Raw genomic sequence first — 55,325 nt, forward strand, 5'->3', positions numbered from 1 at the left:
CGGCGGTCGCGGTGGACGGGCCGCTCTACCCGGACACCTCCGGCGTGGCCATCCCCTACCAGGTCTCCTCGTCTGCTCGGGCGGGCGCGAAAGCTCTGGTGTTGCACCTGCACGGTCGGACCGGCACCAAGGCCGAGACCCAGACGCTGACCCAGTCCCCCGGCTGATCTCCCGTCCTGACCGGCCAGCGCCGGTGGCTGCCTCAGGCGGCCACCGGCGCTGGCACGTCCGGGGGTCAGGTGGGTCGGGGTCAGGTGGGTCGGGTCAGGTGGGTAGGGTCAGGCGAGGTCGGGGTTCTCCGCGACGAGCTCGTCGAGGTCGGACAGCCGGTCGAGGCCGCGGACCATCTGGCCCATCCGGAAGTTCTGGGCGAAGCGTTCCCGGTGCCGGTTCAGGAACAGCCAGTAGCCGGCGGTGAAGGGGCAGGCCTTCTCCCCCCGGCGCAGCTTGGGGTCATAGACGCACGTGCCGCAGAGGTCGGTCATGGTGTTGATGTAGTTCCCGCCGCCTGCGTACGGCTTGGTGGCCAGCACTCCCCCGTCGGCGTGCTGGGACATGCCGACGACGTTCGGCACCATCACCCAGTCGTAGCCGTCGACGAACGAGCGGTGGAACCAGTCGGTCAGCTGCTGGGGGTTCCAGCCCTGCTGCAGGGCATAGTTGCCGAGGATCATCAGCCGCGGGATGTGGTGAGCCCAGCCGGATTCGCGGACCGACGTCAGCGCCCAGCTGAGGCAGGCCGCGTCGGTACCGCTGGGGTCGAGCTCGACGAACCACTCCGGCAGGTCCCGGACGGCCTCCAGCTCGTTGCGGTCGCGGTAGTCCTCGCCGAGGTACCAGTAGAGGTGCCAGATGTAGTCGCGCCAGCCGATCACCTGGCGGACGAAGCCCTCCACCGAGGCGATCGGTGCGTCGCCGGCCCGGTACGCCTCGACGGCGGCGTCGACCTCCTCCATGGGGTCGAGCAGGCCCAGGTTCAGCGGCGCCGACAGGAGCGAGTGGGCCATCCAGCGGTCCTCGCGCAGGGTGGCGTCCTCGTAGCGGCCGAACGTCGGCAGCCGGTGGGTGATGAAGTCCGCCAGCGCGGCGAGCGACTCGGCGCGGCTTGCGGCGAACGTCCGCGGCCCGTCCTCACCGACGAAGTGGACGCCTTCTCGCTCGAGCCGGTCGAGGTCGTCGCGGACCTCGGCATCAATCTCGTCCTCCACCGGCCACCAGGGCTCGGGCAGGCTGAGCGTCGCGGTCCGCGGCGGCCGTTCCCGGTTCTCGGCGTCGTAGTTCCAGCGGCCGGTCAAGGGTTCGGCACCCTCCATCATGACGTCCAGCCGGCGTCGGGAGTCGCGGTAGAAGTCCTCCATCAGCAGCCGCTTACCGCCGCGCGCGTCCGCCCAGGTCGTGAAGTCTGCCCGCGGGGTGGCGTAGCCGCGGGCGGGCAGCCGTTCGAGGTCACGCTCGGCGGCCAGCCGGTCGACGAAGTGCAGGGCCGCCCAGGACGTGGGCTGGCAGACGCTGAGCGGCTCGTCGACCTGAGCCAGCCCCTCGCGGTAGCTGTCGGTGATGAGGTAGGTCACCTGGTCACCGAGCTCGGCGGCCCGGTGCCGCATCGCCGACAGCACCAGGTGGGCCTTCTGCCGGTGAAAGGGCCGGCGGCGCAGCACGTCGTGGGACTCGATCATCAGCACCGGCTGGTCCGGGACGTCCAGGAAGGCGGGACCCAGCTGGTCCCCGAACAGCCAACGTCGGCGCATGTGGATGTCGTACCCGCTCCCCACCCCCCGAATCCCCGAGTTGTCAGAACCCAGTTGTCCTATGGGACAACTGGATTCTGACAAGTCGGCCGTCAGCGGGAGAAGAGGGTGCCGGAGACGCTGGTGATGAAGTTGCGTAGCGAGTCGGGCAGGTCGCGCAGGTGCCAGCTGGCCGGCCCGTGGTACCAGGACAGGTCGGTGGAGTCGGGGTCGGCGTCGGTGTCACTCGCGACGATGGCGTCGAGCCAGCGTTCGCTGCCGCCGAGCACGATGGCGTACGGCAGGAGCTGGGAGATCTCGTCCAGCTCACGGCCGGGCGGCATCTCGTTGGTCGCGTGGCTGAGCAGGTCCGACCGCAGGGCGCCGAGACCGGTGAGCAGCGCGGATCCCTTCGCCGTCCGGGACGGCATCTCCTGGGCCACGAAGACCAGGCCGAGCGCGAGCACCAGCAGCGCCAGCCCGACCAGACCGAAGGTGGTGAACGCGGCCAGCAGCACCGTGACGACGACCGCCAGCACCAGACCGACGACGGCCAGCCGGGTGAAACGGCCGCGGATGGCGTCGGGGCGGCGTTCGTACCAGCCGAGGCCGACCATGTCGTCGTAGAGCAGGGTCTGCACGTTCCCGATCGACTCCCGCACGCGGCTTCCCAGCTGGGAGACCGCCACGGTGCCGCCCTCGGGCGCGATCCCGTCCAGCAGCGCCTGCTCGAACGGCCGCAGGGTGTCCCCGCCCGGACGCCGGGTGAGCTCCCAGTCGGCGCGGGTGAAGTCGCTCGCCCGGGGCAGCTCGGTGATCAGCAGGTGGCCGCGGACGGCCAGGTCGACGAGGGTGGCGGTGATGTCGATCGGGTCGACCCGCTCGTCGGCGACCGTGCCGACGTGGCCGGGCCGGACGTCGTCGACCACCCGGAACTCCGACTGGCCCTGGCCCGTCGGGGCGAACTCGGCCACCCGGCTGACGTCGCCGGCCCGGGCGTCCTGGCCGCCACGCCGGTGCAGCAGCAGCAGACCGATCCCGCCCAGCACGAGCAGGGCAAGTGCGAGGGCCAGCGGCAGCGGGGCCGCCGAGAAGGCGCGGCCGAGGGTCCAGCGGCGGTCGATGACCTCGGTCGCGGCGACCGTGCCGGTGGGGAAGCCGATGTCGACGATCACCACCTCGCCCGGGCCGCGCGGGCCGTCGGTGAAGACGGGGGTCTGCGCACCTTCGCTGGCCGCGGCGGCCGAGCGGCAGGGCACGGGTGAGTTCGGGCTGCCGGCGGTGCAGCGGACGTAGCTGATCCCGCCGGGGATCTGGACGGTCGCGTTGAAGCTCTCGACCGAGACGTCGAGGCCCTGCAGCAGCGCCCAGCGCAAGGCGGTCTCGCCGCTGTCGAGCGTGACCGTGGCGCCGGTCACCCGATAGCCGAGGACGACCTCGGAGGCGCCGTTGGTCGGCAGCGTGACGGTGGTGAAACGGCTGTCGGTGCTGACGGTGGGGGTGACGGCCGCGCCGCCGGCCGTGGCGGTGACGGCCGAGAGCGTCTGCACGAGCTGCTGGTCGCCGACGAGGTCCTGCCGGGTCTCGAAGCGCTGGGTCAGCTGGGCGGGCGCGGCACCGGAGAAGGTCACGGTCTCCTGCACGGCGAGCACGCCGTCCTTGCCGAGGCTGCCCGCGGCGACCACGGTGGAGGCGGCACCGGCAGCCGAGGCCGAACCGACGAGCGGACCGGCGAGCAGGCCGGCCGCGACGGCGCAGGAAAGCAGCACACGGGCAAGCCGACGACGGGGCACGGAGGCCGGGGGAAAGCGACGCACGGGGTTAGCCTCCCATCTCCGGGAGCCACGAGCCGCCTTCCCCGCCGCTGATCGCCTCGTCTCGCCGTTATCGTTGCCGCGTGAGCCAGCAGCCGTGGGGCAACCCGACGCAGAACGCCCCCTCGTGGCCGCAGCCGCCGCAAGGCAACCCGTACCGGACGCCAGCCCAGTCGGGCTTCAGCGGCTGGGGTCCGCCGCCGGCTCCGCGCGGCTACCAGCAGTCGCCGTACGGCCCCGGTTTCGGTGCCCCGCCGCCCGGGATGACCCCGTACGGCCGTCCGCCCCGGCGCCGCCGCAGCCCGCTCGGCGCGCTGTTGAGAGCGGCCTTCGTGCTCGGGCTGCTGCTGCTGGCCGGCACCGTGGTCTCCAACCTGGCCTCCTCCAGCTCGTCGTCCACCTCGTCCTCCTCGGGCGGCGCCTACCAGAACGACGACTACCAGGTGCCGCCGCCGGACGCGAACCCGCCGGCGCTGCCGCAGCCGGAAACGTACGCGGAGGCCGAGACGCTGCTGACGGCCAACCCGTTCTACCGCGAGGACGCGCCGATCCCGGTCCGCTGCGAGCAGGACGCCATCAACCTCGAGACCGCGAGCGACGCCAAGCTGAAGACGCACTTCGAGGACCTGATGGCCTGCCTGGTGCGGGTCTGGGAGCCACCGGTCACCGCCGCCGGCGACCAGATCGTCCGGCCGACCGTGACGATCTACAGCGACGAGATCACCACCAGGTGCGGCAAGAGCGGGGTCAACGCCTTCTACTGCGGGGCCGACCAGCAGGTCTACTACAGCAGCGAGCTCGACGACGCCGTGCCGATCGTGGCGACGAACAGGTGGGCCGCCGACGTCGTGATGGCGCACGAGTTCGGGCACGCGCTGCAGGCCCGGACAGGCATCCTGATCTCCGAGGCCGCGCTCAGCCAGCAGACCGACGACGAGTCCGAACAGCTCGACCTGTCGCGCCGACTCGAGACCCAAGCCGACTGCCTCTCGGGCATGTTCTTGCACTCGACGTCCCAGTCGCTGGGCATCCAGCAGTCGGACGTACGCGGCATCTTGAACGTCTACAACGCCGTCGGGGACGACACGCTGAGCGGCAAGTCCAACATCGAGGGCAACCACGGCCTCGGCCGTAACCGAGAAGCCTGGGGCAACACGGGCCTCGGGTCCAGCGCCGTCAGTGCGTGCAACACCTTCACCGCCAGGGCCTCCACGGTCCGCTGACTAACGCGTCCCGAGCTTGTCGAGGGCCCCGAAGGGGTTGCGCTCAGTATTGCTGACAGAACTCGCAACCTCTTCAAGGCCTTCGACAGGCTCAGGACGCATTCTCGAGGTGGCGCCTTTACCGGCCTAGGAGGGTGGTGGCAAACGCCGACCTACTGCGCGGCACCCGGGCACCTGCTCGCTACGGCCGCCGTTCGACACCACCCTCCTAGCGGGTCAGCAGGGCGGTGGCGATGGCGGCGATGCCCTCGCCGCGCCCGGTCAGGCCCAGCCCGTCGGTCGTGGTCCCAGCCACGGAGACCGGGGCGCCTACGGCTGCGCTGAGTGCCTGCTCGGCCTCGGCTCGTCGAGGCCCGAGCCGCGGCCGGTTCCCGATCAGCTGCACCGCCACGTTGGCGACCTCGAAGCCGGCCGCCCGGACCCGGGCCGCGGTCTCGACGCAGAAGTCCAGACCGGGAGCGCCGGACCAGCGGGGGTCGGAGGTGCCGTAGTTACCGCCGAGATCGCCCAGCCCGGCGGCGCTCAGCAGCGCGTCACAGAGGGCGTGAGCCACGACGTCGCCGTCGGAGTGGCCGTGGGGACCCGTGGTTTCCTCCGAAAACACGATCCCGGCCACCCTCATCGGGCGACCGGGAACGAGTTGATGCACGTCGACGCCGATGCCGGTGCGGAACTCCATGGCGACGTCTGGTCGAAAGGTCGAGCTAGGAGGCCAACACCTCGTCGAGCAGGATCTCCGCCTTGTCCTCCTCGACCCGCTCAGCCAGAGCGAGCTCGGAGACGAGAATCTGGCGCGCCTTCGCCAGCATCCGCTTCTCCCCTGCGGACAGACCACGCTCGCGCTCCCGGCGCCACAGGTCGCGGACGACCTCAGCCACCTTCATGACGTTGCCCGAGTGAAGCTTCTCGAGGTTGGCCTTGTAACGCCGCGACCAGTTGGTCGGCTCCTCGGTGTGAGGGGCACGCAGCACGCCGAAGACGCGCTCCAAGCCATCAGCGTCCACGACGTCCCGGACGCCGACGAGGTCAAGGTTGCAGGCTGGGACACGGACCACGAGGTCGGTCTGACCGACGATTCGTAGTACCAGGTACAGCCTGTCCTCGCCCTTGATCTGGCGGGTTTCGATGTCCTCGATCACGGCAGCCCCATGATTTGGGTAGACCACCGTCTCACCGACTGTGAAGGTCATATTGTTCGGTACCCCTTTCGCGGACTCAAGTTTAGCACGCTCTCAGGATCGACCAGGGAGCGTCTGCGCTAGTCAGAGGCCAGTACGCCGCCAAGAGAGGCTTGACAAACCTGCCGCTCATGTGCCTGACCTGTGGGTTGGCTCACCGGGTCGGCCACGTCAAGGTGAGCCCCGCAGGAACCAGCGCGCGGACTCGCTAGGCTGCGATCCAGTGTTACCCCAGACAGGGTGTAACCGGGGTGAGGGCAGGAGCGGACCTCGTGTCACAAGACTTGCGTCGCGCAGGACGGTCAGGGCGCCGTGCGCCGCGGGCGGCAGCAGCGTTGGTGCTGTCGGTCGGGCTGCTCGGCCTAACCGGCTGCGGCTTCGACGTCCAGACCAACCAGCCGTACACACCGGCCGACGGCACCAACGCCGACATCGGCGACGGCGGCACGTTGAAGATCCGCAACCTCGTGATCATCAGCAAGACCAAGGGCGAGGGCGTCGTGTCCGCCTCGTTGGTCGGCAACGCCGAGGACCAGCTGAACTCGGTGTCGGTCACCCCGATCAAGACGGACGGCTCGTCCGGTACCGCAGTGACGGCGACGCCCGTGACGCCGCTCAAGCTCGGCGGCGGCTCGTACACCGTGCTCACGAACGTGGCCAACCTGTCGGTCCAGGCTCCCGACCTGCTCGCCGGCCTCACCGCGACGGTGACGATGAACTTCACCAACGCCGGACCGGTGACCCTGCGTAGCCCTGTCGTGGACGGGACGATCGCGCCCTGGTCGACCGTCACCCCGGGCGTCTCCGCCAGCCCGAGCCCCGAGCCCACCCCGAGCTGACCCCCTGCTCGGAGCGTGGTCGAAGGGTCAGCCGTAGGTCTCGCGGTCGCTGAACAGGCTGCTGACCGACTCACCGGCGTGGATGCGGTGCACGGCCTCGGCGAACAGCGGGGCGACGGATCGGGTGACGATGTTCGGCAGCTGCTTCTCCGGCGGCAGCGGCACCGTGTTGGTGGTCACGATCTCGGCGATGTCGGGCTCCTGCTTGAGCCGCTCGATGGCCGGACCGGTGAACAGGCCGTGGGTGCAGGCGATGGAGATCTGCCGGGCGCCCTCGTGCCGTAGCACCCGCAACAGCTCGATGATCGAGCCGGCCGTGGCGATCTCGTCGTCGAGCACGATCACGTCCCGGCCCTTGACGTCACCGACGATCCGGTCGATCACCACGGAGTCGTCGGACTGGCGCTGCTTGGAGCCGGCGGCGACGGGCAGCCCGAGGTTGCGTGCGAACTCGGCGGCGACCTTGGCGTTGCCGAGGTCAGGGGAGACGACCACGGTGTTGGTGAGGTTCTGGCGCCGGAAGTGGGCGGCCAGCTCGAGCACCGCGCTCAGGTGGTCGACCGGGACGGAGAAGAAGCCGTGCACCTGGGGCGCGTGCAGGGCCATGGTCAGCACCCGGGTGGCCCCGGCGGTGGCCAGCATGTCGGCAACCAGTCGGGCTCCGATCGCGATCCGCGGCGCGTCCTTCTTGTCCGAGCGGGCGTACGCGAAGTGCGGGATCACGGCGGTGATGTGGGCGGCCGAGGCGCCCCGCGCCGCGTCCATCATCAGCAGCAGCTCCATCAGGTTCTCCTGCACCGGCGGTACCAGCGGCTGCACGATGTAGACGTCGCGCTGCCGACAGTTGGCCCGCAGCTGCACCTGCAGGCAGTCGTTGCTGAACCGTGTGGTCCGCGAGTGGGAGAGCTCCACCCCGAGGATCGAGCACATCTCGGCAGCGAACTCGTGATGGGCCGAACCCGAGAAAACGGTGATGTCGCCGGTCACGTGCCTCACCTTATCCCGCGGAGGGGGACCCTCCTGACGCTCTTGTTCCTCGAGTGCCCGCGAAGCAGCTGCCGAGGCGTCCACGGGGTGCCGGAGCGTGCCGTCGGTCGACCCGTCAGCCCTCGAACTTGTAGCCCAAGCCCCTGACCGTGATCAGATAGCGCGGGTTGGCCGGGTCGGGCTCGAGCTTGCTCCGCAGCCGCTTCACGTGGACGTCGAGCGTCTTGGTGTCGCCCACGTAGTCGGCGCCCCAGATCCGGTCGATCAGCTGACCCCGGGTCATCACCCGGCCGGCGTTGCGCAGCAGCATCTCGAGCAGCTCGAACTCCTTGAGCGCCAGCTTGACCCGCAGGCCGTCGACGGAGACCTCGTGCCGCTCCACGTCCATCCGGACCCCGGAGGACTCCACGACGTCGGGCATCAGCTCGACGTCCTGGCCGCGCCGTAGCACCGCCCGGATCCGGGCGACCAGCTCGCGGTGGCTGAACGGCTTGGTGACGTAGTCGTCCGCCCCGAGCTCCAGACCCACCACCTTGTCGATCTCGGAGTCGCGGGCGGTGACCATGATCACCGGCACCGACCCGCGCAGCCGGAGCTGGCGACAGACCTCCGTGCCCGGCAGGCCGGGCATCATCAGGTCGAGCAGCACGATGTCGGCCCCCGTCCGGTCGTACTCGGCCAGGCCGGCAGCGCCGTCGGGGGCCTCGACGACGTCGAAGCCCTCCTTGCGCAGCATGTAGCCGAGCGTCTCGCGGTAGGACTCCTCGTCCTCGACGACCAGCACCCGCGTCATCGGACCTCCTGTCGTTGGGAGCGGCCGGCGGTTGGCAGAGCCGTCACCGGAGCTCGTTCGTCGTCGTCGTGGGGGACCCCGGCACGGGCCGGGTCCAGGTGGGCCGGGATCTTGATCGTGAAGGTCGAACCCGCTCCGGGCTGGCTCCAGACCGAGACGTCGCCGCCATGGGTTGCGGCGATGTGCTTGACGATCGCCAGCCCCAGGCCGGTGCCGCCGTTGGCGCGGCTGCGGGCGTAGTCCACGCGGTAGAAGCGCTCGAAGATCCGGTCCAGCTCGTGCGGGGCGATCCCGATCCCGTTGTCGGAGACCGTGATCTCGATGTAGTCGTCGTCGCTCATCGCCTGGACGTGGGCCGCGACGACGACCCGGGCGCCCGGGTCGGAGTAGACGACGGCGTTCTCGACCAGGTTGCCGACGGCGACGCTGAGCTGGCGGGCGCTGCCGAGGACACGGGTGCCGCGGGTACCGGCGACGGCCAGCGAGACCCCGTGCCGTTCGGCGTCGACCCGGCAGCGGTCGACCGCATCGATGAGCACCTCGTCGACGTCGACCTCTTCCGGGTCGGCCAGCGGGTCGTCGGCCTGCAGCCGGGAGAGGTCGATGATCTGGGCCACCAGGTCGTTCAGCCGCGCCGACTCGACGCCCATCCGGCCGGCGAAACGGCGGACGGCGGGCGGGTCGTCCGCGGCGTCCTCCACCGCCTCGGCCAGCAACGAGATCGCGCCGATCGGGGTCTTCAGCTCGTGACTGACGTTCGCCACGAAGTCGCGTCGGGTCTGCTCGATCCGGCGGGCGCTGGTCTGGTCGTCGGCGAGGATCAGCACCTGCCCTCCCTCCAGCGGGGCGACCCGAGCCGTCAGGAACGTGGACGCGGCCCGCGGTCCGCGCGAGACCTCCAGGTCGACCGTACGGATCATCCGGTCGCGACGGACCGCGCGGACCAGGTCGAGCAGCTCGGGCAACGCGACCCGGCTGCCGCGGGCGAGTCCGAGGTTACGGGCGGTGGTGGTCGCCTCGAGCACCTCGTCGTGCGGACCGACCACCACTCCCGAGGAGGGCAGGATGGCCAGCAGGTCCGCGACCCCCTCGGGGACGACCGGTTCGAGCTGCTCGAAGGGCTGCATCGAGTCAGGGCGTTCGCGGCCGGTCCACCGGGCGATCAGCAGTCCGAGCACCACGCCGACGACCAGGGCCAGCACGGCGGCCCAGGTGGTGTTCACACGGAGATAGTAGAGGCGTCGACCGGTGACGTGAGAGCGTTCACCCGACCGCCTGGCTGGGGTCCGTGCACCGTTCGGCGCCTGTTCACCTGCCGTTCATCGGCTGTGCGGCTCCGTGTAGGGGTCAGGCATAGGGTTGGGCCCACCGAAAGAACAGAGGGGAACGACCCATGCGGGACTCCTATCGCGAGCAGATCGACGACATCCTCGCCGACCTCGTACACATGTCGCAGGTCGTATCGTCGGCAGTACGCAGCAGCACGACTGCCCTGCTCGAAGCCGACATCCACCTTGCCGAACAGGTGATCACCGACGACGAGAAGCTCGACGCCAAGCAGAGTGAGGTCGAGGCACGAGCCTTCAGCCTGCTGGCCCGCCAGTCCCCGGTGGCCGGCGAGCTGCGGACGCTGGTCGCCACCCTGCGGATGGTGACCGAGCTCGAGCGGATGGGTGACCTGGCCGCGCACGTGGCCAAGATCGCCCGGCTGCGCTATCCCGAGATCGCCGTCCCGCCGGAGCTGCGTGCCAACTTCGTCCGGATGGGCGACGTCGCCGAGAAGATGGTCGTCACCGCCGGCCAGACGCTCAACGACCGCAACATCCAGAACGCTCAGGAGCTGCGGGCCCGCGACGAGGAGATGGACGAGCTGCGCCGGACGCAGTTCCGGCTGCTGCTCAGCGAGGACTGGAGCTCCGGCGTGGAGGCGGCCGTCGACGTCGCCCTGCTCGGCCGCTACTACGAGCGGATCGCCGACCACGCCGCCTCGATGGCCCGCCGGATCATCTACGTGGTCACCGGCGAGTTCCCAGAAGACGCGTACTGGCCCCAGCCGTAACAGTTTGGCCATTGTTGGCCGCCTGTGCGGCCTTCAGATGTATCTCATAGCTGCGGCTTGTCGCCATGGCAACACGTGGCGCCACGCGCAGGTACGGTGATCGGCATGATCGACTTTGCTAACGGCGCGCTCTTCAAGCTGAGTCCGGCCAATCCCGCAGAAATCGTCCCCGCCATCGCGCCGATCTTGATCGCGGGCGAGAACATCGTCTCGGCCTACCAGGCCATGCGGGACTTTGTGGTGTTCACCGACAAGCGCCTGATTGCGGTCAACGTCCAGGGAATGACGGGTAAGAAACGCGACTTCACTTCGCTTCCCTACTCCAAGATCCAGGCCTTCTCGATCGAAACGGCTGGCACCTTCGACCTCGACTCGGAGCTGGACCTGTGGTTCAGCGGACTCGGCAAGGTAAGGCTGGAGTTCAAGGGTCGGGTGGACATTCGCCACCTCGGCCAGATAATTGCTTCCTTTGTCCTCTGACTGGTGGAATCACTGACGCTGGTCGCCGATGAGCCTTCCCCGCTACCTTGTCGCCCAAGGGTGCTGCGGTCCTCGTAGGTTCCCGGCTTCTCAGCTCACCCGACGACGGGGAGGATCGGGGATCAGAGCCATCTCCGCAAGCGAGGCGGAGCGAGCCCATCAAGCACTGCCTACTTCTTCTTGCCCTGGTTCTTGACGGCTTCGATCGAGGCGGCGGCGGCCTCGGGGTCGAGGTAGTGGCCGCCGGGGGTGACGGGGGTGAGGTCGTCGGCCAGCTCGTAGACCAGCGGGATGCCGGTGGGGATGTTGAGGCCCACCACGTCGGCGTCGCTGATCTGGTCGAGGTGCTTGACGATGGCGCGGAGCGAGTTGCCGTGCGCGGCGACCAGGGTGACCCGGCCGGCCATCAGGTCGGGCACGATCTGGTCGTACCAGTACGGAAGCGCCCGCAGCAGCACGTCCTTGAGGCACTCGGTCTGCGGCCGGGCCTCCGGCGGCAGACCGGCGTAGCGCGCGTCGTGGAAGTTCGCGTACTCGTTGTCGTTGTCGATCGGCGGCGGCGGCACGTCGTAGGAGCGACGCCAGGTCATGAACTGCTGCTCGCCGTACTCCGCGAGCGTCGCCGCCTTGTCCTTGCCCTGCAGGGCGCCGTAGTGCCGCTCGTTCAGCCGCCACGACCGTCTTGTCGGCACCCAGTGCCGGTCGGCCACGTTCAGCCCGATCTGGGCGGTCCGGATCGCACGACGCAGCAGCGAGGTGTGCACGACGTCGGGCAGCAGCCCGGCCTCCACCATCAGCTCACCGCCCCGGTACGCCTCGCGCTCCCCCTTCTCGTTCAGGTCGACGTCGACCCAGCCCGTGAAGAGGTTGAGCGCGTTCCAAGCGCTCTCGCCGTGCCGCAGCAGGATCAGGGTGGAGGTCATGGCGAAAACTCTAGTGGGCTTCAGAACTTCACCGCCATCAGCCAGGCGAGCAGGTGCGGCCGGCTGTTAACGCTGTCGAGCCACTGCCCGTCGAGCGTCTGCGCCCTCGTCAGCGCCGCCTCGCGTTGACTCTCTCCGGCGGCTGGTATGAGACCACTCAGACTAGTGGTTGTCCCGGAAGTTCGTCGGGGCCAGCCCCACCGAGGCGCCGGGTGACGGCGGTCCGAGCCAGCGGGGAAGAATGGCGCCATGTCCGCGACCGACCACCCCGCCACCGACCGCCCGCTCGCCCTCGTGACCGGAGCCAGCAGCGGCATCGGGGCCGCCACCGCCCGCCGGCTGGCCGCCGACGGTTTCCGCGTCGTCTGCGCGGCTCGCCGCTCGGACCGCATCGAGGCGCTCGCCGCCGAGATCGACGGGACGGCGGTGGTCTGCGACGTCACCGACGCCGAGCAGGTGACCGCCCTCGCCGCAGCGGTCGGTCCGCGGCTGGACGTCCTGGTCAACAACGCGGGCCTCGCCCTGGGCCAGGAGCCGGTGGCCGAGTCCGGGCTCGAGAACTGGCAGACGATGTACGCCGTCAACGTGCTCGGCACCGCGGCGGTCACCCAGGCCGTGCTGCCCGCGCTGGTCGAGGCCACCGGCCAGATCATCTTCCTCACCTCGACCGCGGCCGACGCGCCGTACGAGGGTGGTGCCGGCTACTGCGGCGCCAAGGCCGCCGAGCGTGCGGTCGCTGGGGCGATGCGGCTCGAGCTCTTCGACACCGACGTCCGGATCGCGGAGATCTGTCCGGGGATGGTCCGGACCGACGAGTTCGCGCTGAACCGCTTCGCCGGCGACACCGCGCGGGCCGCGAAGGTCTACGAGGGCGTGGCCGCGCCCCTGACCGCCGAAGACGTCGCCGACTGCGTCGCCTGGGTGGCCGGCCGCCCGCACCACGTCAACATCGACCGGCTGACCATCCGGCCGCGTGCCCAGGCCGCCCAGCACAAGGTGCACCGGGTCGGCTGAGTGCTGACGAAGAGGGTGCGGTGGAGCACCGGCGGCGCGGCGTAACGTGCGGGCATGGCCCGAACCATCGCCACCGCCACGCCTGTCGGGCTCGCGGAGCTGCTCGACTTCGTCCGACCGCGGCATCACCTGCTGCTCGCGACCACCCGTACGGACGGCCGGCCCCAGCTCTCCCCCGTCTCCGGCGGCGTTGACGGCGAGGGCCGGATCGTCATCTCCACCTATCCCGGTCGGGCCAAGGTCCGCAACGCCGAGCGCAACGCCCACGTCTCGGTCTGCGTGCTGAGCGACGACTTCGACGGGCCGTGGGTGCAGCTGGACGGTGAGGCTGAGGTGCTGCACATGCCCGAGGCCGAGGATGCGCTGGTCGACTACTTCCGCTGCATCGCCGGTGAGCACCCGGACTGGGATGAGTACCGGGCGGCCATGCGGCTGCAGGACAAGTCGTTGATCCGGGTCACGATCACCCGCTGGGGTCCGGTGGCTGCCGGCGGTTTTCCCGCCGAGGTTGCCGCCCGTCTGGGGGGCTGAACGGCGGAGCCCCCCGACCCCGCCGGGAGGGCGGTGGTCGGGGAGCTCAGCGGTCAGCTGGGGCTGCTCGTCGCTCACTCGTAGCGGAGGGACTCGATCGGGTCCTGACGGGCCGCCCGCAGCGCGGGGATGGTGCCGGCGAGGAACGCGATCCCCATCACCAAGGCCATGATCGCGATGATCGTGGCCGGGGCGAACGACACCAGGGTCAGTCCGGGCAGGTTGGCCAGCAGGCCACCGCCCAGGATGCCGTTGACGACACTGCCTACCACCACCGCGGCGCCGACCCCGACCACACTGCCGAGGAAACCGATGAACACCGCCTCCATGCTGAACATGGTGAAGATGCTGCCGCCACCCAGACCCATCGCCTTCATCAGACCGATCTCGCGGGTCCGTTCCTTCACCGACATCAACAGCGTGTTCACGATCCCGAACCCGGCGGCCAGCAGGGCGATCACGGCGAAGGCGTTCAGCACCAGGACGATCGCGTCGATGACGGTCTTGAAGTCCCCGATCTGGTCATCGACGGTCTCAGCGGTATAGCCCTCGTCGGACAGGCTCGCCTTCAGCGCGGTCACGTCCGCCGCCGTCGCCGCCGAGTCGAGCTCGACCGTGGCCGAGGCGTAGCGGTTCTTGTCCGCCGAGCTCAACCCGACGCTCTGCCGGTCGTACAAGGCCGTCGCCAGCGCGTCGTTGACGCTCGCCGTGTCCGCGTTCGCCAGCGTCGACTGGACCACAGCCACGACGGTCGCCTTGATGGTGGTGGTCTTGTCGTCTGCGTCGGTGATCCCGATCGTCACGACCTCGTCGATCGCGTCCGCGGCCGTGTTGATGTCCAAGGGGTCCAGGTAGCTTTCCGGCAGCGCGATCTGCTTGGTCTTGCTGTCCGGGTCCGGCTGCTCCCCCGCCACCAACGTGAGGGTGGTGCCCTCGACGTAGGCCTGGGTTTTCAGCTGGTACTTCTGCGACCCGTCGTACACCACATAGTCCGGGCTGATGCTGAGCACCGGCTCCGCCGACACCACCCCGTCCACGCCCCGGATCTTCGACAGGTCACTGCTGGTCAGCGCCTCCACCGTCCCACCACCCGGGCCCTGGTCAGCCGACGCCACCACCGTGCCGGTGTACCGGTCCGGCTCGTCACCGTTGTCGTCCGCGGTCTTGGTGACCGTCAGGGTGCTGCTGCCACCGATCGACGCCGTCGTGTTGTCGATGTAGGACGTGATCCCGTTCCCCACCCCGGTGGTCAGGGTCAACGTGAACGCCCCGATCACGATCGCGACGACCGTCAACAAGGTGCGGCTGAGACTACGCACACTGTTCGTGATCGCCGTCCAGGCCAACGCCCCGCCGCTCATGCCGCACGACCGGTGGAGTCCGCGCCGTCGAGGAAGGAACCTGCCGCCTGTTCGCCCGAGCGGACGAGCGGCCGGCGGGAGCGAGCGAGGGGCCGGTCGAGGTCGTTGCCGGCGCGGTCGACCACTCGGCCGTCGCGCAAGTAGACCTGACGCTGCATCCGCATGGCGAGGTCGTCGTCGTGGGTGACCAGCACCAGAGTCATGCCCCGGTTGACGTTCAAGTCGACCAGGGTGTCTTCGACCACTCCCCCGGTGGCGCTGTCGAGGTTGCCGGTCGGCTCGTCGGCGAAGATCACGCTGGGCCGGTTGACCAGGGCGCGGGCGATCACGACGCGCTGCTTCTGACCACCCGACAGGTTGTTGGCGAGGCTGTCGGCCTTGTCGGCCAGCTCCAGCTCCTCGAGCGCCTCCATCCCCCGACGACGACGCTCCGCGGCCGGCCGACCGGCGATCCGCAGCGGCAGGGTCACGTTGTCGAGCACGCTCGTGCTGGGCGTCAGGAAGAACTGCTGGAAGACGAAGCCGAACGTGTCGTTGCGGGTCTGGTTCAGCACCGAACGGGGCAGGTCAGCGGCGTTGCGGCCGCTCAGCTCGACGGTGCCCTCGCTCGGGTTGTCGAGCAGGGCGAGCAGGTGCATCAGCGTCGACTTACCGGAACCGCTCTTGCCGACGATGGCGACGGACTCCCCTTCCGCGATGTCGAGGGAGACGCCGCGCAGGGCGTCGAACCGGGTGGGGCCGCGACCGTAGGTCTTGTGCACGTACCGTGCGGCGAGGATCGGAACAGGCATTTCGGACTCCTGGAAGACGGGTGTTCGGCGGTGTGCCGACGTGGTCAATCGTTCGGGAAACGCCCCGTCGGCACGTCCCGCAGCCGTGGCAACTCTGGCTACCGCGGCGGCGACGGGACCGGGGTACGCGTACCGCGGCCGCGGTACGTCGAGCTACCGCGACGAGGGGATCTGCCGAAGGCGGGAGCCTGCGAGACTGGGCAGCCCGGCCGAACCGATGGAAGGAGCAGCGTGATGACCCCGCACCCGCTGGCCCGCTGGCTCCGACTGTTCGGGCCGGCGCTGCTGGTGCTGCCGGCCGGGTTCGCTCCCACGATGCACGGCGCGGCCGCTGCGCTCGGCGGCCGTGGCGTGCTCGTCGTCGTGCTGTCGGCGGTGGTCGTCGGACTACGGCGACGGCTGCCCCGCGCGGCCGTGCTGGTCGTCACCGCGCTGGGCCTGGTCACGCTCTTCCTCGACGGGCCGTTCGTCGCCACCTTAACGGCATTGCTGATCGTCATCTTCTCCATGGCGCGGCACACCGACCGCCGTACCTCGGTCGCGCTGGCGGCAGTTGCGGCCGCCGCCGTCGGCACCGGGGTGTTCTTCATGCTGGCGGCGGAGTGGGGTGCGTGGCGGTCGTTGTTCCAGATCGTCGTCATGGTGGGGTTTGCCGGAGCGTTGGGGGACGCCTCGCGGTCGCGGCACGCCTACATCGAGGCCATCACCGAGCGGGCTCGGCGCGCCGAGGAGAGCCTGGAGTCCGAGGCTCGCCGGCGGGTCGCCGAGGAACGGCTGCGGATCGCTCGCGACCTGCACGACGTGGTGGCGCACCAGATCGCCGTGATCAACATGCACGCCAACGTGGCCACGTCGGCGCTGCGGACCCGGCCGGACGACGCCGAACGTTCCCTGCTGACCATCCGGGAGGCGGCCCGGACGGTCCTCGGCGAGACCGGCAGCATGCTGCAGGTGCTGCGGGAGTCCGACCTGACCACCCCCTCCCAGAGCCTCGGCTCGCGGCCCGTCCCGGGGCTGGACCAGCTCGAACGGCTGATCGAGGAGTTCGCCCGCAGCGGGCTGCGGGTCGACCTCCGGATCGTCGGCGAACCGACCCCGCTGCCCGAGCCCGTGGACATCGCCGCCTACCGGATCGTCCAGGAGGCGCTCACCAACGCCCACAAGCACGGCAGCGACGACTCCGCCCTGCTGCACCTGGAGTACGACGAGGACCAGCTGGAGATCGTGGTGATCAACAGCATCGACCGGTCCCCGCGCAGCACTGACCGGCCGTCTGGTCACGGACTGCTCGGCGCGCAGGAGCGGGTGAGCGCGGTCCACGGTGAGCTCGAGACGGGATTCGGGCCCGGCCCGGTACACCGGCTGACCGCCCGACTGCCCCGGTCCAGCGTGGCGAGCGCCCGGTGATCTCGGTCCTGCTGGCCGACGACCAGTCGCTGATCCGGACCGCGGTGGCCGATCTGGTCTCGCACGAGCCCGGCCTGTCAGTCGTGGGCCAGGCGGTCGACGGCCGCGAGGCCGTGGCCCTGGTGCGCGGGCTCAAGCCCGACATCGTGCTGATGGACATCCGGATGCCGGTGATGGACGGGATCGAGGCGACCCGCATCATCTGCGCCGACCCTGACCTGGCGGGCACCCGCGTCATCATCCTCACCACCTTCGAGGAGGACGAGTACGTGCTGCAGGCGCTCCGGGCCGGGGCCAGCGGCTTCCTCGGCAAGGGCGCCGAGGCGGACACGCTGATGGACGCCATCCGGGAGGTGCAGCAGGGCGACGCGCTGCTGTCCCCACGGGCCACCCGCAGCCTGATCGACCGCTATCTACAGCCCGGTCCGGCGACCGACCGGCCGCTGCCGAAAGAGCTGCAGCTGCTGACCGAGCGCGAACGGGAGATCCTGCTGCTCGTCGGCCAGGGGCTGTCGAACAGCGACATCGCCGCGCTGCTGGTCATCTCGCCGCAGACGGCGAAGACCCACGTCAACCGGGTGATGACCAAGCTGTACGCCCACGACCGGGCGCAGCTGGTGATCATCGCCTACGAGTCGGGCCTGCTGGTGCCGGGCCAGTCCTGAGCCGCCCGGTCCTGGGTCACCACAGGGCTCACTCGTCGGCGAACGGCTGGTCGTCGCCGACGCAGACCGTCCCGACCTTGGGCAGCCGCAGCTTCAACAGATAGGCGTCGACCGCGCCGGTCGCGCAGTCGGAGGTGCCGTACGAGGTGTGGCCCCAGCTGTCGGAGGTGAGCAGCCGCGAGCTCGGCGTCAGCGCGGCGGCCCGCTGGGCGCCGGTGTAGTTGGTGGCCGGGTCCCAGTAGCTGCCGACGATGAGCAGCGGCTCGTACGTACGGCGGGTGAACACCCCACGGTAGGCGTCTTCGTCCCGGCCGGCGTACGAGTCGTTGGCGCAGGAACCGAGGCTCCAGGTCCAGAGCCGACCGAAGTAGCGCGCGCGTCGCTCGGCCGCGGCTGCGGCCTTGGGGTAGGAGGAGAGCCGAGCCGGATGGCGCGAGTCGGTGCACGCGACGGCCGCCGACGCCTCGAACCCGTTGTCGTAGGCGAAGTCGAGCCCTGGTCGCCGACCTTGAGTCCGCTCGGCGATCTGCGCCAGCACGGCCGCGGCCCGTTCACTGGCGCGGCGCCGAGCGGCTTGACGCTGGGCCGCCTGGCGCGGGGACACGGCCGCTTTCTTCGGAGGGGTCGTGGTCACCAGCAGCTGGCTCATCAGGCTGGTGACGAGGTCCGGCCCGTCGGTGAAGTAGAGCGCGCTCAGCACGGTCGACACCAGGTCGGGATAGCCGAAGGAGGTCCGTTCGTCGCTGTCGGGGTCGGTCAGCACGAGCGGATGCTTCTTGAGCCGGCGGGCGACGAGGTCGAAGTTCTTGGCCGGGTTTCCGGCGGCAAAGCTGCAGAGGTCGGGCCCAGCCCGGTCGCAGCGGGCGAGGATGGTCCGCAGCGCCAGCACCGCCCCCTCACCCGCGTGGATCCGCGCCTCGATCGGCTGGTTGGCGGTCGCCGGCGTCCCGGCCCAGCCCTCCGGGTCGAGGACGCCGTCCAGCGCGAGCGCGCGGACCCGGTCGGGGAAGAGGTTGGCGTACACCTCACCCAGATAGCTGCCGTAGGAAAAACCGAGATAGCTCAGCCGCCGGTCGCCGACCGCGCGGCGCAGGACGTCGAGGTCGCGGGCCACCTGGGCGGTCGACATCGACACCGAGAGCGGGGCACCCGTCGTGGAGCAGCCGCGACCGAGGCGGCGTTCGGCCGTGACGTAGGCCTTCTCGGCCTTGGCGCCGTACGGGAACGGCACGGCGCTCAAGGCGTTCAGCACCGGCGCTTGGTCGGCGGGGTCGGCAAAGCAGCGGACGGCGTCGCTGGAGCCGACGCCGCGCGGGTCGAAACCCACCAGGTCGAATCGGTCCAGCAGCGTACGGCTGAGGAACGCCGGGGCCTCCTGGACGAGATCGACGCCCGAGCCGCCTGGCCCGCCCGGGTTGAGGAACAGCGTGCCGATCCGCTGCTTCGGGTGCCGAGCCGGCAGCTTCATCAGGGCGATCTCGACCTGAGCGCCGCGCGGCTCGTCGTAGTCCAGCGGCACCGCGATGGTGGCGCAGCGGAAGGCGCCTCCGCAGTCGTACCAGCGCGGTACGGGGGTGGGGATGGCGTCGACCCGGCGGCGTTCGCGCGGGCTCGTGACGTCGTACGCCGTGAGACTTGCCGCGGCGGGGAGGGTCACCACGCCGGCGCTGAGCAGCGCGAGCACGAGCATGCCCACGACCGTTCGGCGCAGGCGGGACGGGCGGTCGCGCAACATGGACGAACCTCTCTCCGGGGTCAAGCCCGCGCCCGGGGGTGCGCGGTCTCCAGCGGAACTTATCCGACCGGACCGACAGTTCTAGGGATCACGCCCCGGTTGTTTCGGTCCCGGCGGCCGGCCTCGCCACGTCCTCGGCGGGCGGAGCCAGGTGGGCGAAGGCCGCGAGGTTGGCGGTCGACTCCCCCCGCGACCGCCGCCAGGCCCACTCGCGGGCGATGCTGGTGGCGAACCCGAGCTCCAGCAGCGGGTTGAAGGAGCGGTCGGCAGTCTCGGCGACGGTCCCGAGCAGCTGGTCGACCACGGCGGCGGAGACGGCGTCGACAGGCAGGGTCCCGGTCAGGTACACGTCGCCGAGCGCGTCAACGCTGAAGCAGACTCCTCCCAGCTTGAGATTGTGCTCGAGCAGCCAGCGGTAGAACGCCGCCTCGTTCTCGTCGGGTCGGCGGACGACGAAGGCCCGGACGCTCAGCCCGTAGCGGCCCACCTCCAGCGCACACTCGGTGACGAGCTTGCGGGTACCAGGCAGCGAGACCGAGAACACGCCGGGCGCACGCTCGGACCAGGGCAGGCCCAGATCGGCCAGCACCGCCCGCACCACGTTCGCCGCGTCGGTCATCAGTGCGTCAGCACCAGCTTGACGCCCGCCACGAGCAGCGCCGCGACCGCGAGCCCGACCCCGATCAGCACGTTCTTCCAGGTGCTGCGTTCCCCCTGCAGGTGGGAGACCACCGAGCCGAGCAGGACGAACCGGACGACGATCGAGGCCAGCCCGACCAGGATCGCTGCGGTCGGAGTGAGCCAGCCGAGCCAGCCCGCGAGCAGGACCAGCGCCGGCAGCGACCCCGAGGTGGCGATGGGCACGGAGTCCCGGATCGAGCTGCGCAGCTCGTGCCCGCCGTGGCGGTGCGCGACCGAGACGGCCAACAGGTGAGCGACGAAGGTGGAGACGGCCGTCCCGACCACCAGCAGGACCGCCTGGCCGTTCTGGACCGTGGTGCTGTCCGCGGCCGCGACCACGGCGAGAACCAGCACGTTGCCGTAGACGTAGGACTCGACCCGCTCGGCCGCGCGCTCGCGGGTCAACGTCCCGGCGGCGACCTCGCGCTTGGTCCAGGGCCAGCTGGTCACCAGCCCCACGACGGGCGTCGCGCGCGGCATGGCAAACCTCCTTCGGTAGGCGGGATTCGTGGCGGTCTAGGCGCACCCATCCGACCGCGCGGGAGCGCCGCTCAGGTTCCGACAGCGACGAGTACGGGGCTGCGCGTGCCCAAACGCCCTGTCCTCAAGGGCTGTTCGAGCATCAGCCCAACTCCAGCTCGCCCTGAGCTGGCCCCCGCGGCCGGCCGATGACCAGACCGGGGATACGGTCGGCCACCTTGAGCTGGTCGTGGTCGAGGCTGAAGAAGAGGCTGCAACCGTTCAGTTGGGCCACGGCAACGTGCAGAGCGTCCGCGCCCTTCATCTCGTACTGGCGAGCGATCTCTGCCGCCCTCAGGCCGGCGCTCTTATCGATCTCGAGATAGCGGAAAGGGAGATTCTGCAAGACCCTCAGCGCCTGGTCCATCCGGCGGGCGGACTCGACCGCAGCCAGACCTTGAGGCGCACGGATGGCTGGTGCACCGACGACCTCAGCCGGTACGAGGGCCGAGAGCATGCCCTCGTACACGCCGTGCTCAGCGGCCTGCAGAGCGGCAAAGCTCTCCGCGTAACCAGGTGCGCTCGAGCCCAGGAGAACTTCGACGTAGACCGAGGTGTCACAGTAAAGCCGCGGTGGGCTCATTCGCGATGGTCCAGCACATCCGTCGACGTCAGGCCGGCGTCGCCGAGCTCGTGATAGAGACCGGCGATGGCAGCAAGGCTGACGCCCACGGTCTCTGCCGGCACGGTGAAATCGTGCAGAGCAAGACTGACGCGCTGGCCCTCACCGTTGCGGCGGATCTCCCCGCGCGCCTCGATCACGTGGCCGAGCGCCTCGCGCAGGATGCGTGCGGCCAAGTCGCGCGGGTACGTGGCGGTGATGGTGGTGCCGTCGTCCAAACTCAGCCCGATCTGGTGGGTCCGGCGGTCCTCCCACTTGTCTACGAGGCCGTGAACACTGCCCAGAGACACCTCCCGCGCCTGGATAGCCTGTTCGGCATGTGCGGCGAACTCTGCGGTAAGCCGCAGCAGCGGGTCGCCCGGCGTGGTCACAGAGACGCCGTGCACGCCACCCGAACCGCTCAACCGAGCAAGATCGCGGGCCTTGCGCACCATGGCCTGGTTCCACTGCGGCGGAATGGCCGTACGCCTCGCCAAGAGTTCCATCCCGGACCTGACGAGCGTGGCGGCACCGGGAGCCGCAGGGTTCTCGAGCGCGAACGTGACCGATCCCAGACTCAGCTCGGCGACGTTCCACTGCCCGGTACTGACGCCCAGCGTGGCTGCAGCCTCCTGCACGAGCTGCAGCGAAGCGCCCAGGGCAGTCTGGAGCGCCTGCGCGCTGATCCCACCACGCTCACCCTCGAGCGTGATCGTCATGTCTGCGATCACAGCAGGTTCCTTCCCGTGCAGCCGACCTTTCCTCAGCCTAACGGTGTCGACTGACACGAACGGGCTGACGCAAGCGGCAGGCCGCGCACAGGACGGCATCTCATCCCGGCCGACGGAGATTCCCGTGTGCATGACCCGGCATTAGGGTTACCGATCATCCGCAGTCCACGGCCCTCAGCGGCCGACCGCAGGCCTCAGGAGCTCCGTTGCTGCCCACGATCGTCCACCGCGCCCGGTTCCGGGTCCTTGCCGCATCCGCTTTGGCGCTGCTGGCCGTCACCGGCTGCGCTCCGGAGGACGCCACGCCGGCGGCCCCCGCGACCAGCGGCAGCGCGAGTGCAGCCAGCTGCAGCAAGGACACGCTCAGCCTGATCACCCCGGGCACCTTCACGGTGGGTACCGACAAGCCGGCGTATGAGCCCTGGTTCTCCGACGACGACCCCACCAACGGCAAGGGCTACGAGTCGGCGGTCACGTACGCGGTGGCCGAGCAGCTCGGCTTCGCGAAGAGTGACGTCAAGTGGATCACCGTCCCCTTCACCAACGCGTACGCGCCGGGTGCGAAGAAGTTCGACATCGACGTCAACCAGGTCTCGATCACCGAACCGCGGCGCAAGGCCGTCGACTTCTCCTCCGGCTACTACGACGTGGCGCAGGCGGTCGTCACCACCAAGGGATCGCCGATCGCCGGTGCGACCACGCTCGCGGCGCTGAAGAGCGCCAAGCTCGGCGCCCAGGTGGGCACCACCTCCTACACCGCGATCACCGAGCAGATCCAGCCGAGTGAGAAGCCGGCGCCCTACGACACCAACAACCTCGCCGTGCAGGCGCTGAAGAACGGCCAGATCGACGGCATCGTCGTCGACCTGCCCACCGCCTTCTACATGGCGGCCGCCCAGCTGGACGACGGCCAGATCGTCGGCCAGCTGCCGCCGGGCTCGGGCCAGGCCGACTCGTTCGGCTTCGTGCTCGCGAAGGGCAGCGGTCTGACCAGCTGCGTCTCGGCCGCGGTCGACGCGCTCAAGGCCGACGGCACGCTGAAGAAGATCGAGGGCGAATACCTGTCCAACGCCGGCGGCGCTCCCCTCCTGCAGTGAGCTGGCAGCCCTCGGCCCTGCAGCAGCAGCGGATCGCCCACCGACGGCGGCGGTCCAACCGCTCGGTGGCGATCGCGCTGGTCAGCACGGTGCTCATCGTGGTGGCGCTGGTCGTCGGCATCGGGTCGACGCCCGGCTGGCCGAGGGTGCAGGAGACCTTCTTCGACCCGGCGCGGGCCTGGTCGGCGCTGCCTGGCGTCGCGACCGGGCTCTGGCTGAACGTCCGGATCATGATCGTCTGCGGCCTGCTGATCGTGGTCGTGGGGCTGACTCTCGCGGTGCTACGGACGCTGCGCGGCCCCGTCTTCTTCCCCGTCCGGGTGGCCGTCGCGGCCTACACCGACCTGTTCCGCGGGCTGCCGCTGCTGCTGGTGCTGTTCCTGCTGGGCTTCGGCGTACCGGCGCTGCGGCTGCGCGGGGTCCCGAGCGACCCGCTGATCTGGGGCGGCGCCGCACTGGTGCTGACCTACTCCGCGTACGTGGCCGAGGTCTTCCGGGCCGGGATCGAGTCGGTGCACCCCTCGCAACGGGCGGCCGCACGCTCGCTCGGTCTGACGTACGGGCAGTCGATGCGCTTCGTCGTCCTCCCGCAGGCCGTCCGCCGGGTGGTGCCGCCGCTGCTGAACGACCTGGTCAGCCTGCAGAAGGACTCCGGGCTGATCGCCGTCCTCGGCGTCGTCGACGCCATCAGGTCGGCGCAGATCGAGACGGCGACCGACTTCAACTTCACCCCGTACGTGGTGGCCGGGGTGCTCTTCGTCCTGCTGACCATCCCGCTGACCCGGCTGACCGACTGGGTCGCGCGCCGGCAGGGCTGGTACGGCGTCGCGGGGGCCACGACATGACCCTCCTCGAGGCGCGCGGGCTGCGGAAGGCGTTCGGCGACCAGCTGGTGCTCGACGGTCTCGACCTGAGCGTCGAGGCCGGTGAGTGCGTGGTGCTGATCGGCGGGTCGGGCTCGGGCAAGTCGACGCTGCTGCGCTGCCTCAACCTGCTGGAGACCCTCGACGACGGCCAGATCCTGCTCGAGGGCCGCGACATCAGCGACCCGCGGGTCGACGCGGACGCGGTCCGGGCCCAGGTCGGCATCGTCTTCCAGGCGTTCAACCTGTTCCCGCACCTCAGCGTGCTGGACAACGTGACCCTCGCGCCGGTCCGGGTGCACCGGCGACCGCGGGCGGAGGCAAGGCAGCAGGCGCTGGAGATGCTGGAGCGGGTCGGCCTGTCCGGAAAGGCCCAGGCCAAGCCGGACGAGCTGTCCGGCGGCCAGCAGCAGCGGGCAGCGATCGCCCGAGCGCTGGTCAACTCACCGGTCCTGATGCTCCTGGACGAGGTGACCTCCGCCCTCGACCCCGAGCTGGTCTATGAGGTGCTGTCCCTGCTGCGCGACCTGCGCGCCGACGGGATGACCATGGTGCTGGCCACCCACGAGATGGCCTTCGCCCGCTCGGTGGCCGACACCGTCTGCTTCCTGGACGGCGGCCGCGTCCTCGAGCAGGGCCCGCCGGCCCAGCTCTTCGGCGCTCCCCGCGAGGCCAGGACGCAGCAGTTTCTGGCCAGGCTCGAACTCTGAACCCAGTCCACGCCGAGGATCGCGCCGCTGTCGAAAGGAGCGTCCGGTGAAACACGTCTTTCGTCTCACCGGACGCGACGTCGACAGCGGGCCAGAGCGATCCGAGCGACCGAGCGGAGCGAGGTCAATTACACAGGCTGGACGAACCAGAAGGTCTGGTAGGGCGCCACCAGGAGCGGTCCGTCGGTGAGCGGGGTCTGCTCGGTCAGCGCGTCGACAGCCCAGTTGCCCACGGGGACCACCCAGCGGGGCAGGGACTGGGGTGCGTCGGTGACGTTGTAGACCTCGACCATGGTCTGGGTCGGCGCGCGGCGCACGAAGACCAGCACGGCCGGGTTGACCGGGTCGGCGATCTCGGTCTCGACGGCTGCGTCGAGGGCAGGCAGCGCGGCCCGCACGGCGATCGCGTGCCGCAGCCCGTGCCAGACCCGGTGCTCCAGGGAGTCCGGCTCGTGCCGTCGGGCGGCGGCCTCCCACGGCATCCGCGGCCGGTGCACCCAGCGGTTGTCGTCGGCGTGGTCAGGCACGTCGAGGAAGTGGTAGTCGTTGCGCAGCGCCAGCTCGTCACCCATCCACAGCAACGGCAGGCCGCCGAACCCGAGCACGATGTGGTGCGCGAGCAACAGCCGCTGGATCGCGAGATCGAGGTGGTCGGCGTCTCCGCTGGCCAGCGCGGCCTCGATTCCCAGCAGCGAGGCGGCCGACCCGCTGATCCGCCGGTCCCCGGTCTCAAGATTCTCCTGGAAGACCAGGCCGCGGGCGTCGCTCATCGGGTACAGCCCGGCGTAGTAGTCGGCCAGGAAGTGCCGGTGCTCGAAGCCGTTCAGCCCGACCGAGGCGGCGTCGCCGTCGTCGATGGCCCAGCCGATGTCGTCGTGGCAGCGCAGGTAGGTGTCCCAGACCGTCGTGGGCGGCTTGGCGGGGAAGCGGTTCAGCGCCGCGCAGAACAGCCGGGTGTCCTTGGCGGCCAGCGCCGACCAGATCTGCACCATCAGCGAGTTCTGGTAGGCCATGTCGCTGACCTTGCCCGCGTGCTTGCCCACGCCCAGGTACGGGGCGAGGTCGGCGGGACCGACGATCGCCTCTGCCTTGAAGATCAGTGCCGGCGCGGCGATGCGCGCCACCGTCCGCAGCGCCTGGGTGATGGCGTGCACCTCGGGCTGGTTCTGGCAGTTGGTGCCCATCCGCTTGAAGAGAAAGGCAATGGCGTCCAGCCGCAGGCACTCCACCCCGAGGTTGGCCAACCAGCAGATCAGGTCGGCGAACTCGTAGACCACGTCGGGGTTGTGCCAGTTGAGGTCCCACTGCCAGGTGTTGAACGTCGTCCAGACCCAGGAGTGCGACTCCTCGTCGTAGGTGAAGTTGCCGGGCGCGAAGTCGGGGAACACCTGCGGCAGGGTCGCCTCGTACGCGTCGGGCAACGCCCGGTCGGCGAACATGTGGAAGAAGCCCCGAAAGTACGGGTCGCCGGCCCGGGCCGCGCGCGCCCACTCGTGCTCGGCGGCCACGTGGTTGAGCACCAGGTCGAGGGTGAGGGAGATCCCCTTGCCGCGCAGCACCGTGGCGAGGGCGCGCAGGTCGTCGATCGTGCCCAGGTCGTCGCGGACGGCGCGGTAGTCCACCACCGCGTAGCCGCCGTCGTTCGGGGCCGGCCGAGGCTTGAGCAGCGGCAGCAGGTGCAGGTAGGTGACGCCGAGCTCGACGAGGTAGTCGACCTTCTCCCCGACCCCGGCCAGGGTGCCGCCGAAGAGGTCGGCGTACGTGGCGTACCCCACCATCTGCGGCCGGGAGAACCACTGCGGGTCGGCGTGCCGGCGCAGGTCCAACAACCGTAGGTCGGCCGGTCGCTGCCGGAAGTTCTCGGCGGCGATCACCACCAGCCGGCGGGCCATCTCGGGTGCCTGGTCGGGGTAGGCCCCGCCGAGGGCGCTGAGCAGATCGGGCCAGTAGCGCTTCAGGCGCGTCTCGAAGACCACCTGATCATGGACCGGCTCGCCCTCGAGCAGCGGTGCGACATCCGGGGTGCTCACCCGCCGAGGGTAGATCTTGGGCCGGGCGGGTGGCCGCAGGGGTCCGGCGTGGCGGTCGGAGGCGTCGTAGTTTGTCGCCCCAAAGCTTCGTGGTTTGGCGGCGTCCAGGTGCGTGCATCGCAAGGCCGACGAGGAAGGGCTACCGGGTCGTAGCACGACGAGGAGAACCCGCGAGGTGCGTGGCTGGGTTCATTTCGGATTAGGCCGACTGCTTGTCGTCCCGACGGATCTTGACCTTCGAGAGCTCCTCCAGGAACGCCGCCTTGACGACGTCGCTGTCCAGCGCCTGGCCGACCCCGCCGAGCTTGCCTCGGACCACCCGCTGGCAGACGGCCAGCCAGGCCTGGCCCATGGCGTAGGTGAACGAGGACGCGACCCCGGCGCTGATCGCCCCGCCGGCTACCGTGCCCACCCCGGGAACCAGCTTGAGCAGGCCGCCGAACGTGGCCCGGCCGGCCGAGGTCGCCGCGGTGGTCGAGGCGACCGCCATCAGTGCCGCCCGGTCGAACCTGATGTCGTACAGCTGGCCGATCTTGGCCATCATGCCCAGCTGGATCGGCACCAGCATCGCCGCGTCGGAGAGCGGGATCGGGCTGAACGCCGCGCCGGCCGCCATCGCGGCGCCGGTGGCTATGTAGCCCTGCGCCTGCCGAGCCTTCCGATCCGTGTCGATCTGCTGGGCGGCGGTGAGGGCTTCGTCGACGCCCTCGGGCGCCACCTGAAAGGTGGCATCGAGGACGTCCTTCAGCCCGTGCACCGGCGCGCCGGTGAAGGGGTCCGCGACGGCGTTGACCATGAACGGGCGACCGCCGGCCAGCGGCAGCCGCTGCGCGGCGATGACCTTGGCCAGCTCGAGGGCGTCCGGGTGGTACTGCCCGTCGCGTACCGGAACCTGCGTGATGACCAGCACCACCGGCAGGCCGATCTCGTCCAGGCGGCGGATGAAGTCGCCCTCGGCCTCTTCGAAGCGCCGGTCCAGGCCGCGGACGCAGTACCAGGCGACGTGCAGCTGGTCCGACAGCGGCAGCTTGCGCATCTCCTTCATCGCCTTGCTGAGCTCGGCGAGGATCTCCTTGTTGTCGCGACCGACCTCGAGGCCCTGGGTGTCGACGATGCCGAGGTGGCCGACCTTGTCCACGTAGAGGCGGCTGCCGCGGGTCACCGGCGCGCCGATACCGGTCTTGGCGACCTCCTCGCCGAAGATCGCGTTGATCAAGGTCGACTTGCCGACCCCGGTCTTGCCGAAGATCGCCAGGTTGAAGCGCCCGATGGCCGCGTTCTGGCCGTCCCACTGCTCGCGGAACGAGTCCCGGAACCAGTCCGTACCGCCTGCCACCTGGGTCTCCGTCCGCTGGTCCGGCCTCCAGCCTATGACCCTCACGCCGACGGTTGGCGCTTCTCCCCCGGTTGAACCAAGCCGCTGCTGTAGGCGAAGGCGATGGCGCGCGGTCGGTCGCGCAGGCCGAGCTTGTCCAGCACCCGGCCGAGGTGGGTCTTGACCGTGGTCTCGCCGAGGAAGAGCTCGGCGGCGATCTCGGCGTTGCTGTAGCCCAGACCGACCAGCCGCAGCACGTCGGTCTCCCGGGCGGTCAGCAGGTCGAGCTCGGCGGCCGGAGGCGCCACGACCGGCGCGGCCGCGAGCCGGGCGATCACGCCGGGCACGATCGTCGGGTCGAGCGCTCCCTGACCGGCACGGGCATGCCGGATGGCGTCCACCAGATCCTCGGGCGGTGAGCTCTTGAGCAGGAAGCCGGCCACCCCGCGCCGCAGCGCGGCGTCGACCACCGCGTCCTCGTCGAAGGTGGTGAGCATCAGCACCTTGGTCCCCGGCGCTTCGGCGAGGATCGCGGCCGCGGCGTCCAGACCGCTCAGCCGAGGCATCCGGACGTCCATCAGCACCACCTGCGGCCGCAGCCGGAACACCACGTCGACACCCTGCTGGCCGTCGGCGGCCTCGCCCACCACCTCGAGGTCGTCCTCGCTGGAGATCAACAGCTTCAGCCCGGCCCGCACCATCGCCTCGTCGTCGACGATCACCACCCGGGTGGCCACACCGGTCACCGCCGGGTCCCCGTCAGCCGGGCTGCAGTGGGTTCGGGGATCCGGTCCCCGGCCGTGACCGGCAGGCTGACGGCGACCGCGAAGCCGCCGTCGGGATGCGAACCGTAGGCCAGCGTCCCGTCGAACATCGCCACCCGCTCGGCCATCCCCGTCAGTCCGTTGCCCGGCTGGACGGCGGCGGTCAAGGGCGGTCCGTCGTCGGCGACGAGGATTTCTAGCCGGTCGCCGGCGGCGTCCAGGCCCACCCGGACGTGGGCCCCCGGAGCGTGCTTGAGGGTGTTGGTCAGCGCCTCCTGGATGATCCGGTACGCCGACATGTCCAGCGGCGGAGCGAGCAACGGCAGCGGCCCGGACCGGTCCAGGGTCACGTCCGCGCCGGCGGTCCTGACCTGGTCGAGCAGGTCCTCGAGCTGGGCGAGCGAGGGCAGCGGCGCCAGCTCCGGCGCGGACGGGCGTACCAGCCCGACAATGCGGCGCAGCTCCTCGACCGAGCGGCGACCCAGCAGCTCTGCCTGCTGCAAGGTGGCCTGCTCGGTGGGCAGGGCGTCCAGCCGGCGGCGCACCACCCCGACCTGCAGCGTCATCACGCTGACCGAGTGGGCGACGGCGTCGTGCAGTTCCCGGGCGATCCGGGTCCGCTCGGCCGTGACGGCGGTCTGGGTCCGGCGCTCCCGTTCGGCGGCCAGCTCGGCCGCCAGCCGAGCCAGCTCGGCGGAACGAAGCTTCTCCCGCTGCAGCAGGGATCCGACGAACCAGCCGGGAGCGGTGAACAGCAGGTAGAAAAGGATCTCGAACACCTCACCGCCCTGGACGGCGGTGCTGATCCCCACGCTCGCGGCGGCGATCAACCAGGCGGCGAGACTCCACCGCCCGGGCAGCCGGAAGGCGAAGAAGCCGATCATGAACAAGATCATGATCAACTCGGTACCGCCGCCGTGCGGCATCCCGGGGACCAGCACGTTGGCCGTGCACAGGGCCACGGCGACAACCAAGCCCACGAAAGGAAGTGGGTAGGCCAGCAAGGCGCAGAGCATGATCAACAGCACGCTCAGCCAGACCAGCGGGCTCAGCGTCGAGCCGCTCGGGAACGTGCCGTTCTCGATGATCATGGAGGACCCGAGCAGCAGGGCGACCGAGACGACCGTCACCCAGCCGCGTGGGGTGGTCGGGAACACGAACCGGGGCTGGGTGAGGGCCGGTGACGCGGTCATGACAGCACGGTAGAGCTCCGGGACGACGGGCGCATCGTCTCCGCAGGGGATCTCGACCGCCGTCGGGTCCTCTCGGCGAAGGACGGCGCGACCAGTCCCCCAGACCCTGGAACGCAGCCAGGACGGGCCGCCGAGCCGATCCGCCCCCGCCGGGGAATTCGTAGCGTTTCGGCCATCACCTTCCACCGACCTCCACCGAGGTCAGGACCTAGGAGCTCCGATGACTACCACCCTCCCCCCTGTCGAAGCCGACGGACGCGAGACCGCGGACCACGGTCTCTTCGCCGCGAGCCTCCGCAGACCACTCAGCCTGGTCGGCGGCGCCGCGATGCTCGCGACCCCGCTGCTGATCATCGCCGGTGAGCTCAGCTCGCCGCCCCAGGCCAGCAGGGCCATGGGCGACTACATCGAGTCGTTGGCCCGTGACCCCTTCCTCAGCAGCGTCTCCGCCAGTCTGCTGCACTACGGCTGGGTCACCACGGCTCTCGGCCTCGTCGTCGCCATGACCCTCGTCCGCGGACGCAAGGGTCGAGTCCTGGCCCTGGTCGGTGGGCTGGCCGGTGGCTTCACCGCCGTACAGATGTCGGCGTTGATGCTGAACGACTACTTCCTGTCGGCGCTCGGGAACAACCTCGCCCTAGGCGACGCGGTCCGGGTCGCCGAGGCCATGATGGTCCACGGGGACGCGGCGTCGCAGGTCTGGTGGCAGAGCGGCAAGCTGGCCATCGCGCTGCCGGTGCTCCTCTACGCCGGTCTGGCTCGCGCTGGGGTCATCTCGTGGTGGCTCGTCCCGCTGTCGGCGTTGCCGATGGTCGTGCCGTACCTGGTGATGGGCCTGGTCGGCGGGGCGTCCGATCAGCTCATCGGCGGCAACGCGCTCGGCCTGGTGGCCGGCGGTCTGAGCGGACTGGTCTGCTACGCCCCGACGTTCCTGGTCGGACTCCGGCTGGTCAACCGCGCCCGGCTGACGGCCTGACAGAACGGTCGCGGCAGCGACGATTCGGGGTCAAGCACCCCCGGTCGGTAGACTCGGCCGAGTTGCCTGCGTCGCTGCTGCGACCGCGACCTCATCTACCTGTCAGGAAGTCCTCACGCATGCCCACTCGCTCTGATCTGCGCAACGTCGCCATCGTCGCCCACGTCGACCACGGCAAGACCACCCTGGTCGACGCCATGCTCTGGCAGTCCGGCGCCTTCCGCGCCAACCAGGACGTCAACAACCGCGTGATGGACTCGATGGACCTCGAGCGTGAGAAGGGCATCACCATCCTGGCCAAGAACACCGCGGTGCTGCACCACGCCCCGGACGGCCAGAACGTGATCATCAACATCATCGACACCCCCGGCCACGCTGACTTCGGCGGCGAGGTCGAGCGGGGTCTGGAGATGGTGGACGGCGTCGTGCTGCTCGTGGACGCGTCCGAAGGCCCGCTGCCCCAGACCCGGTTCGTGCTGCGCAAGGCGCTGGCCAAGAACCTGCCGATCATCGTCGTCGTCAACAAGGTCGACCGGCCCGACGCCCGCATCGCGGAGGTCGTCGAGGAGACCTACGAGCTCTTCCTCGACCTGCTGGACGACAGCGACACCGACGTCCTCAACTTCCCCGTCGTCTACGCCTCCGCCAAGGCCGGCCGCGCGTCGTTGACCGCTCCCGCCAACGGCGAGATGCCCGACCACGACGACCTCGGCCCGCTCTTCGCCACCATCCTCGACGGCGTCCCCGCGCCCGAGTACGAGGACGGCGCGGTGCTGCAGGCCCACGTCACCAACCTCGACGCCTCGCCCTACCTCGGCCGGCTCGCGCTCTGCCGGGTGTTCGCCGGGGAGATGAAGCGCAACCAGGTCGTCGCGTGGTGCAAGCAGGACGGCACCATCCAGAACATCAAGCTCACGGAGATGCTGATCACCGAGGCGCTCGACCGCGTCCCGGCCGACATCGCCCGGCCGGGCGACATCATCGCGATCGCCGGCATCCCCGACATCACCATCGGTGAGACGCTGTCGGACCCCGCGAACCCGAAGCCGCTGCCCCTGATCACGGTCGACCAGCCGTCGATCTCGATGACCATCGGCATCAACACCTCACCGCTCGCCGGCAAGTCCGGCAAGCTGCTGACGGCCCGCCTGGTCAAGAACCGGCTGGACGCCGAGCTGATCGGCAACGTGTCGATCAAGGTCGCCAACACCGAGCGGCCCGACACCTGGGAGGTCCAGGGTCGCGGTGAGCTGCAGCTGGCGATCCTGGTGGAGATGATGCGCCGGGAGGGCTTCGAGCTCACGGTCGGCAAGCCGCAGGTCGTCACCCGCGAGATCGACGGCAAGGTCCACGAGCCGGTCGAGCGGCTGACCATCGACGCGCCCGAGGACTTCGTCGGCGTGGTCACCCAGCTGATGGGGCTGCGCCGCGGCCGGCTCGAGCAGATGATCAACCACGGCACCGGCTGGGTCCGGATGGAGTACCTGGTCCCGGCCCGCGGTCTGATCGGCTTCCGGACCGAGTTCCTCACCGAGACCCGCGGCACGGGCATGATGCACCACGTGTTCGAGGCCTACGAGCCCTGGCACGGTGAGCTGCGGACCCGGCCCAACGGCTCGCTGGTCTCCGACCGCTCCGGTGTGGTCACCGCGTACGCGTCGTTCAGCCTGCAGGAGCGGGGCACGCTCTTCGTCGCCCCGACCACCGAGGTCTACGAGGGCATGATCGTCGGCGAGAACGCCCGCTCCGACGACATGGACGTCAACATCACCCGCGAGAAGAAGCTCACCAACGTCCGTTCGGCCACCGGCGACGAGCTCGAGCGGCTGATCCCGGCACGGCTGATGAGCATGGAGCAGGCGCTGGAGTTCTGCCGCGGCGACGAGTGCATCGAGGTCACCCCGGCCGCCGTCCGCATCCGCAAGGTCGTGCTGTCAGCGGGCGAGCGGTCCCGCACCCGCTCGCGGGCCAAGAACGCCTGATCTCGGTCCACTCGCTGTTCCGCTGATCGATCCTGACGCGTAGTCGCGTCAGGATCGATCAGCGTAGGACTCAGCTCTCGCGGGGCGGGTACTCCACGTCCGGCTCCTGCAGGTCGACGTCGTCGGGCAGCACGACGTCCTCGACCACGATGACGTCTTCGACCACCACGGCCTCGACCGGCTCAGACGCGTCGGCGAACGTGGGCTCCGGCACCACGGGCTCGTCGGCCACGGGCGCCTCGGGGACGGACGCGGCGGCCGCCACGGCCGCAGCGCGGGCCTTGATGGCCCGACGGGCTGCGTCGATCCGCTCCTGGATCTTGTCGAACGCCGGGTCGATCCGGCCGGCCACGTCGCTGCGGACCCCGTCCAGGGCACGCTGGCCGCGGTTGGCCAGGTCGCTGTAGGTGCTGGTGGCCTGCTCCTGCAGCTCGGTGACCCGGCCCTTGGCCACCTCGGGTACGGCCTTGACGTCCTCCGGCAGGCCCTCGGCGAGCTTGCGTACCTGCTCGGCCTGGATCCGGGCGACCTCTTCGGCCTGCTTGGCGAGCTCTTCCCGGCGGAAGCGCAGCTCGGCCAGCCGGGCGCTCGCCCAGCGGGAGGTGTCGGTGACGGTGCTGCGGACAGCGCCGACGGCCAGCTCGGTGATCCCGGCGAAGGCGTAGAGCGCCTTGAGGTCGGACTCGCGTCGAGCGGCGGCGATCTCAGCCACCGTGGGCTTGGCCGGGGGGACCGTACCGAGCAGCGGCTCGTCGGGGGCACCGGCCAGGGTGGGCTCGACCGGGGTGGGGTCGGTTGGCGTGGTGTCCAGCAGGGTCTCGTCGAGCGGCGTGGGGTCGGATGTGGTGGACATGATGCCTCCTGGGCGTGGTCCTAGTGATGAGGGTCGGGTACGGGCGGGTTCGACGGCGACGAGGGTGAGGGGGCGGCAGCCGCCTGGTCAGCCAGGTTCCGCTCGTTCTCGCGGATGAACGAGGTGTAGATCTCGATCAGCACGCGCTTCTGCCGCTCGCTGATCCCGGCGTCGGCCAGCACCGCCATCTCGACGGTGGTGCTGGGGTGGTCCTCGGGATCGAGGATGCCGGCCCGGACGTACAGCGTTTCCGCCGAGACCCGCAGCGCCTTGGACAGCTGCTGCAGCACCTCGGCCGAGGGCTTGCGCAGCCCGCGTTCGATCTGGCTCAGGTACGGGTTCGAGATCCCCGTCTGCTCGGCCAGCTGACGCAGCGAGAGCTCCGCGCTGCGGCGCTGGGCCGCGATGAACTCACCGAGGGAGTTGAGCTGATCTCCCAGGTGCGCCGTTCGCAGTCGAGCCATGCGCCCAGTCTGCTTGCAATTGCAAGCAGACGCAAGCTGTGTGCATTTGCGCTCGGGCTCGATCAGGCCCGGCCCTGTCTTCCTCCTCGCTCGCAGGACGAAAAGCATGTCCTGCTCCCTCGTCGTCCAGACAGGGCCGGGCCTGATCGACCCTCGCGCGTCAGACCGCGCGCAACCTCCGCGGGGTGGCGGCCTGGGGGACGGAGGCGGTGATCAGGGAGCCGTCGGGGCGGCGTTCGCCGGTCTGCAGGGCGAGGTGGCCCTCGATCAGCGGGCCCTGACCGTGCAGGATCACCACGATCGGATCACCTTCCCCCAGCTGGACCCGTCGGCCCTGGACCGACACCTCGACCGGTTCCTCGGGACCGACCTTCAGCACGGTGAAGGTCATCTCCTCGGCGGTCAGGTCGACCCGGACGCGGGTGCCCTTGAGCGTCAGGTGGTAGCGCAGCGCCGACCACGTCTCGGGCAGCCGCGGGTCGAAGGTGATCACCCCGTCGTAGTCGCGCATGCCACCGAAGCCGTAGACGAGCGCGTTCCACACCCCGCCGGTCGAGGCGACGTGCACCCCGTCGGTCGCGTTGCCGTGCAGGTCGGCGAGGTCGACGAACAGTGAGCTGTGGAAGTAGCGCAGCGCCAGGTCGCGGTGGCCGACCTCGGCCGCGATGATCGACTGGACCACACCCGACAACGTCGAGTCACCGGTGGTGATCGGGTCGTAGTACTGGAAGTCCGCGCGCTTCTGGTCGAGCGAGAAGTGGTCGCCCTGCAGGAACAGCGCCAGCACCACGTCGGCCTGCTTGAGCACCTGGAAGCGGTAGATGACCAGCGGGTGGTAGTGCAGCATCAACGGCCGCTTGTCCTCGGGCGTGTGCTTGAGGTCCCAGACCTCCCGGTCCAGGAACTGCGCGTCCTGCGGGTTGATCCCGGTCACCGGGTCGTACGGGATGGCCATCGACTTGGCCGCCAGCACCCACTCCCGCAGCTCGGAGGCGTGAATGTCGAGCCGCGCGACGACCCGGCGGTACTCCTCGGGCATGTCGGTCTTCATGTGGTTGACCGTCCACGCGGCCTTCTCGAGGTTGAACCGCGCCATCACGTTGGTGAACAGGTTGTCGTTGACCACCGTCGTGTACTCGTCCGGCCCGGTGACCCCGTGGATGTGGAAGCTGCGCAAGCCGTCGCCGTCCTCGCGCCAGAAGCCGAGGTCGGCCCACATCCGGGCGGTCTCGACCAGGATGTCGATGCCCTCCCGCCACATGAAGTCCTCGTCGCCCGTGGCCACGACGTACTTGCACAGGGCGTAGGAGATGTCGGCGTCGATGTGGTACTGCGCGGTACCTGCGGCGTAGTAGGCCGACGCCTCCTCACCGTTGACGGTGCGCCAGGGGAAGAGCGCCCCGCTCTGGGCCAGGTCCTGGGCCCGTCGGCGGGCGGCGTCGAGCATGTTGTACCGGAACCGCAGTGCGCTGCGCGCCATCGTCGGGGAGGTGTAGGTGAGGAACGGGAGCACGTAGATCTCGGTGTCCCAGAAGTAGTGGCCGCCGTAGCCCGAACCCGTGACCCCCTTGGCCGGGACGCCCGACTGCTCGGCCCGGGCCGTCGCCTGGGCGAGCTGGAACAGGTTCCAGCGGATCCCCTGCTGCAGCGCCGGCTGGCCCTCGACGACGACGTCCGTCCGCTCCCAGTAGGCATCGAGCCAGCGCCGCTGCGCCTCGTACTCCACGGCGATGCCGTTGCTCAGCACCCGGTCGAGCGTCCGCCGCGTGCGGTCCACCAGCTCGCGTACGGGCACCCCGCGCGAGGTGTGGTAGCTGACCGTCTTGACGATCCGCAGCGGTACGCCGGGCTTGGCCGCCACCCGGTAGACCATCTTGCCGGTGTCCTCGTCGGTACTGATGTGCTCGGTGTAGGCGAGGTCGGTCTCGATGGCGTGGTCGACCCCGACGGCCAACGTCATGCCGGAGTTGGCTGCTCGGTAGCCGAGTGTGATCCGCGAGTCGCCGCACCAGTGCCAGACCGGCTCGAGCACCCGCGTCTCGAAGGCCTCCGCCTTGCGCGGGTCCGTGCCCGTCCCCATCGCGGCGGCCCGGACGTGGTACTCGTCGCGGCCGTCCTGGCGGTTGAGGGTCTGGCTGGAGACGACGACCGGTGCCTCGTCGTCGAGCATGGTGATCTCGATGCTCATGATCGCCAGGTGCCGCTGGGTGAACGAGACCATCCGGGTCGAGCTGACCCGCACCCGCTTGCCGCCGGGCGTACGCCAGACGATGTCGCGGTGCAGCACGCCGTCGCGGAAGTCCAGCGATCGTTCGTAGGACTCGAGGTCGGCGACCGAGAGCAACATCGGCTCGTCGTCGACGTAGAGCTTCATGGTCTTGTTGTCCGGGACGTTGACGATCGTCTGGCCGACGCGGGCGAAGCCGAACGCCTCCTCGGCGTGCCGGATGGGCCAGGTCTCGTGGAAACCGTTGATGAACGTGCCGTGGGCGTGCGCCTCGCGACCCTCCTCGACGTTGCCGCGCATCCCGAGGTAGCCGTTGCCGACCGCGAACAGGGTCTCCGTGACGCCGAGGTCGGCCGAGCTGTACAGGGACTCGGTCAGCCGCCACTCATCGATCGGGAACCGGCCCCGGTCCAGCGGGTCGCGGCTGCGGATCGGGTCGTCGCCCATGGAGCCGATCACCGGCCCGACCCGGAGACGGCGAGCTCGGCGAGGTCGTCGACCACCAGGTCGGCACCGGCCTGGGTCAGCCGGTCGGCACCGACGCCCCGGTCGACCCCGACGACCAGGCCGAAGCCGCCGTCGCGGCCGGCCGCCACCCCCGAGAGCGCGTCCTCGAAGACGACCGCCCGCTCGACCGGGACGCCCAGCTGGTCCGCGGCGTAGACGTAGGTGGCGCCGGACGGCTTGCCCGACAGGTGCTCGGCCTCGGCGAGCGTGCCGTCGACCACGACCGTGAAGCGCTCGGCCAGACCGGCGGCCGCCAGCACGGCCGAGGCGTTGCGGGAGGACGAGACGACGGCCACCTGGGTGCCGCGCTCGGCCAGGAAGTCCAGCAGCGCCACCGACCCGGCGTACGCCTCGACGCCCTCGCCGGCCAGGACGCTCGCGAAGAACGCGTTCTTGCGGTTGCCCAGTCCGCAGACGGTCTGCACGTCCGAGCCGTCAGCAGGATCACCGTCGGCGAGCTCGACGCCGCGCGAGGCAAGGAAGGACCGCACCCCGTCATAGCGGGGCTTGCCGTCGATGTGGTCGAAGTAGTCGCTGTCGACGTAGGGCTGGTCGGTCAGCCCGCGCATGGTCAGGAAGTCGACGAACAGCTGCCGCCAGGCCCGCATGTGCACCTCGGCGGTCGGCGTCAGCACCCCATCGAGGTCGAACAGCGCGGCCCCGAACTCATCCCAGTTCATACCTGACCATCGCAGGCCGCGCCGACGTCATCCCAGTTCACGAGGAGCAGCCTAGAACTGTTTCCGACGTTGTACGGACAAATGGTGGTCCGAATGTTCGCCCTCGGCCGGGCCAACAAGCGCAGCCGCAGATCTCCTCTAGATTCGTCTCCGTGCCCAGACCCGAGGAGACCGATCCCATCGTCGTGGAGGTCGTCCGCAACGGCTTCGTCGAGAGTGTCCACCGGGGGCGGGTGGCGGTCACCGGGCCGGACGGCGCCCTGCTCAGCTCGGTCGGTGCCGAGTTCGCACCGATGTACCCGCGCAGCGCGAGCAAGCCGCTGCAGGCGGTCGGGATGCTGCGCGCCGGGCTTGTGCTGGACGGTGCACCGCTCGCGCTGGTCTGCGCCTCCCACTCGGGCGAGCCGTTCCACGTCGATGGTGTCCGGGCGATCCTCGCCGGCGCCGGTCTGGACGAGTCGGCCCTGCAGACCCCGGCCGACTGGCCGCTCGACGACGCCGCGCGCGAGGCGGTGATCCGAGCCGGGCAGCACCGGCAGCCGGTGTTCATGAACTGCTCGGGCAAGCACGCCGGCATGCTGGCCACCACCGTCGCGACCGGCGGGGACGTCGCGACCTACCGGGACCCCGACCACCCGACCCAGCTCGCGATCCTGCGGACCATCGACGACCTCGCGCACGAGCAGGCCACGGCACTGGCCGTCGACGGCTGCGGGGCACCGCTGTTCGCGATCTCGCTCTACGCCCTGGCCCGCGCGTTCGGCTCGTTGGCCGTGGCGTCGGACGGGGCCGAACGCCAGGTGGCCGAGGCCATCCGGGCCAACCCGCCGTACACGTCCGGCAGCACCCGCGACGAGCTCGCCCTGCACCGCGCCATCCCGGGCCTGGTCGGCAAGGCCGGCGCCGAGGCGGTGTACGCGGTGGGGCTGCCCGACGGTCGTGGGGTCGCGCTCAAGATCACCGACGGCAACCCGCGCGCCCGCGCCGTGCTGATGGCGGCCGTGCTGCAACGGCTGGGCTACGCGCACCCGACCCTCGACGAACAGGTCAGCGCACCCGTCCTCGGCCACGGCGAGCGAGTCGGCGAGATCCGCCCGGTCCGGGAAGCCCTGTCCGGGATCGGCGCATGACCGCCTCCCTCGAACCGACGGTCCTCCAAGCCACGCCGGCAGACCTCGTCGGGACCGCCCGAGGGCTGGTCAGCCCCGGCCGTCGGACCCTGCTGGGCATCACCGGGGCCCCAGGGGCGGGCAAGTCGACCCTGGCCGAGTTCCTGGTCCGTGGGCTGGGCGACGCGGCGGTCGGCATCAGCATGGACGGCTTCCACCTCTCCAACACCGAGCTGACCCGGCTGGGCCGGCTCGAACGCAAGGGAGCGCCGGACACCTTCGACGCCGCGGGCTTCGTCCACCTGCTCCGCCGGCTGCGCGACGGCCACGACGACGTGGTCTACGCGCCCGTCTTCGACCGCAGCCTCGAGGAGTCGATCGGGTCGGCGGCTCCGGTGCCCGCGACGGTGCCGCTGGTCGTCGTCGAAGGCAACTACCTGCTGGCTGATGGCCCGTACTGGGGCCAGGTGCGCGGTCTGCTCGACGAGTGCTGGTACCTCGATCCCGGCGAGCAGGTCCGGGTCGAGTGGCTGCTCGCCCGGCACCGCCGCTACGGCCGGTCCGAGGCCGAGGCGCAGGAGCGCTCGTCGGGCAGCGACGGCGCGAACGCCCGGCTGGTCGCCGGGACACGGGCCCGGGCGACCCGGGTGATCGAGGTCCTCGGGCTCGACGTCACCTCGTAGCCGAGTTCGGCAGGCTCAGAGGCGCGGGCGGACGTGCAGGCCGATCTCAGGGTCGACCAGGATCTCCTGGTTGGCGGCGATGCCGTCGACCAGCACGGTCGCGTCGGGGTCGATGTTCCGCTTGACCAGGGCGAGCGCGACCGGACCGAGCTCGTGGTGCCGGGCGGAGCCGCCGACGATCCCGACCGTACGGCCGCCGATCTCGAGCGCCGCGCCGGGGGCGGGCAGGGCGTCGACGCTGCCGTCCAGCAGCAGCCGGACCAGTCGCCGCGGCGGTCGGCCGAGGGTGTGCACCCGGGCAACCGTCTCCTGGCCGCGGTAGCAGCCCTTGTCCAGGTGGACGGCGACGCCGATCAGCCCGACCTCGTTGGGGATGGTGCGGTGGTCGGTGTCGAGGCCGATCCGGGGGACGCCGGCCTCGATCCGGCGGGCCTCCAGGGCCCAGGTGCCGGCCCGGGGCGCGAGGTCGAGCGCCGTGCTCAGGTCGGTACGCGGGACGAACAGCTCCCGACCGCCGAGGGAGTCCAGTCCCGACCGGCTCACCCACGGCGTCTCGGTGTCGCCGAGCTGCCACACGATCGCCAGGTCGGGCGTCCGGTCGGCCACCTCGACGCGCATCATGAACCGCATCCGGTCCAGCCAGCCGACCAGCGCGGGGGCCGCGTCCGGCTCGGTGTGCGCCCAGAACGTGGTGCCGTCGTCCACCCCGTACAGCACGTGCTCGAGGTGGCCCTGAGGCGACAGCACCAGGGTGGTCACGCCGACGCCCGGAGGCAGGGCGGTCAGGTGCTGGGTGGTGAGGGAGTGCAGCCAGCTGAGCCGGTCGGGACCGGTGATGCTGACGACGCCGCGGTGGGACAGGTCGACGACGCCCGTGCCGGTGCTGAACAGTCGCTGCTCGCGCATGGGGTCGCCGTAGTGCCACGGGACGCCGGCGTCCACGCCGGACTCGGACACGATCGCGGTCTGGGAGCTCATGGCAACCTCAGCAAGTACGGGCGGGGCTTTCTTCCCAACGGGCCGGCTCAGGCGCGGATCAGCCGGGCCCAGAGGTGCGACTGCAGCGGCTGGCCGTTCGCGGCCTTGTCGAGGGTCCAGAGCAGCTCGCCGTCGACCTGGCCGTACAAGCGGCGTCCGGCGGCGTAGTCCTCGGCCGAGACCGTACGGACGACCGCGTCGGTGGTCAGGTCGATCTGGGCGCCGGTGACCTTGCCGTACCAGATCTCGGTGTAGCCTTCGGGGTGGGACATGACGACCTCGATCGTGCCGTCAGCCTGCGGACGCCAGAAGCCGGTCTCCATGCTGAGCGGCCGGACAGCCCGGCCGTCGGCGTCGACCTCGAAGGTCTGGGAGAGGTAGTGCAGGTAGTCCCCGCCGTTGTGCGCGAAGTCGACCTGCTGACCGAAGCTGAAGTCGGGGATGCCGGGGTACGTGCCCTTGCCCGACCCCTCCCACCGTCCGATCAGCCACGCGATCGGCATCAGCCGGGGGTGCAGGTCGGAGGAGATCTCGAACGCCACGCGCCCACTCTAGTGGGGGGCGGCCGAGCGACGTGACCCTCAGGTGGGGCCCGCTCGACGAGGGACGGCGTGAATCAGGTCTCGGGCGACAGCAGGCCGCGGCGGTCGAGCTCGTTGTCGGCGGCGTCCCTCATCTCGCGCACCCGGGCGTCGCTGGCGCTTCTGAGGTCTACCGAAAAGTCCTCCAGAGACTTCCACCACAGTTTGGCCACGGTCGATAAGCATGAGCGAGGAGGATGATTGCCGGCGGGCCAGGCTGAGTCGTACGGTCCCCGGTGCTGAAAAACGGCCCGTGCGAGATCCATTCGCTCTGGGCTCCAGACCATGCGCACCGGCGGCACGCTGGTTCGGGTTCGGCTTGGCGATGACGGTAATGGGCGTCCTCGACCTGACCCTCGTGGTCGCCTCGCGGCGGCGCAACCGGCTGGCCCTGGCGACTGACCTCCGCGACCAGGTACCGGAGCCGGGTGACCCCTGAGGGCCAGAAGTCGCCCGCAACGCTCTCCCGCAGCGAGCGGCGACTCAGTTCATCAGGGTGCGGAGGAACTGACGGCGGCTCAGATGCCGGCCGGCTTCGACGGGTGACCAGGTGACGCGGCGGATGAGCTGCACCACTTCCTCGTCCGTGAGGGTCGTGGCGACGAGCTTGTGAAGCCGCGGGAGTGCCCGCGAGCCTGCTCGCCGCGCGAAGTCGAGGGTCGCCGCGTCCCACGCCATCACGGTCAGCGGCCGGAGCTGTGACGGCAGCCACCGCGGCGACCGGTAACCGACCCAGACCCCGACCGCGTCCTCCCAGCGCAGGACGGCCTCCCCGCGCGGCCCGAGCAAGCCGTCCTCCGTCACGAACAGCGCGGGCAGTCGGCGGTCGCGCCAGGCCGGGACCAAGATCGTCGCCGCCACGACAGCCCAAGCGACGGCCTGGAACGCGCTGTGCCACCGGTGGTCGGATCCGGTCAGAGCAAGGACCGCTCCGGCCACAGACAGCACCAGCGGCAGCACGGCCGTGACCGCCTGCCGGCTCAGCGACGTCGGCACGGCTACCTGAATCACGGCCACGATTCCCCTCGACTCGGCCTCAGACGATGCCAGACGGATCGGGGTCGCGCAGCCGAACGAGGCGTCAGGTTCGGCGCAAGAGGGGCATTAGGCGCCGAGGTCGCGCTCGAGCACGGTGCTGAGGGTCACGTACGTACGGCCGCCGGCGACGGGCCAGCTCTCGACCACCGAGCCGACCTCGCGGTAGCCGAGCCGACGGTAGAGGGCCGCCGCCCGCGGGTTGTCGTGCTCGACCCGCAGCCGGGCCCGGGTCCGGCCCTCCCGGCGGGCCCGCTTTTCCAGCGCGGCCACCAGCCGGGTGCCGAGACCGAGGGACTGCAGGTGCTCGTGCACGCTCAGCATGCTCAGCACCCCGACGTCCGGCCCGGAGCGGAAGTCCACCGCCCCGACCGCGACCAGCCGCCCGTTGGCGAGGGCGATGACCAGGACGGCGACCTCGCCGGCGTAGCCCGCCTGCAGCGCCTCGGCCAGTGCCCGCTGGTGCTCGACGCCGCCGGACCAGTCGAGCTCGCCGAAGTCGGTCGGCTCCAGGTCGCGCACCGTCAGCCGAAGTCTCACGCACGCAAGCCTGCCTCACGGGCCACCCGACCTTGGCTACCGTGGCGCCATGACCCGTTATGTCGTGATCGGGGCGGGAGCCATCGGCGGAGCGCTCGGCGGTCGGTTGACCCACGCCGGCCGCGAGACCGTCCTCGTCGCCCGGGGCGATCACCTGCGGGCGCTGCAGCAGTCGGGACTGCGGCTGCGCAGCCCCAGCGGCGACCTGACCATCCCCGTGACCGCCGTCGGCGGACCGGACGAGCTCGAGCTGCGGCCCGACGACGTCCTGGTGGTCGCCACCAAGACCCAACAGGCCGAGGCCGCACTGGTCACCTGGGCCGACGCCCCGGTCGACGGGGCTACCGCCGGTGAGCGACTGCCCGTCCTGCTGGCCCTGAACGGCGTGGCCAGCGAGACCATGGCGCTGCGCTACTTCCGCCGGGTCTACGGGGTCTGCGTCTGGATGCCGTCGGTGCACCTCGAGCCCGGCGAGGTCATCCTGCGTGCCAGCGGTCCGTCGGGGATGCTGCACCTCGGCCGGGTCCCGGCGCAGCTCGACGACACCGACCGACGGCTGCTCGACCAGGTGGCGGCCGACTGGACCGCCGCCGACTACGACGTGCCGCGGCCGGACGACGTGATGGCGTGGAAGTACCGCAAGCTGCTCAGCAACCTCGGCAACATCTTTCAGGCGCTGGTGCACACCAACGGCGACCCCGCTCCCCTGGTCGCGCGCGCCGGGGCCGAGGCGCGGACGGTGCTGGACCGCGCGGGGATCGCGTACGTGGACGACGAGGAAGAGCGCGCCGCCCGCTCGGCGGGCTTCACCATGACCGCGGTGCCGGGCGTGCCGTCCGACGTCGGCGGCTCGACCTGGCAGTCGCTGCAGCGCGGCACCGGCAACGTCGAGACCGACTACCTGAACGGCGAGATCGCGCTGATCGCGCACCGGACCGGCCAAGAGGCCCCGATCAACGCATCGCTGGCCATTCTCGCGCGACAGGCCGCGCGGACCGGTGTGGCGCCCGGCGACCTCAGCGCCGACGAGCTCGCGCAGCGGCTGGGTATCGCGCTCTCGTCGGATTAGTAGACGAGCGCCTGGACGCCGTCGGCCAGTACGGCTTCGACGAAGCTGGCCGCGCCGGCGATCGTCGCCCCGACCACCAGGTCGTCGACGGTGAGGTCGCGGCGAGCGGCGCACTGAGTGCAGAGCACGATCCGTCCGCCCTCGGCGACGGTCGCGACCAGGTCGGCCACTGGCGTCGCGTGCGGCAGGTCGAGCACGGGTGCCCGGTCGGGGACGGCGAACCAGACCCCCTCCCCGGTCAGCCAGACCGTGACGTCCGCGCCCGCGGCCACCGCCAGGGCGGCGACCGTCCAGGCCTGGTTAGCCCGTTCCGCCGCCTCGGCGCCGCAGGTCAGCTTCACCACCAGGCTCCGGAGCCCTCCGTCGGTCATGGTCGCAGTGTGTCAGGCGGCCCGGCCCAAGATTGAGTGGAGTTGAGCCGCGACTACCCGGCACAACTCTTCACGATCTTGCCGGGCGCCCCGGATCAACCGCGCAACGGCACCGGTTCGGGCCGCTCGACCGTCGTCGTCAGGTCTACGACGAGATGTTCGACGCTGGAACGGCTCACCGCGTCCATGATCTCGAGCACGTGCAGCGCCAGATCACCGGACGCCCGGTGCGGCCGGCCGGTCGCCATCGCCTCGGCCAGGTCGGCCAACCCGACTCCCCGGCCAGCGCCGACGTAGCCGGCGGACGGCGGCACCGGCTGCCACTCACCGGTGGTGGGCGTCCAGAGCTCGACGGTGCCGTCGAAGGTGTTCGGGTCAGGCACGGCGAGGGTGCCGGCGGTGCCGTACACCTCGAAGAGCGGCCGCCGACTGGCCCAGACGTCGAAGGAGAGGCTCACCGTCGACGTCACCCCGCCCCGGTGCTCCAGCACGGCCTGCATCGAGGTGTCGGTCTGCACCGGCACCGGCGCACCCGCCTGCGGGCCGGACGCGACGCTCCGGGGCCGGGTGGAGCGACGACTCGTCCCGCTGACCCGCTCGACCGGGCCGAGCAGGGTCACCAGCGCCGTCAGGTAGTACGGGCCCATGTCGAGCAGCGGGCCGCCGCCGGGTGCGTAGTAGAAGTACGGCGCCGGGTGCCACGCCTCGTGACCGGGCGAGCTCCAGGCCACGGCCGCCGCGTGCGGCTCGCCGACCGTTCCCGCGTCCAGCAGCTGCCGGGCGGTCTGGAGTCCCGTACCGAGCACGGTGTCGGGCGCGCTGCCGATCCGCAGCCCGCGCTCGCGGGCGAGCTGCACCATGCCGGTGGCGTCGGCGACCGAGAGCCCGAGCGGCTTCTCGGCGTACAGGTGACGGCCGGCCTCGAGCGCCGCCGTACCGACCGCGACGTGCGCCGCCGGGATCGTCAGGTTGAGCACCACGTCCACGTCAGCCGATCCCAAGAGCTCAGACACGGTCCGGGCCGCGACCTGGTGCTCGGCGGCGACCTGACGGGTCCGCTCGGCGTCCAGGTCGGCGACGGCCACCAGCTGCAGCTCCGGCAGCCGCGCCAAGGCCGCGAAGTACTGCGCGCTGATCTGTCCGACTCCCACCACACCGACCCGCATCGGGCTCCCTCCCTGGACCTCGACGCAGCCTATTGGTCCGCGCAGACGCTGGTCCGGCGCGCCTACGGTGGAAGCATGCCTGCCCTACCTGGCCACCGTTCGCCGCTGCTGCTGGAGCTGGACCTCACCGAGCTGCCCGTCGAGCCCGACTCGGCCGACCCGCTCGCCCGGCTCCGGGTGCGCGGCCGCCGTCAGCTGCGTCCGACCCTGCGTGCGCTGTACGAAGCCGCGGACGATCCGCGGGTCGTCGGCCTGGTCGCCCGTGTCGGTGGCGCCTTGGCCTGGGCGGCGATGCAGGAGCTGCGGCTGGGGGTGCTCGCCTTCGCCGAGAGCGGCAAGCCAACGGTGGCGTGGGCGGAGAGCTTCGGCGAGAGCGGGGACACCGCGGCGTACGTCCTGGCGACGGCGTTCGACCAGATCTGGCTGCAGCCGGGAGGCGGGGTCGGGTTGCTCGGCGTGGCGACCGAGACCACCTTCCTGCGCGGCGCGCTGGACCGGCTGGGCGTCCAGCCGGAGTTCGAGCAGCGCCGCGAGTACAAGAACGCCGTCAACACCTTCACCCGCACCGCCTACACCGACGCGCACCGGGAGGCGCTGGAAGCCTTGACCGCCTCGGTCTTCGCCGAGGCGGTGGAACAGATCGCCGCCGGCCGCAGGATCGACCCCGATCGGGTCCGCGAGCTGGTCGACACCGGGCCGCGGACGGCGCCCGAAGCCGAGAGCAGCGGGCTGGTGGACCAGCTCGGCTATCGCGACCAGGTGCACGCCGCGCTCCGGTCGCGCGTGGGCGAGGACGCGGAGCTGCTGTTCGCCGACCGCTGGACCCCGTCCCGGAGGCCGAAGCTGCCGCGGCCCCGTCGTGGTCGGGTCGCGCTGGTGCAGGCGCGCGGCACGATCGTGGGCGGTCGCAGCCGTCGCGGCGCCATGGGCCGCCAGCTCGGGAGCGACTCGGTCAGCGCCGAGCTGCGGGCCGCCCTCGCCGATGACCACGTCCGCGCGGTCGTGCTGCACGTCGACTCCCCCGGCGGTTCGGCGGTCGCGTCGGAGAGCATCTGGCGCGAGGTCAGCCGGGTCTCCGACTCCGGCCGTCCCGTCGTGGTGTCCATGGGGGCCCTAGCGGCGTCCGGCGGCTACTACATCGCCGCCCCGGCTGACGTCATCGTCGCGCTGCCCTCGACGCTCACCGGCTCGATCGGGGTCTTCGGCGGCAAGCTGGTGGTGTCGGACCTGCTGGAACGGTTCGGCCTGACCACCGACGCGGTGCAGCAGGGCGACCGGTCGCGGATGTTCTCCTCGCGGCGACCCTTCGGCGACGAGGAGCGCGCACGCTTCGCGGCCACGGTGGACGCGATCTACGACGACTTCGTGGCCAAGGTCGCCGCCGGCCGGGGACGCAGTGTCGCCGAGATCGACGAGGTCGCCCGCGGCCGCGTCTGGACCGGCCGGGACGCGCTGGCCGTCGGGCTGGTGGATGAGCTGGGCGGACTGCGGGACGCCGTGCGGATCGCCCGTACCCGGGCCGATCTGCCCGACGACGCTCCCGTCGTACCGGCGCTGAACGTACCGCCGCTCGCCCGGCTGGGTCGACCACGCAACAGCGACGACCCGCGAGCCCAGGCCGGGCTGGCCTGGCCGGGTCTGGCCGAGCTGACCGCCGCCCTCGGGCTGCCGGTCGGCGCCGAGCTGCGGATGCCGGGGCTCGAGCTCCGCTGACCGGCTAGCCCCGGCTCAGCGCAGCTGGGCGACCATCGGGCAGACGAAGGTCTTGTTGCGCGCACCCAGGCCCACCTCGTTGAGGTAGCGCAGCACCTGGCCGTAGGACTCCAGCAGCGTCGTCTCGGTGTAGGTGATCCGGTGCTCGTCGCAGTAGCGACGGACCAGCTCACGCGCCTGCCGCAGGTTCGGCCGAGCCATGCCCGGGAACAGGTGATGCTCGACCTGCAGGTCGAGGCCGCCCATCAGGAAGCGGACGACCGGGCCGCCGGTGATGTTGCGCGACGTCAGCACCTGACGGCGCAGGAAGTCGATCTTGACCTCGCGCGGTACCAGCGACATCCCGATGTGGTTGGGCGCAAAGGCGCCGCCGAGGAGAAACCCGAAGACCCCGACCTGGACGCCGACGAAGGCGAACGCGAGTCCGGGCGGCAGCAGCCAGAAGATCACGGCAAGGTAGCCGACGAAACGGACGGTCAGAAAGGTCAGCTCGACGCCGCGGTGGCGGACGGGACGCCGGCTCAGCAGGTGCCGGACCGACGACACGTGCAGGCTGAGCCCTTCGAGGGTCAGCAGCGGCAGGAAGAACCAGCCCTGCCGCTGGACGAGCCAGCGGCCAACGCCGCGACGGGCGTGCGACGCCTCGTCGCTGAAGGCCACAGCGCCGCTACGGATGTCCGGGTCGGCGTCGAGCTTGTTCGGGTTGCCGTGGTGGCGACTGTGCTTGTTCATCCACCAGCCGTGGCTGATCCCGGCGAAAAAGGCCGACAGCACGCGGCCGCTCCAGTCGTTCCAGCTGGCGGAGCGGAAGATCTGGCGGTGGGACGCCTCGTGGCCGAGGAAGCCGAGCTGGGCGAGGATCAGGCCGAGTACGGCCGCGAGGACGAGCTGCAGCCAGCTGTCGCCCAGCAGCACGACGCCGGTGAAGACCGAGCCGAGGGCGACCGCTGCCCCGGCGAACCGCGACCAGTAGTAGCCGTAGCGGCGGCGCATCAAGCCCGCGTCCTTGACCTGGCGCAGCAGGTCGCTGAAGCCGTTCAGGTGAGCCGCGGGACGCGGCAAGCTGGCGGGCAGGACAAGAGCGTCGACAGCCATAACTGGTCCCCGATCGGTCGTGGTCGGCGCTGCACCGGCGGGACAGCTACGTGATGTGTGCCGCTACCGTACCCGCTCGGGCCATGGCGAATCAGGGAACGACAGTGCGAGACTGCCCGACCGAGGTGAACGAAAGGGATGTGGAGTGCGACTGGTGCTGCAACGGGTGCTCGCGGCCCGCGTCGAGGTGGCGGGCGACGTCGTCGGCGAGATCGACCGGCCGGGGCTGCTGGTGCTGATCGGGGTCACCCACGACGACACCGTGGCCGACGCCGCCCGGCTGGCCGAGAAGGCCTGGACGCTCCGGATCCTCGCCGACGAGCAGTCCTGCGCCCAGCTCGGCGCTCCCCTGCTGGTGGTCAGCCAGTTCACGCTCTACGCCGACACCCGTAAGGGCCGGCGACCCTCGTGGAGCGCCGCCGCGCCCCGGCCGGTGAGCGAACCGCTCGTCCAGGCCTTCGTGGACGCCCTCCGCACCCTGGGCGCTGAGGTCGCGACCGGCGTCTTCGGCGCCGACATGGCCGTCTCCCTGACCAACGACGGCCCGGTGACCCTCATCCTCGACAGCTGATCAGCCGAGCTGTCAGAACTGAGCTGCCCCAGAGGGCAACTCAGCTCTGACAAGTTCGGGGGAAACCGAGGGGTCAGGCGGCTTCGAGCTCGAGCTCGACGTCGGCGACGCTGCCGCGAGCGGCGCGGACGACTCGGTCCAGCCTGGCGCCGGGCGCGAGGGTGCGCAGCGTCCAGTTGCCGTCACCGGCGAAGAACCGGAAGTGTCCGGTCGCCGAGGTGGGGACCTCGGCGGTGAACTCGCCGGTGGCGTCCAGCAGCCGGACGTAGGCTCCGGAGACCGGCGTCCCGGAGCGCAGCACCCGACCCTGGATGACGGCTTCCTTGGTGGTGTCGATCCCGGCAACGCTCAAGCCGCCCGTGGTGGCTCCGCACATGGTGTCTCCTCGTGTCCGCAGGGGGGGTCAGACCTGGCCGGGCTCGTCGCCAACGGCCACGGGGACGCCGACCAGGGAGCCGTACTCGGTCCAGGAGCCGTCGTAGTTCTTGACCTTGCTCTGGCCGAGCAGCTCCTGCAGCACGAACCAGGTGTGTGCGCTGCGCTCGCCGATCCGGCAGTAGGCGATGATCTCGCCGTCCCAGTTGACGCCGGCGTCGGTGTAGATCTTCTTCAGCTCGTCGTCGGACCGGAAGGTCCCGTCGTCGTTGGCCGCCTTGCTCCACGGCACGTTCACCGCGGTCGGGACGTGGCCGCCGCGCTGCGACTGCTCCTGCGGCAGGTGGGCCGGGGCCAGCAGCCGGCCGGCGTACTCGTCGGGGCTGCGGACGTCGACCAGGCTCTTGGACCCGATCGCGGCCACGACCTCGTCGCGGAACGCGCGGATCTCGGTTTTGGGCTCGGCGGCGGTGTAGCTGGTCGCCGGTCGGGTGACCTTCTCGCTGCTCAGCTCGCGCGCGTCCAGCTCCCACTTCTTGCGGCCGCCGTCCAGCAGCCGGACGTCGGTGTGGCCGTAGAGCTTGAAGTACCAGTACGCGTACGCGGCGAACCAGTTGTTGTTGCCGCCGTAGAGCACGACGGTGTCGTCGGTGGCGATGCCGCGCTCGGACAGCAGCGCCTCAAACTGGGTCTTGTCGACGAAGTCGCGGCGGACCGGGTCCTGCAGGTCGGCCTTCCAGTCGAGCTTGACCGCGCCGGCGATGTGGCCGCCGTCGTAGGCGGTGGTGTCCTCGTCCACCTCGACCAGGACCACTCCGTCGTCACTGCCGTGTGCGGCGACCCAGTCGGCGTCGACGAGAACCTCTGACCTGCTCATGTACGAATCACTCCTGTGCGATAGATGGTCTGCTGACGCTGAGAGCCGCCGGGCGCGCCACGGCGAGCCGTCCGGGGCGGGAGGTGGGACGCCGTACGGCCAGGGAGCCGGTACGGGCGGCGAGAACGCCCTACCTAGAAGAAGACCGACACAAGGAAGACCGCATGCGGCCGTGGTCGACGGCGCGGCGGCGGGTGAGCGACAGAGCCCACACCCTGGTGGTGGTCATGACGCCCAGGTTACGACGGCCCCCCCGCGACCCGCCAGATCGTCTCAACCAGTGAGCAGAGCATCCACATGTTGGACTGACCGCGAGTGCGGAGCCCGGATACCCGAATTCCACCCGAGGGTGGACGGGCGGCATCCCGTAGGCGGACGTGCTCGCGGCGCTCAGCCGACAGCCTGGAGACATGATGTCGCGCGCTGACCACCTCACTGCCGGACCGCTCCGACCCTTCCCGCCGGCTGGACCTACGACCACTCCCGTGGCGAGCAGGAATGCGCCGGCGGGCGCGCTGGGCTGCCCGTCCTGCGGAGCCGCGCTGCCGACCGGGGCGTACGCCTGCACGAGCTGCGGCCTCGGCTTGGTCGGCCCGGCGGCCGCTGAGCTGTGGCGCATCGACCAGCAGCTGGTCACACTCCACCGTCGCCGGCACGAACTGATCGACTGGCTGCGCCGGCAGCCGCCGTCCGCGCCCCCGCCGCCCGGGCCGGCCGGCCCGACGGGGGCGGCGCGACCGTCCTGGAGCGGCCAGCAGGTGCTCCTGGCCGCCGGCGCGCTGCTGGTCCTGACGGCCGCCGCGGTCTTCCTGGCCGTCGCCTGGTCGACGATCGGGGTCGGCGGACAGGTGGCGGCGATGGCCGTGCTCACCGCGACTGCTGGTGGGGTGAGCCTTCGCTTGGCCCGCGGTCGGCTCACCTCGACCGCCGAGGCCCTCGGGGCGGTGGCGGTCGGGATGGGCGCGGTCGACCTGCTCGCGGCCCACAGCCTTGACCTCGCCGGACTCGGATCCGTCGACGAGCTCTGGTACGTCATGGCGGCCGCCGGCCTGCTCGCCCTCGGCTGCGCCGGAGTCTCCCGGGCCGCTCCGCGCCTGGTCTGCTTCCCGCTGGCCAGCGCCCTGGCCGCCGCGGCGGTCCCGCTGCTGGCCGTCGCTGCCGCTGAGCCGACGGGCGTGATCACCGCGCTCGCCTTCGTGCTCGCGGCTTCGGCGACCGCGCTGGCCGCCGAACGGTTGCCCCTGAGACGCCCGGTCCAGGTGGTGCTGGTGGTCGCCGCGAACGGCTATCTGGTCGGTGGTTGGGTCGCGGCCGATGTGACGGTGCTCGACCGCCCGCTCCTCGGCGCCGGGGGAGTGGCCGCTCTGGTCTCGCTGGCCGGCTGCGCAGCGGCCGGCTGGTGGTCGGGCGCCGCACGGGGCACACGTTCGAGCCGGCGGTCCGTCCGCGACGGCACCGCCCTGCTGACCGCCGCCATGGTCGCGGCCGTGGTCACGATCGACACCGCGGTGGGGTCAGCCGACCCCTCTGCCCTGGCCACCGCCCTGGTGGCGACGGTCGCCCCGGCCGCGGCCGCCGGCCTGTCTCTTCGCACCCCCACAGGGCCGACAGCTCGCGACGGGATGACGCGCCCGACCCGTACGGCGGTCCTCGGCCTGCACCTGCTCGCGGGTACAGAGCTGCTGCTGGCGGGCGGCCGCTATCTCGAGGACTGGCCCCTCGTCCGATCGCCGCTCAGCTGGAGCTTGGCTGCCGCGCTGCTGGTCACGGCGCTGGCCGCTGGCCTGCTCGCCTGCCGCGCCGGGACGTACCGCTGGCTCGTTGCCGGATACGCCGCCCTGCTCGTCCTGGGCGCTGGCGTCGTGGGGGCCGCCCCCTCGGGCGTGGTCTGGACGTCCGCCGTCCTCGCAGCCCTCGCGGTTCTCGCCGGCGGACTCGCGGCCTGGCGACACGGTCAGCGCCTCGAGACGCTCTTCGGAACGACCTGGGTGGTGGCGACAGCCGGGGCCCTCGCCGCCGCGTCGTCGTCGACGGCTCCCGCACTTCCGGTCGCGGTGATCTTGGCTGCCGCCGGGTTGACGGCCTCGGCCTACGCCCTGCTCCCCCAGCGTGGGCACCTCGCCGTCCTCGCATCGCTGCTGTGCTCCGCCGCGGTCTGGACGCTGCTCCTCGACGCCGAGGTGCACACCGTCGAGGCCTACTCGCTGCCGCTGGCCGGGCTGCTCGGGGTGGTCGGGCTGGTCCGGCTGCACCGGGAACCGTCAGCCCCCTCGTGGCTGACGGTGGGTCCGGCGCTCGCCGTCGGGCTGCTGCCCTCCGCAGTGGCCAGCGTGTCGGACCCCGAGGTGCTCCGGCCGCTGCTGGTGCTCGCCGCCGGCGCCGCCGTACTGCTGCTCGGGGTCAGTCGGCGCTGGCAGGCTCCGCTGGTGATCGGTTCGCTCGCCCTGGCCGTGGTCGCGGTGTCCCAGCTGGCGCCCTGGGCGGTCGGACTGCCCCGCTGGCTGTCCTTCGGCACGGTCGGGCTGGTGCTGCTGGTGCTCGGCGCCCGCTACGAGGAGCGACGCCGCAACGCCCGCCGGGCCGTCGACTGGGTGGCCGCCCTGCGCTGACGCCGAACCCCGCTATCCGGCGCCGCCGTCGGCGCCGCCGGCGAAGGGCGGCAGCACCTCCACCCGCGCTGGCCCGCTGAGGGGGCGATCGAGTTCGGCATCGTGGGCGGCTGTCCCGTCGACCAGCACGCTGCTGGCGGCGAGGACGCGGCGGAAGTGCTCGCCACGGGTCGCGGCCACCTCGGCGAGGGCGTCGCGGACCGTGGACGCCTCGACCGTCTCGGTCGCCGTACCTGCGGCGGCTCTCGCGCCAGCCCAGAAGTGAACGTGCACACGCGACATTGCAGTAGTGTCTACCGTGCAGCGTGGCTACGGCCACCCGGCTGGAGTACCTCGGCGGGCTTCGACTACCAGCACCTCCGGACGTCCGGAGCGTTCAGGAACACCGGATCCGACCGATCAAGCATCGACCCGACCCCCTTCGAGGAGGCCCGAGATGGCGACCCTGCTGCTGCTCACCAACGACATGCACACCTCGTCGGAGATCTTGCCGGCGCTGGAGCTGCTGCCGCACCAGATCAAGGTCGCCCAGGCCGAGGCCACGGCCCTGCTGGACGCTCCGGCCGCCGACGTGATCCTGCTGGACGCCCGCCGCGACCTCGTCGGGGCCCGTTCGCTCTGCCGGCTGATCGAGACCACCGGCAAGGAGTCCCCGCTGCTGGTCATCGTCAGCGAGGGCGGCTTGGCTGCGCTCTCCTCCGACTGGGGCTTCGACGACCTGCTGCTCGCCACCGCCGGTCCGGCCGAGGTCGACGTCCGGCTGCGACTGGCGATGACGCCCTCGGTCAGCTCGACGACCGACCCGCTGATCCAGACCGGCAACATCATCATCGACGAGGCCGGCTACTCCGCCAAGCTCAACGGGGCTCAGCTCGACCTGACCTACACCGAGTTCGAGCTGTTGAAGTACCTGGCCCAGCACCCCGGCCGGGTGTTCAGCCGCCAGCAGCTGCTCAGCGACGTCTGGGGCTACGACTACTACGGGGGCACCCGGACCGTCGACGTGCACGTCCGTCGGCTGCGCGCCAAGCTCGGGCCCGAGTACGAGTCGGTGATCGGCACCGTGCGCAACGTCGGCTACCGCTTCGTCGCACCGGCCGACGAGAGCTCGCGCGTCACCTCGTCCTGACGCTCCGCGGCCGGGTCAGGCTGAGGAGCTGCTGACCAGGTCGGACACGTCCGCCGTGTGCCGCTCGCCGATCTCGTAGACCTCGGAGGCCCGGCCGACGATCAGCGGGTCGGGGACGCCGACGACGTCAGCGTCCTTGCCCTCGTAGTCCACCCGGTAGAGCACGTACCGCATCGCCTCGAGCCGGGCGCGCTTCTTGTCGTTGCTCTTGACCACCGTCCAGGGCGCGGTGTCGGTGTCGGTGTGGGTGAACATGTCCTCCTTCGCCGCGGTGTACGCGTCCCACTTGTCCAGCGAGGCGAGGTCCATCGGCGAGAGCTTCCACTGCCGGACCGGGTCGATCTGACGGATCAGGAAGCGGGTGCTCTGCTCGCTCTTGGAGACCGAGAACCAGAACTTGACCAGGTCGAAGCCCTCCTCGACCAGCAGCTCCTCGAAGTTGGGGGCCTGCCGCAGGAACTGGACGTACTCGGCGTCGGAGCAGAAGCCCATCACCCGCTCGACCCCGGCGCGGGTGTACCAGGAGCGGTCGAAGAGCGCCATCTCCCCGCGGGCGGGCAGCCGGGCGATGTAGCGCTGGAAGTACCACTGCCGCGACTCGTAGTCGGTGGGCTTCTCCAGCGCCACGACGTGGGCGTTACGCGGGTTGAGGTGCTCGGTGAAGCGTTTGATCGTGCCGCCCTTGCCGGCGGCGTCGCGGCCCTCAAAGGCCAGCACCTGCCGGCGGCCGGTGGCCTTGATCCAGCGCTGCATCTTCAGCAGCTCAATCTGGAGCAGCCGCTTCTCGCCCTCGTAGGTCGCTGTGTCGAGCCGTTCGTCGTAGGGATAGCCCTCGCGCCAGGTGTCGATGATCGTGCCGTCGACGGACCGCAGGATGGGATCGTCGTCGTCGAGCTCCTCGACCGTGAAGTCGTCCGCGCCGTACCGCTCCTTCAACCACACGAGCTGCGAACGCAGGTCGGTGCCACCCGTCTGAGCCATGTCTCTAGTTCTAACGCCTCCGGTGGACCAGAGGGTGACTGCCCGGTAAACGCCGGGTGACCGACACGGTCGGCCAACGAGGGGTCGGCGGTCAGCCGCGCGGGGAGTCGCGTTCGACGATGGCTGCGGCGGCCTGCTGCCGGGCACGTTCACGGGCGAACAGCCGGCGTAGGTGCATCGGTACGGTCCCGGGCGGGCCGTCCGGGCGGACGTACTGGACCGCGCCCAACACCTGGCCGGCGAGCACAAGCAGCAGCGCGACCGCCAGCAGGGTGGCGGCCGTCGCCGTCCAGCCGGCGGTCCGGCTACCCGCGATGCAGGCGTAGAGCGCCGCCAGCGCGACCAGGTAGGAGGCCACGTGCAGCCACCACGACACCGGAGCCAACGGCGCGGGCGGGGTGCTGCGCTGTCCCCGCCACCAGGCCATGGCCTGCCGCCAGGCCACCAGCTGGACGACGCAGATGCCGAGCATCAGCACGGCGCAGACCAGGGCAAAGACCGCCCAACCCACCCCGGTCGCCTCGGTGGTGAACCGCGGAAAGCTGGCCACCGCCACCGCCGAGACCACCACGGCGAGCCCGGCTGCGACCGTACCCGTCTGGGTCAGCCGCAGGTGCGGGGTCATCCGGGCGGCGACGGCCGGTTGTTCGCCCGCCCCGTACGTCCCGATCTGGTCGGCCGGGTACTCCTCGTCGCGCATGCCGTCCAATCTACGACGGCCGC

Annotated in this window: 57 protein-coding genes (1 of these 57 only partly in view); 21 read left to right on the top strand and 36 right to left on the bottom strand. The window is 70.7% G+C overall.

Going from position 1 to position 55,325, the window contains the following annotated elements; translation table 11 throughout:
- On the top strand, positions 1–167 hold the 3' end of the coding sequence (locus tag ACFE76_RS02690) for a S8 family serine peptidase (protein ID WP_375430195.1). The gene continues 3,181 nt to the left of window position 1, outside the view; 167 of the gene's 3,348 nt are visible here — the last part of the coding sequence; the start codon falls outside the window, past its left edge; the stop codon is at positions 165–167.
- A gap of 111 nt (positions 168–278) precedes the next feature.
- On the opposite strand, the gene ACFE76_RS02695 is transcribed toward ACFE76_RS02690, so the two are convergent.
- Positions 279–1,748, bottom strand: coding sequence for a cryptochrome/photolyase family protein (locus ACFE76_RS02695; protein ID WP_375430196.1), 1,470 nt, complete (start codon positions 1,746–1,748; stop codon positions 279–281).
- A gap of 92 nt (positions 1,749–1,840) precedes the next feature.
- Positions 1,841–3,544: a DUF2207 family protein gene (locus tag ACFE76_RS02700; RefSeq protein WP_375430197.1), complete on the bottom strand. Its 1,704-nt coding sequence runs from the start codon at positions 3,542–3,544 to the stop codon at positions 1,841–1,843.
- Between the two features lie 80 nt (positions 3,545–3,624).
- Here ACFE76_RS02700 and ACFE76_RS02705 point away from each other — a divergent pair, with 80 nt between their 5' ends.
- On the top strand, positions 3,625–4,764 hold the full coding sequence (locus tag ACFE76_RS02705) for a neutral zinc metallopeptidase (protein ID WP_375430198.1): 1,140 nt from the start codon (positions 3,625–3,627) through the stop codon (positions 4,762–4,764).
- A gap of 208 nt (positions 4,765–4,972) precedes the next feature.
- On the opposite strand, the gene ispF is transcribed toward ACFE76_RS02705, so the two are convergent.
- Together ispF and ACFE76_RS02715 are read right to left on the bottom strand one after the other, a co-directional pair.
- The gene (ispF, locus tag ACFE76_RS02710) at positions 4,973–5,443 is read right to left on the bottom strand and encodes a 2-C-methyl-D-erythritol 2,4-cyclodiphosphate synthase (RefSeq protein ID WP_375430199.1); all 471 of its coding nucleotides are present in this window, start codon (positions 5,441–5,443) and stop codon (positions 4,973–4,975) included.
- A gap of 25 nt (positions 5,444–5,468) precedes the next feature.
- Positions 5,469–5,954, bottom strand: coding sequence for a CarD family transcriptional regulator (locus ACFE76_RS02715; RefSeq protein ID WP_375430200.1), 486 nt, complete (start codon positions 5,952–5,954; stop codon positions 5,469–5,471).
- A gap of 326 nt (positions 5,955–6,280) precedes the next feature.
- Here ACFE76_RS02715 and ACFE76_RS02720 point away from each other — a divergent pair, with 326 nt between their 5' ends.
- Positions 6,281–6,781 carry a hypothetical protein gene (locus ACFE76_RS02720; protein ID WP_375430201.1) on the top strand — a complete coding sequence of 167 codons (501 nt, stop codon included), beginning with the start codon at positions 6,281–6,283 and terminating at the stop codon, positions 6,779–6,781.
- Between the two features lie 27 nt (positions 6,782–6,808).
- Here ACFE76_RS02720 and ACFE76_RS02725 read toward each other — a convergent pair whose 3' ends face one another.
- From ACFE76_RS02725 to ACFE76_RS02735, 3 genes are all read right to left on the bottom strand, one after another.
- The gene (locus ACFE76_RS02725; protein ID WP_375430202.1) at positions 6,809–7,768 is read right to left on the bottom strand and encodes a ribose-phosphate diphosphokinase; all 960 of its coding nucleotides are present in this window, start codon (positions 7,766–7,768) and stop codon (positions 6,809–6,811) included.
- Between the two features lie 115 nt (positions 7,769–7,883).
- A complete protein-coding gene (locus ACFE76_RS02730) occupies positions 7,884–8,561 on the bottom strand; it encodes a response regulator (protein ID WP_375430203.1) in 678 nt (225 codons plus the stop codon).
- Positions 8,558–9,784 (bottom strand): sensor histidine kinase, encoded by a 1,227-nt coding sequence (locus tag ACFE76_RS02735; RefSeq protein WP_375430204.1) that lies wholly within the window; start codon positions 9,782–9,784, stop codon positions 8,558–8,560. The genes ACFE76_RS02730 and ACFE76_RS02735 overlap by 4 nt, the downstream gene beginning before the upstream one ends.
- Before the next feature lie 170 nt (positions 9,785–9,954).
- Between ACFE76_RS02735 and phoU the strand changes: the two genes are divergently transcribed.
- Positions 9,955–10,620, top strand: a complete 666-nt coding sequence (gene phoU, locus ACFE76_RS02740) for a phosphate signaling complex protein PhoU (RefSeq protein WP_375430205.1) — start codon at positions 9,955–9,957, stop codon at positions 10,618–10,620.
- Between the two features lie 105 nt (positions 10,621–10,725).
- Positions 10,726–11,100, top strand: coding sequence for a PH domain-containing protein (locus tag ACFE76_RS02745; protein ID WP_375430206.1), 375 nt, complete (start codon positions 10,726–10,728; stop codon positions 11,098–11,100).
- A 170-nt stretch (positions 11,101–11,270) separates the two neighbouring features.
- Here ACFE76_RS02745 and ACFE76_RS02750 read toward each other — a convergent pair whose 3' ends face one another.
- Positions 11,271–12,023: a phosphoglyceromutase gene (locus tag ACFE76_RS02750; RefSeq protein ID WP_375430207.1), complete on the bottom strand. Its 753-nt coding sequence runs from the start codon at positions 12,021–12,023 to the stop codon at positions 11,271–11,273.
- 249 nt (positions 12,024–12,272) lie between these two features.
- Here ACFE76_RS02750 and ACFE76_RS02755 point away from each other — a divergent pair, with 249 nt between their 5' ends.
- Both ACFE76_RS02755 and ACFE76_RS02760 read left to right on the top strand, forming a co-directional pair.
- Positions 12,273–13,037 carry an SDR family NAD(P)-dependent oxidoreductase gene (locus ACFE76_RS02755; protein WP_375430208.1) on the top strand — a complete coding sequence of 255 codons (765 nt, stop codon included), beginning with the start codon at positions 12,273–12,275 and terminating at the stop codon, positions 13,035–13,037.
- Positions 13,038–13,091: 54 nt separating this feature from the next.
- Positions 13,092–13,568 carry a PPOX class F420-dependent oxidoreductase gene (locus ACFE76_RS02760; RefSeq protein ID WP_375430209.1) on the top strand — a complete coding sequence of 159 codons (477 nt, stop codon included), beginning with the start codon at positions 13,092–13,094 and terminating at the stop codon, positions 13,566–13,568.
- Positions 13,569–13,642: 74 nt separating this feature from the next.
- Here ACFE76_RS02760 and ACFE76_RS02765 read toward each other — a convergent pair whose 3' ends face one another.
- Positions 13,643–14,863, bottom strand: coding sequence for an ABC transporter permease (locus ACFE76_RS02765; protein WP_375430210.1), 1,221 nt, complete (start codon positions 14,861–14,863; stop codon positions 13,643–13,645).
- Positions 14,864–14,925: 62 nt separating this feature from the next.
- A complete protein-coding gene (locus tag ACFE76_RS02770) occupies positions 14,926–15,720 on the bottom strand; it encodes an ABC transporter ATP-binding protein (protein WP_375430211.1) in 795 nt (264 codons plus the stop codon).
- A 234-nt stretch (positions 15,721–15,954) separates the two neighbouring features.
- On the opposite strand from ACFE76_RS02770, the gene ACFE76_RS02775 reads away from it, so the two are divergent.
- Positions 15,955–17,127: a sensor histidine kinase gene (locus ACFE76_RS02775; RefSeq protein WP_375430212.1), complete on the top strand. Its 1,173-nt coding sequence runs from the start codon at positions 15,955–15,957 to the stop codon at positions 17,125–17,127.
- The gene (locus tag ACFE76_RS02780; protein WP_375430213.1) at positions 17,124–17,792 is read left to right on the top strand and encodes a response regulator; all 669 of its coding nucleotides are present in this window, start codon (positions 17,124–17,126) and stop codon (positions 17,790–17,792) included. Before ACFE76_RS02775 ends, ACFE76_RS02780 begins: the two co-directional genes overlap by 4 nt.
- 28 nt (positions 17,793–17,820) lie before the next feature.
- On the opposite strand, the gene ACFE76_RS02785 is transcribed toward ACFE76_RS02780, so the two are convergent.
- From ACFE76_RS02785 to ACFE76_RS02805, 5 genes are all read right to left on the bottom strand, one after another.
- A complete protein-coding gene (locus ACFE76_RS02785; RefSeq protein WP_375430214.1) occupies positions 17,821–19,527 on the bottom strand; it encodes an alpha/beta fold hydrolase in 1,707 nt (568 codons plus the stop codon).
- An 88-nt stretch (positions 19,528–19,615) separates the two neighbouring features.
- Complete coding sequence (locus tag ACFE76_RS02790; RefSeq protein ID WP_375430215.1) at positions 19,616–20,146, bottom strand: YbjN domain-containing protein; 531 nt, start codon at positions 20,144–20,146, stop codon at positions 19,616–19,618.
- Complete coding sequence (locus ACFE76_RS02795) at positions 20,146–20,688, bottom strand: hypothetical protein (RefSeq protein ID WP_375430216.1); 543 nt, start codon at positions 20,686–20,688, stop codon at positions 20,146–20,148. Before ACFE76_RS02795 ends, ACFE76_RS02790 begins: the two co-directional genes overlap by 1 nt.
- Positions 20,689–20,830: 142 nt before the next feature.
- Positions 20,831–21,310, bottom strand: a complete 480-nt coding sequence (locus ACFE76_RS02800) for a type II toxin-antitoxin system VapC family toxin (RefSeq protein WP_375430217.1) — start codon at positions 21,308–21,310, stop codon at positions 20,831–20,833.
- Entirely contained in the window at positions 21,307–22,059 is a 753-nt protein-coding gene (locus ACFE76_RS02805) for a hypothetical protein (RefSeq protein ID WP_375430218.1), read from the bottom strand. Before ACFE76_RS02805 ends, ACFE76_RS02800 begins: the two co-directional genes overlap by 4 nt.
- Positions 22,060–22,265: 206 nt before the next feature.
- On the opposite strand from ACFE76_RS02805, the gene ACFE76_RS02810 reads away from it, so the two are divergent.
- The 3 genes from ACFE76_RS02810 to ACFE76_RS02820 are packed head-to-tail and all read left to right on the top strand — an operon-like array spanning position 22,266 to position 24,729.
- Positions 22,266–23,156 (top strand): ABC transporter substrate-binding protein, encoded by an 891-nt coding sequence (locus ACFE76_RS02810; protein WP_375430219.1) that lies wholly within the window; start codon positions 22,266–22,268, stop codon positions 23,154–23,156.
- Positions 23,153–24,001, top strand: a complete 849-nt coding sequence (locus ACFE76_RS02815; protein ID WP_375430220.1) for an amino acid ABC transporter permease — start codon at positions 23,153–23,155, stop codon at positions 23,999–24,001. The genes ACFE76_RS02810 and ACFE76_RS02815 overlap by 4 nt, the downstream gene beginning before the upstream one ends.
- On the top strand, positions 23,998–24,729 hold the full coding sequence (locus ACFE76_RS02820) for an amino acid ABC transporter ATP-binding protein (protein WP_375430221.1): 732 nt from the start codon (positions 23,998–24,000) through the stop codon (positions 24,727–24,729). Before ACFE76_RS02815 ends, ACFE76_RS02820 begins: the two co-directional genes overlap by 4 nt.
- A 128-nt stretch (positions 24,730–24,857) precedes the next feature.
- Here ACFE76_RS02820 and ACFE76_RS02825 read toward each other — a convergent pair whose 3' ends face one another.
- The 4 genes from ACFE76_RS02825 to ACFE76_RS02840 all read right to left on the bottom strand — a co-directional run bounded on the left by ACFE76_RS02825 (position 24,858) and on the right by ACFE76_RS02840 (position 30,031).
- Positions 24,858–26,759 (bottom strand): amylosucrase, encoded by a 1,902-nt coding sequence (locus tag ACFE76_RS02825; protein ID WP_375430222.1) that lies wholly within the window; start codon positions 26,757–26,759, stop codon positions 24,858–24,860.
- Positions 26,760–26,958: 199 nt separating this feature from the next.
- Complete coding sequence (locus ACFE76_RS02830; protein WP_375430223.1) at positions 26,959–28,095, bottom strand: GTPase family protein; 1,137 nt, start codon at positions 28,093–28,095, stop codon at positions 26,959–26,961.
- Between the two features lie 41 nt (positions 28,096–28,136).
- Positions 28,137–28,820, bottom strand: a complete 684-nt coding sequence (locus ACFE76_RS02835; protein ID WP_375430224.1) for a response regulator — start codon at positions 28,818–28,820, stop codon at positions 28,137–28,139.
- Positions 28,817–30,031, bottom strand: coding sequence for a sensor histidine kinase (locus ACFE76_RS02840; RefSeq protein WP_375430225.1), 1,215 nt, complete (start codon positions 30,029–30,031; stop codon positions 28,817–28,819). Before ACFE76_RS02840 ends, ACFE76_RS02835 begins: the two co-directional genes overlap by 4 nt.
- 220 nt (positions 30,032–30,251) lie before the next feature.
- Between ACFE76_RS02840 and ACFE76_RS02845 the strand changes: the two genes are divergently transcribed.
- The gene (locus ACFE76_RS02845; protein WP_375430226.1) at positions 30,252–31,007 is read left to right on the top strand and encodes a hypothetical protein; all 756 of its coding nucleotides are present in this window, start codon (positions 30,252–30,254) and stop codon (positions 31,005–31,007) included.
- Between the two features lie 119 nt (positions 31,008–31,126).
- Complete coding sequence (gene typA, locus ACFE76_RS02850) at positions 31,127–32,989, top strand: translational GTPase TypA (RefSeq protein ID WP_375430227.1); 1,863 nt, start codon at positions 31,127–31,129, stop codon at positions 32,987–32,989.
- 70 nt (positions 32,990–33,059) lie between these two features.
- Here the strand turns inward: typA and ACFE76_RS02855 are convergent, their stop codons facing one another.
- The 4 genes from ACFE76_RS02855 to ACFE76_RS02870 form a co-directional block, all read right to left on the bottom strand.
- Positions 33,060–33,842 carry a hypothetical protein gene (locus ACFE76_RS02855; RefSeq protein WP_375430228.1) on the bottom strand — a complete coding sequence of 261 codons (783 nt, stop codon included), beginning with the start codon at positions 33,840–33,842 and terminating at the stop codon, positions 33,060–33,062.
- 20 nt (positions 33,843–33,862) lie between these two features.
- The gene (locus ACFE76_RS02860) at positions 33,863–34,306 is read right to left on the bottom strand and encodes a helix-turn-helix domain-containing protein (protein ID WP_375430229.1); all 444 of its coding nucleotides are present in this window, start codon (positions 34,304–34,306) and stop codon (positions 33,863–33,865) included.
- Between the two features lie 160 nt (positions 34,307–34,466).
- Entirely contained in the window at positions 34,467–36,980 is a 2,514-nt protein-coding gene (locus ACFE76_RS02865; protein WP_375430338.1) for a glycoside hydrolase family 65 protein, read from the bottom strand.
- An 8-nt stretch (positions 36,981–36,988) separates the two neighbouring features.
- Positions 36,989–37,720 (bottom strand): HAD family hydrolase, encoded by a 732-nt coding sequence (locus ACFE76_RS02870; RefSeq protein WP_375430230.1) that lies wholly within the window; start codon positions 37,718–37,720, stop codon positions 36,989–36,991.
- 152 nt (positions 37,721–37,872) lie between these two features.
- Between ACFE76_RS02870 and ACFE76_RS02875 the strand changes: the two genes are divergently transcribed.
- Complete coding sequence (locus ACFE76_RS02875) at positions 37,873–38,850, top strand: asparaginase (RefSeq protein WP_375430231.1); 978 nt, start codon at positions 37,873–37,875, stop codon at positions 38,848–38,850.
- Positions 38,847–39,512 (top strand): nucleoside/nucleotide kinase family protein, encoded by a 666-nt coding sequence (locus ACFE76_RS02880; protein ID WP_375430232.1) that lies wholly within the window; start codon positions 38,847–38,849, stop codon positions 39,510–39,512. The genes ACFE76_RS02875 and ACFE76_RS02880 overlap by 4 nt, the downstream gene beginning before the upstream one ends.
- 15 nt (positions 39,513–39,527) lie before the next feature.
- Here ACFE76_RS02880 and ACFE76_RS02885 read toward each other — a convergent pair whose 3' ends face one another.
- The 5 genes from ACFE76_RS02885 to ACFE76_RS02905 all read right to left on the bottom strand — a co-directional run bounded on the left by ACFE76_RS02885 (position 39,528) and on the right by ACFE76_RS02905 (position 42,646).
- The gene (locus ACFE76_RS02885; protein WP_375430233.1) at positions 39,528–40,490 is read right to left on the bottom strand and encodes a YgfZ/GcvT domain-containing protein; all 963 of its coding nucleotides are present in this window, start codon (positions 40,488–40,490) and stop codon (positions 39,528–39,530) included.
- 47 nt (positions 40,491–40,537) lie between these two features.
- The gene (locus ACFE76_RS02890) at positions 40,538–40,993 is read right to left on the bottom strand and encodes an FABP family protein (RefSeq protein ID WP_375430339.1); all 456 of its coding nucleotides are present in this window, start codon (positions 40,991–40,993) and stop codon (positions 40,538–40,540) included.
- Between the two features lie 113 nt (positions 40,994–41,106).
- Positions 41,107–41,244, bottom strand: a complete 138-nt coding sequence (locus tag ACFE76_RS02895) for a hypothetical protein (protein WP_375430234.1) — start codon at positions 41,242–41,244, stop codon at positions 41,107–41,109.
- Between the two features lie 310 nt (positions 41,245–41,554).
- Entirely contained in the window at positions 41,555–42,088 is a 534-nt protein-coding gene (locus ACFE76_RS02900; protein WP_375430235.1) for a hypothetical protein, read from the bottom strand.
- A gap of 87 nt (positions 42,089–42,175) precedes the next feature.
- Complete coding sequence (locus tag ACFE76_RS02905) at positions 42,176–42,646, bottom strand: GNAT family N-acetyltransferase (protein WP_375430236.1); 471 nt, start codon at positions 42,644–42,646, stop codon at positions 42,176–42,178.
- Between the two features lie 49 nt (positions 42,647–42,695).
- Here ACFE76_RS02905 and ACFE76_RS02910 point away from each other — a divergent pair, with 49 nt between their 5' ends.
- Positions 42,696–43,715, top strand: coding sequence for a ketopantoate reductase family protein (locus ACFE76_RS02910; RefSeq protein WP_375430237.1), 1,020 nt, complete (start codon positions 42,696–42,698; stop codon positions 43,713–43,715).
- Here the strand turns inward: ACFE76_RS02910 and ACFE76_RS02915 are convergent.
- Positions 43,712–44,086, bottom strand: coding sequence for a DsrE family protein (locus tag ACFE76_RS02915; RefSeq protein WP_375430238.1), 375 nt, complete (start codon positions 44,084–44,086; stop codon positions 43,712–43,714). The genes ACFE76_RS02910 and ACFE76_RS02915 overlap by 4 nt on opposite strands.
- Before the next feature lie 95 nt (positions 44,087–44,181).
- Complete coding sequence (locus ACFE76_RS02920; RefSeq protein ID WP_375430239.1) at positions 44,182–45,252, bottom strand: Gfo/Idh/MocA family protein; 1,071 nt, start codon at positions 45,250–45,252, stop codon at positions 44,182–44,184.
- Positions 45,253–45,327: 75 nt separating this feature from the next.
- Here ACFE76_RS02920 and sppA point away from each other — a divergent pair, with 75 nt between their 5' ends.
- Positions 45,328–46,965 (top strand): signal peptide peptidase SppA, encoded by a 1,638-nt coding sequence (gene sppA / locus ACFE76_RS02925; RefSeq protein WP_375430240.1) that lies wholly within the window; start codon positions 45,328–45,330, stop codon positions 46,963–46,965.
- A 15-nt stretch (positions 46,966–46,980) separates the two neighbouring features.
- Here sppA and ACFE76_RS02930 read toward each other — a convergent pair whose 3' ends face one another.
- Complete coding sequence (locus ACFE76_RS02930) at positions 46,981–48,060, bottom strand: fatty acid desaturase family protein (RefSeq protein ID WP_375430241.1); 1,080 nt, start codon at positions 48,058–48,060, stop codon at positions 46,981–46,983.
- Between the two features lie 145 nt (positions 48,061–48,205).
- Here ACFE76_RS02930 and dtd point away from each other — a divergent pair, with 145 nt between their 5' ends.
- Positions 48,206–48,631, top strand: coding sequence for a D-aminoacyl-tRNA deacylase (dtd, locus tag ACFE76_RS02935; protein WP_375430242.1), 426 nt, complete (start codon positions 48,206–48,208; stop codon positions 48,629–48,631).
- A gap of 73 nt (positions 48,632–48,704) precedes the next feature.
- On the opposite strand, the gene ACFE76_RS02940 is transcribed toward dtd, so the two are convergent.
- Positions 48,705–49,007 carry a DUF1416 domain-containing protein gene (locus ACFE76_RS02940; protein ID WP_375430243.1) on the bottom strand — a complete coding sequence of 101 codons (303 nt, stop codon included), beginning with the start codon at positions 49,005–49,007 and terminating at the stop codon, positions 48,705–48,707.
- Between the two features lie 27 nt (positions 49,008–49,034).
- Entirely contained in the window at positions 49,035–49,883 is an 849-nt protein-coding gene (locus ACFE76_RS02945; protein WP_375430244.1) for a sulfurtransferase, read from the bottom strand.
- A gap of 485 nt (positions 49,884–50,368) precedes the next feature.
- Here ACFE76_RS02945 and ACFE76_RS02950 point away from each other — a divergent pair, with 485 nt between their 5' ends.
- Positions 50,369–52,492, top strand: a complete 2,124-nt coding sequence (locus ACFE76_RS02950) for an SCO7613 C-terminal domain-containing membrane protein (RefSeq protein WP_375430245.1) — start codon at positions 50,369–50,371, stop codon at positions 52,490–52,492.
- Between the two features lie 12 nt (positions 52,493–52,504).
- Here ACFE76_RS02950 and ACFE76_RS02955 read toward each other — a convergent pair whose 3' ends face one another.
- Positions 52,505–52,774: a MoaD/ThiS family protein gene (locus tag ACFE76_RS02955; RefSeq protein ID WP_375430246.1), complete on the bottom strand. Its 270-nt coding sequence runs from the start codon at positions 52,772–52,774 to the stop codon at positions 52,505–52,507.
- Between the two features lie 154 nt (positions 52,775–52,928).
- Here ACFE76_RS02955 and ACFE76_RS02960 point away from each other — a divergent pair, with 154 nt between their 5' ends.
- On the top strand, positions 52,929–53,621 hold the full coding sequence (locus ACFE76_RS02960) for a winged-helix domain-containing protein (protein WP_375430247.1): 693 nt from the start codon (positions 52,929–52,931) through the stop codon (positions 53,619–53,621).
- A 15-nt stretch (positions 53,622–53,636) separates the two neighbouring features.
- Here ACFE76_RS02960 and ppk2 read toward each other — a convergent pair whose 3' ends face one another.
- Positions 53,637–54,602, bottom strand: a complete 966-nt coding sequence (gene ppk2 / locus ACFE76_RS02965; RefSeq protein ID WP_375430248.1) for a polyphosphate kinase 2 — start codon at positions 54,600–54,602, stop codon at positions 53,637–53,639.
- 91 nt (positions 54,603–54,693) lie between these two features.
- Positions 54,694–55,302: a hypothetical protein gene (locus ACFE76_RS02970; protein WP_375430249.1), complete on the bottom strand. Its 609-nt coding sequence runs from the start codon at positions 55,300–55,302 to the stop codon at positions 54,694–54,696.
- Positions 55,303–55,325 lie beyond the last annotated feature (23 nt).

This window comes from uncultured Friedmanniella sp., from assembly GCF_964244005.1.
In the GTDB taxonomy this organism is placed as follows: Bacteria; Actinomycetota; Actinomycetes; order Propionibacteriales; family Propionibacteriaceae; genus Microlunatus.

Coding starts and splice junctions, on each gene's coding strand:
- ACFE76_RS02695 (WP_375430196.1), bottom strand. CDS start 1,748: ATGCGCCGACGTTGGCTGTTCGGGGACCAGCTGGGTCCCGCCTTCCTG.
- ispF (WP_375430199.1), bottom strand. CDS start 5,443: ATGGAGTTCCGCACCGGCATCGGCGTCGACGTGCATCAACTCGTTCCC.
- ACFE76_RS02715 (WP_375430200.1), bottom strand. CDS start 5,954: ATGACCTTCACAGTCGGTGAGACGGTGGTCTACCCAAATCATGGGGCT.
- ACFE76_RS02730 (WP_375430203.1), bottom strand. CDS start 8,561: ATGACGCGGGTGCTGGTCGTCGAGGACGAGGAGTCCTACCGCGAGACG.
- phoU (WP_375430205.1), top strand. CDS start 9,955: ATGCGGGACTCCTATCGCGAGCAGATCGACGACATCCTCGCCGACCTC.
- ACFE76_RS02745 (WP_375430206.1), top strand. CDS start 10,726: ATGATCGACTTTGCTAACGGCGCGCTCTTCAAGCTGAGTCCGGCCAAT.
- ACFE76_RS02750 (WP_375430207.1), bottom strand. CDS start 12,023: ATGACCTCCACCCTGATCCTGCTGCGGCACGGCGAGAGCGCTTGGAAC.
- ACFE76_RS02755 (WP_375430208.1), top strand. CDS start 12,273: ATGTCCGCGACCGACCACCCCGCCACCGACCGCCCGCTCGCCCTCGTG.
- ACFE76_RS02760 (WP_375430209.1), top strand. CDS start 13,092: ATGGCCCGAACCATCGCCACCGCCACGCCTGTCGGGCTCGCGGAGCTG.
- ACFE76_RS02770 (WP_375430211.1), bottom strand. CDS start 15,720: ATGCCTGTTCCGATCCTCGCCGCACGGTACGTGCACAAGACCTACGGT.
- ACFE76_RS02775 (WP_375430212.1), top strand. CDS start 15,955: ATGACCCCGCACCCGCTGGCCCGCTGGCTCCGACTGTTCGGGCCGGCG.
- ACFE76_RS02785 (WP_375430214.1), bottom strand. CDS start 19,527: ATGTTGCGCGACCGCCCGTCCCGCCTGCGCCGAACGGTCGTGGGCATG.
- ACFE76_RS02790 (WP_375430215.1), bottom strand. CDS start 20,146: ATGACCGACGCGGCGAACGTGGTGCGGGCGGTGCTGGCCGATCTGGGC.
- ACFE76_RS02795 (WP_375430216.1), bottom strand. CDS start 20,688: ATGCCGCGCGCGACGCCCGTCGTGGGGCTGGTGACCAGCTGGCCCTGG.
- ACFE76_RS02800 (WP_375430217.1), bottom strand. CDS start 21,310: ATGAGCCCACCGCGGCTTTACTGTGACACCTCGGTCTACGTCGAAGTT.
- ACFE76_RS02820 (WP_375430221.1), top strand. CDS start 23,998: ATGACCCTCCTCGAGGCGCGCGGGCTGCGGAAGGCGTTCGGCGACCAG.
- ACFE76_RS02840 (WP_375430225.1), bottom strand. CDS start 30,031: ATGACCGCGTCACCGGCCCTCACCCAGCCCCGGTTCGTGTTCCCGACC.
- ACFE76_RS02845 (WP_375430226.1), top strand. CDS start 30,252: ATGACTACCACCCTCCCCCCTGTCGAAGCCGACGGACGCGAGACCGCG.
- typA (WP_375430227.1), top strand. CDS start 31,127: ATGCCCACTCGCTCTGATCTGCGCAACGTCGCCATCGTCGCCCACGTC.
- ACFE76_RS02855 (WP_375430228.1), bottom strand. CDS start 33,842: ATGTCCACCACATCCGACCCCACGCCGCTCGACGAGACCCTGCTGGAC.
- ACFE76_RS02860 (WP_375430229.1), bottom strand. CDS start 34,306: ATGGCTCGACTGCGAACGGCGCACCTGGGAGATCAGCTCAACTCCCTC.
- ACFE76_RS02865 (WP_375430338.1), bottom strand. CDS start 36,980: ATGGGCGACGACCCGATCCGCAGCCGCGACCCGCTGGACCGGGGCCGG.
- ACFE76_RS02870 (WP_375430230.1), bottom strand. CDS start 37,720: ATGAACTGGGATGAGTTCGGGGCCGCGCTGTTCGACCTCGATGGGGTG.
- ACFE76_RS02880 (WP_375430232.1), top strand. CDS start 38,847: ATGACCGCCTCCCTCGAACCGACGGTCCTCCAAGCCACGCCGGCAGAC.
- ACFE76_RS02885 (WP_375430233.1), bottom strand. CDS start 40,490: ATGAGCTCCCAGACCGCGATCGTGTCCGAGTCCGGCGTGGACGCCGGC.
- ACFE76_RS02890 (WP_375430339.1), bottom strand. CDS start 40,993: ATGCCGATCGCGTGGCTGATCGGACGGTGGGAGGGGTCGGGCAAGGGC.
- ACFE76_RS02910 (WP_375430237.1), top strand. CDS start 42,696: ATGACCCGTTATGTCGTGATCGGGGCGGGAGCCATCGGCGGAGCGCTC.
- ACFE76_RS02915 (WP_375430238.1), bottom strand. CDS start 44,086: ATGACCGACGGAGGGCTCCGGAGCCTGGTGGTGAAGCTGACCTGCGGC.
- ACFE76_RS02920 (WP_375430239.1), bottom strand. CDS start 45,252: ATGCGGGTCGGTGTGGTGGGAGTCGGACAGATCAGCGCGCAGTACTTC.
- sppA (WP_375430240.1), top strand. CDS start 45,328: ATGCCTGCCCTACCTGGCCACCGTTCGCCGCTGCTGCTGGAGCTGGAC.
- ACFE76_RS02930 (WP_375430241.1), bottom strand. CDS start 48,060: ATGGCTGTCGACGCTCTTGTCCTGCCCGCCAGCTTGCCGCGTCCCGCG.
- ACFE76_RS02940 (WP_375430243.1), bottom strand. CDS start 49,007: ATGTGCGGAGCCACCACGGGCGGCTTGAGCGTTGCCGGGATCGACACC.
- ACFE76_RS02945 (WP_375430244.1), bottom strand. CDS start 49,883: ATGAGCAGGTCAGAGGTTCTCGTCGACGCCGACTGGGTCGCCGCACAC.
- ACFE76_RS02955 (WP_375430246.1), bottom strand. CDS start 52,774: ATGTCGCGTGTGCACGTTCACTTCTGGGCTGGCGCGAGAGCCGCCGCA.
- ACFE76_RS02960 (WP_375430247.1), top strand. CDS start 52,929: ATGGCGACCCTGCTGCTGCTCACCAACGACATGCACACCTCGTCGGAG.
- ppk2 (WP_375430248.1), bottom strand. CDS start 54,602: ATGGCTCAGACGGGTGGCACCGACCTGCGTTCGCAGCTCGTGTGGTTG.
- ACFE76_RS02970 (WP_375430249.1), bottom strand. CDS start 55,302: ATGCGCGACGAGGAGTACCCGGCCGACCAGATCGGGACGTACGGGGCG.